64 protein-coding genes (1 of these 64 running past the window's edge) are annotated in these 54,024 nt (G+C 72.0%); 21 read left to right on the top strand and 43 right to left on the bottom strand.

Annotation, left to right across the window (positions count from 1 at the left end):
- A protein-coding gene (locus BAY60_RS10185) for an IS4 family transposase (RefSeq protein WP_112280480.1) crosses the window boundary here: on the top strand, nt 1–437 show its end. The gene continues 919 nt to the left of window position 1, outside the view; the window shows 437 of its 1,356 coding nt (coding positions 920–1,356); the start codon falls outside the window, past its left edge; the stop codon is at nt 435–437.
- 35 nt (nt 438–472) lie between these two features.
- On the opposite strand, the gene BAY60_RS10180 is transcribed toward BAY60_RS10185, so the two are convergent.
- From BAY60_RS10180 to BAY60_RS10155, 6 genes are all read right to left on the bottom strand, one after another.
- Nucleotides 473–826, bottom strand: coding sequence for a hypothetical protein (locus BAY60_RS10180; RefSeq protein WP_112280479.1), 354 nt, complete (start codon nt 824–826; stop codon nt 473–475).
- 35 nt (nt 827–861) lie between these two features.
- The gene (locus tag BAY60_RS10175) at nt 862–1,716 is read right to left on the bottom strand and encodes a RecB family exonuclease (protein WP_112280848.1); all 855 of its coding nucleotides are present in this window, start codon (nt 1,714–1,716) and stop codon (nt 862–864) included.
- 119 nt (nt 1,717–1,835) lie between these two features.
- A complete protein-coding gene (locus tag BAY60_RS10170) occupies nt 1,836–2,462 on the bottom strand; it encodes a MarC family protein (RefSeq protein WP_112280478.1) in 627 nt (208 codons plus the stop codon).
- Between the two features lies 1 nt (nt 2,463).
- On the bottom strand, nt 2,464–3,333 hold the full coding sequence (locus BAY60_RS10165) for a PHP domain-containing protein (RefSeq protein WP_112280477.1): 870 nt from the start codon (nt 3,331–3,333) through the stop codon (nt 2,464–2,466).
- Between the two features lie 38 nt (nt 3,334–3,371).
- Complete coding sequence (locus BAY60_RS10160; RefSeq protein WP_112280476.1) at nt 3,372–3,932, bottom strand: PH domain-containing protein; 561 nt, start codon at nt 3,930–3,932, stop codon at nt 3,372–3,374.
- A 19-nt stretch (nt 3,933–3,951) separates the two neighbouring features.
- On the bottom strand, nt 3,952–4,113 hold the full coding sequence (locus tag BAY60_RS10155) for a hypothetical protein (RefSeq protein ID WP_170160342.1): 162 nt from the start codon (nt 4,111–4,113) through the stop codon (nt 3,952–3,954).
- A gap of 158 nt (nt 4,114–4,271) precedes the next feature.
- On the opposite strand from BAY60_RS10155, the gene BAY60_RS10150 reads away from it, so the two are divergent.
- Nucleotides 4,272–4,670: an NUDIX hydrolase gene (locus BAY60_RS10150; RefSeq protein ID WP_112280474.1), complete on the top strand. Its 399-nt coding sequence runs from the start codon at nt 4,272–4,274 to the stop codon at nt 4,668–4,670.
- Here BAY60_RS10150 and BAY60_RS10145 read toward each other — a convergent pair whose 3' ends face one another.
- Genes BAY60_RS10145 through BAY60_RS10135 form a run of 3 tightly spaced genes read right to left on the bottom strand, consistent with a single transcriptional unit; the run spans nt 4,671 to nt 7,946 of the window.
- Nucleotides 4,671–6,281, bottom strand: a complete 1,611-nt coding sequence (locus tag BAY60_RS10145) for an acyl--CoA ligase family protein (protein ID WP_112280473.1) — start codon at nt 6,279–6,281, stop codon at nt 4,671–4,673.
- A 59-nt stretch (nt 6,282–6,340) separates the two neighbouring features.
- On the bottom strand, nt 6,341–7,450 hold the full coding sequence (locus BAY60_RS10140; protein WP_112280472.1) for a DUF2332 domain-containing protein: 1,110 nt from the start codon (nt 7,448–7,450) through the stop codon (nt 6,341–6,343).
- Nucleotides 7,443–7,946 carry a MaoC family dehydratase gene (locus tag BAY60_RS10135; protein ID WP_112280471.1) on the bottom strand — a complete coding sequence of 168 codons (504 nt, stop codon included), beginning with the start codon at nt 7,944–7,946 and terminating at the stop codon, nt 7,443–7,445. The genes BAY60_RS10140 and BAY60_RS10135 overlap by 8 nt, the downstream gene beginning before the upstream one ends.
- Before the next feature lie 316 nt (nt 7,947–8,262).
- On the opposite strand from BAY60_RS10135, the gene corA reads away from it, so the two are divergent.
- The 3 genes from corA to BAY60_RS10120 all read left to right on the top strand — a co-directional run bounded on the left by corA (nt 8,263) and on the right by BAY60_RS10120 (nt 11,092).
- Nucleotides 8,263–9,357 carry a magnesium/cobalt transporter CorA gene (gene corA, locus BAY60_RS10130; protein WP_112280470.1) on the top strand — a complete coding sequence of 365 codons (1,095 nt, stop codon included), beginning with the start codon at nt 8,263–8,265 and terminating at the stop codon, nt 9,355–9,357.
- Between the two features lie 206 nt (nt 9,358–9,563).
- Nucleotides 9,564–10,250 (top strand): metallophosphoesterase family protein, encoded by a 687-nt coding sequence (locus tag BAY60_RS10125; protein ID WP_112280469.1) that lies wholly within the window; start codon nt 9,564–9,566, stop codon nt 10,248–10,250.
- Complete coding sequence (locus BAY60_RS10120) at nt 10,247–11,092, top strand: ParB N-terminal domain-containing protein (RefSeq protein ID WP_112280468.1); 846 nt, start codon at nt 10,247–10,249, stop codon at nt 11,090–11,092. Before BAY60_RS10125 ends, BAY60_RS10120 begins: the two co-directional genes overlap by 4 nt.
- 4 nt (nt 11,093–11,096) lie before the next feature.
- On the opposite strand, the gene BAY60_RS10115 is transcribed toward BAY60_RS10120, so the two are convergent.
- The 9 genes from BAY60_RS10115 to BAY60_RS10075 all read right to left on the bottom strand — a co-directional run bounded on the left by BAY60_RS10115 (nt 11,097) and on the right by BAY60_RS10075 (nt 20,236).
- Nucleotides 11,097–11,978, bottom strand: a complete 882-nt coding sequence (locus BAY60_RS10115) for a DMT family transporter (RefSeq protein WP_112280467.1) — start codon at nt 11,976–11,978, stop codon at nt 11,097–11,099.
- Nucleotides 11,975–12,721 carry a DUF998 domain-containing protein gene (locus BAY60_RS10110; protein ID WP_112280466.1) on the bottom strand — a complete coding sequence of 249 codons (747 nt, stop codon included), beginning with the start codon at nt 12,719–12,721 and terminating at the stop codon, nt 11,975–11,977. Before BAY60_RS10110 ends, BAY60_RS10115 begins: the two co-directional genes overlap by 4 nt.
- 137 nt (nt 12,722–12,858) lie before the next feature.
- The gene (locus BAY60_RS10105; RefSeq protein WP_112280465.1) at nt 12,859–14,040 is read right to left on the bottom strand and encodes an ABC transporter ATP-binding protein; all 1,182 of its coding nucleotides are present in this window, start codon (nt 14,038–14,040) and stop codon (nt 12,859–12,861) included.
- 5 nt (nt 14,041–14,045) lie between these two features.
- Entirely contained in the window at nt 14,046–14,876 is an 831-nt protein-coding gene (locus tag BAY60_RS10100; RefSeq protein WP_112280464.1) for a carbohydrate ABC transporter permease, read from the bottom strand.
- Entirely contained in the window at nt 14,876–15,820 is a 945-nt protein-coding gene (locus BAY60_RS10095) for a carbohydrate ABC transporter permease (protein WP_112280463.1), read from the bottom strand. Before BAY60_RS10095 ends, BAY60_RS10100 begins: the two co-directional genes overlap by 1 nt.
- Nucleotides 15,817–17,103, bottom strand: a complete 1,287-nt coding sequence (locus tag BAY60_RS10090; protein WP_112280462.1) for an ABC transporter substrate-binding protein — start codon at nt 17,101–17,103, stop codon at nt 15,817–15,819. Before BAY60_RS10090 ends, BAY60_RS10095 begins: the two co-directional genes overlap by 4 nt.
- A gap of 199 nt (nt 17,104–17,302) precedes the next feature.
- A complete protein-coding gene (locus BAY60_RS10085) occupies nt 17,303–17,824 on the bottom strand; it encodes a general stress protein (RefSeq protein ID WP_112280461.1) in 522 nt (173 codons plus the stop codon).
- A gap of 264 nt (nt 17,825–18,088) precedes the next feature.
- The gene (locus BAY60_RS10080) at nt 18,089–19,285 is read right to left on the bottom strand and encodes an acyl-CoA dehydrogenase family protein (RefSeq protein WP_112280460.1); all 1,197 of its coding nucleotides are present in this window, start codon (nt 19,283–19,285) and stop codon (nt 18,089–18,091) included.
- A 60-nt stretch (nt 19,286–19,345) separates the two neighbouring features.
- Nucleotides 19,346–20,236, bottom strand: a complete 891-nt coding sequence (locus BAY60_RS10075; RefSeq protein ID WP_112280459.1) for a slipin family protein — start codon at nt 20,234–20,236, stop codon at nt 19,346–19,348.
- Between the two features lie 236 nt (nt 20,237–20,472).
- On the opposite strand from BAY60_RS10075, the gene BAY60_RS10070 reads away from it, so the two are divergent.
- From BAY60_RS10070 to BAY60_RS10060, 3 genes are read left to right on the top strand one after another with little or no spacing between them, the layout of a single operon-like run.
- Nucleotides 20,473–21,795, top strand: coding sequence for a magnesium transporter MgtE N-terminal domain-containing protein (locus BAY60_RS10070; RefSeq protein WP_112280458.1), 1,323 nt, complete (start codon nt 20,473–20,475; stop codon nt 21,793–21,795).
- Complete coding sequence (locus tag BAY60_RS10065) at nt 21,788–22,318, top strand: DUF1003 domain-containing protein (protein WP_112280457.1); 531 nt, start codon at nt 21,788–21,790, stop codon at nt 22,316–22,318. Before BAY60_RS10070 ends, BAY60_RS10065 begins: the two co-directional genes overlap by 8 nt.
- A complete protein-coding gene (locus BAY60_RS10060; protein WP_112280456.1) occupies nt 22,315–23,460 on the top strand; it encodes an Mrp/NBP35 family ATP-binding protein in 1,146 nt (381 codons plus the stop codon). The genes BAY60_RS10065 and BAY60_RS10060 overlap by 4 nt, the downstream gene beginning before the upstream one ends.
- Before the next feature lie 52 nt (nt 23,461–23,512).
- Here the strand turns inward: BAY60_RS10060 and tatB are convergent, their stop codons facing one another.
- The 4 genes from tatB to sigE form a co-directional block, all read right to left on the bottom strand.
- Nucleotides 23,513–23,941, bottom strand: a complete 429-nt coding sequence (gene tatB, locus BAY60_RS10055) for a Sec-independent protein translocase protein TatB (protein WP_112280455.1) — start codon at nt 23,939–23,941, stop codon at nt 23,513–23,515.
- Between the two features lie 49 nt (nt 23,942–23,990).
- Nucleotides 23,991–25,520: a S1C family serine protease gene (locus tag BAY60_RS10050; protein ID WP_112280847.1), complete on the bottom strand. Its 1,530-nt coding sequence runs from the start codon at nt 25,518–25,520 to the stop codon at nt 23,991–23,993.
- 87 nt (nt 25,521–25,607) lie between these two features.
- Complete coding sequence (locus tag BAY60_RS10045; protein WP_112280454.1) at nt 25,608–26,321, bottom strand: anti-sigma factor family protein; 714 nt, start codon at nt 26,319–26,321, stop codon at nt 25,608–25,610.
- On the bottom strand, nt 26,318–26,956 hold the full coding sequence (gene sigE / locus BAY60_RS10040; RefSeq protein WP_112280453.1) for an RNA polymerase sigma factor SigE: 639 nt from the start codon (nt 26,954–26,956) through the stop codon (nt 26,318–26,320). The genes BAY60_RS10045 and sigE overlap by 4 nt, the downstream gene beginning before the upstream one ends.
- 181 nt (nt 26,957–27,137) lie before the next feature.
- Here sigE and BAY60_RS10035 point away from each other — a divergent pair, with 181 nt between their 5' ends.
- The gene (locus BAY60_RS10035) at nt 27,138–27,818 is read left to right on the top strand and encodes an O-methyltransferase (protein WP_112280452.1); all 681 of its coding nucleotides are present in this window, start codon (nt 27,138–27,140) and stop codon (nt 27,816–27,818) included.
- Here BAY60_RS10035 and BAY60_RS10030 read toward each other — a convergent pair.
- Nucleotides 27,742–29,001 (bottom strand): MFS transporter, encoded by a 1,260-nt coding sequence (locus BAY60_RS10030; protein ID WP_245992387.1) that lies wholly within the window; start codon nt 28,999–29,001, stop codon nt 27,742–27,744. The two genes, BAY60_RS10035 and BAY60_RS10030, sit on opposite strands and share 77 nt — an antisense overlap.
- A 36-nt stretch (nt 29,002–29,037) precedes the next feature.
- Here BAY60_RS10030 and BAY60_RS10025 point away from each other — a divergent pair, with 36 nt between their 5' ends.
- Nucleotides 29,038–30,039 (top strand): LysR family transcriptional regulator, encoded by a 1,002-nt coding sequence (locus tag BAY60_RS10025; RefSeq protein WP_112280451.1) that lies wholly within the window; start codon nt 29,038–29,040, stop codon nt 30,037–30,039.
- On the opposite strand, the gene BAY60_RS10020 is transcribed toward BAY60_RS10025, so the two are convergent.
- Together BAY60_RS10020 and BAY60_RS10015 are read right to left on the bottom strand one after the other, a co-directional pair.
- Nucleotides 29,964–31,436, bottom strand: a complete 1,473-nt coding sequence (locus BAY60_RS10020; protein ID WP_112280450.1) for a leucyl aminopeptidase family protein — start codon at nt 31,434–31,436, stop codon at nt 29,964–29,966. The genes BAY60_RS10025 and BAY60_RS10020 overlap by 76 nt on opposite strands.
- Nucleotides 31,437–31,514: 78 nt before the next feature.
- On the bottom strand, nt 31,515–31,682 hold the full coding sequence (locus BAY60_RS10015; RefSeq protein ID WP_009152618.1) for a DUF3117 domain-containing protein: 168 nt from the start codon (nt 31,680–31,682) through the stop codon (nt 31,515–31,517).
- 191 nt (nt 31,683–31,873) lie between these two features.
- On the opposite strand from BAY60_RS10015, the gene BAY60_RS10010 reads away from it, so the two are divergent.
- Nucleotides 31,874–32,668, top strand: coding sequence for an enoyl-CoA hydratase-related protein (locus tag BAY60_RS10010; protein ID WP_112280449.1), 795 nt, complete (start codon nt 31,874–31,876; stop codon nt 32,666–32,668).
- Nucleotides 32,669–32,757: 89 nt separating this feature from the next.
- Here the strand turns inward: BAY60_RS10010 and BAY60_RS10005 are convergent, their stop codons facing one another.
- The 4 genes from BAY60_RS10005 to BAY60_RS09990 are packed head-to-tail and all read right to left on the bottom strand — an operon-like array spanning nt 32,758 to nt 35,042.
- On the bottom strand, nt 32,758–33,327 hold the full coding sequence (locus tag BAY60_RS10005; protein ID WP_112280448.1) for a DNA-3-methyladenine glycosylase I: 570 nt from the start codon (nt 33,325–33,327) through the stop codon (nt 32,758–32,760).
- Nucleotides 33,324–33,776: an SRPBCC family protein gene (locus tag BAY60_RS10000; RefSeq protein WP_112280447.1), complete on the bottom strand. Its 453-nt coding sequence runs from the start codon at nt 33,774–33,776 to the stop codon at nt 33,324–33,326. The genes BAY60_RS10005 and BAY60_RS10000 overlap by 4 nt, the downstream gene beginning before the upstream one ends.
- Entirely contained in the window at nt 33,773–34,093 is a 321-nt protein-coding gene (locus BAY60_RS09995; RefSeq protein WP_112280446.1) for a DivIVA domain-containing protein, read from the bottom strand. The genes BAY60_RS10000 and BAY60_RS09995 overlap by 4 nt, the downstream gene beginning before the upstream one ends.
- Nucleotides 34,094–34,121: 28 nt before the next feature.
- On the bottom strand, nt 34,122–35,042 hold the full coding sequence (locus BAY60_RS09990; RefSeq protein WP_112280445.1) for a glucosyl-3-phosphoglycerate synthase: 921 nt from the start codon (nt 35,040–35,042) through the stop codon (nt 34,122–34,124).
- Between the two features lie 45 nt (nt 35,043–35,087).
- Between BAY60_RS09990 and BAY60_RS09985 the strand changes: the two genes are divergently transcribed.
- Nucleotides 35,088–35,750: a lysophospholipid acyltransferase family protein gene (locus tag BAY60_RS09985; protein WP_112280444.1), complete on the top strand. Its 663-nt coding sequence runs from the start codon at nt 35,088–35,090 to the stop codon at nt 35,748–35,750.
- A gap of 9 nt (nt 35,751–35,759) precedes the next feature.
- Here BAY60_RS09985 and BAY60_RS09980 read toward each other — a convergent pair whose 3' ends face one another.
- From BAY60_RS09980 to dapE, 3 genes are all read right to left on the bottom strand, one after another.
- Entirely contained in the window at nt 35,760–36,329 is a 570-nt protein-coding gene (locus tag BAY60_RS09980) for an LOG family protein (protein WP_211330216.1), read from the bottom strand.
- The gene (locus BAY60_RS09975; RefSeq protein WP_245992386.1) at nt 36,329–37,114 is read right to left on the bottom strand and encodes an LOG family protein; all 786 of its coding nucleotides are present in this window, start codon (nt 37,112–37,114) and stop codon (nt 36,329–36,331) included. Before BAY60_RS09975 ends, BAY60_RS09980 begins: the two co-directional genes overlap by 1 nt.
- 136 nt (nt 37,115–37,250) lie before the next feature.
- Nucleotides 37,251–38,327, bottom strand: a complete 1,077-nt coding sequence (gene dapE / locus BAY60_RS09970; protein WP_112280443.1) for a succinyl-diaminopimelate desuccinylase — start codon at nt 38,325–38,327, stop codon at nt 37,251–37,253.
- A gap of 35 nt (nt 38,328–38,362) precedes the next feature.
- On the opposite strand from dapE, the gene BAY60_RS09965 reads away from it, so the two are divergent.
- Together BAY60_RS09965 and dapD are read left to right on the top strand one after the other, a co-directional pair.
- Nucleotides 38,363–38,806: a hypothetical protein gene (locus BAY60_RS09965; protein ID WP_112280442.1), complete on the top strand. Its 444-nt coding sequence runs from the start codon at nt 38,363–38,365 to the stop codon at nt 38,804–38,806.
- Between the two features lie 21 nt (nt 38,807–38,827).
- Nucleotides 38,828–39,814 (top strand): 2,3,4,5-tetrahydropyridine-2,6-dicarboxylate N-succinyltransferase, encoded by a 987-nt coding sequence (gene dapD, locus BAY60_RS09960; protein WP_112280441.1) that lies wholly within the window; start codon nt 38,828–38,830, stop codon nt 39,812–39,814.
- 94 nt (nt 39,815–39,908) lie between these two features.
- Here the strand turns inward: dapD and dapC are convergent, their stop codons facing one another.
- The 3 genes from dapC to BAY60_RS09945 form a co-directional block, all read right to left on the bottom strand.
- Nucleotides 39,909–40,994 carry a succinyldiaminopimelate transaminase gene (gene dapC, locus BAY60_RS09955; RefSeq protein WP_112280440.1) on the bottom strand — a complete coding sequence of 362 codons (1,086 nt, stop codon included), beginning with the start codon at nt 40,992–40,994 and terminating at the stop codon, nt 39,909–39,911.
- Nucleotides 40,991–41,311 carry a ferredoxin gene (gene fdxA, locus BAY60_RS09950; RefSeq protein WP_009152606.1) on the bottom strand — a complete coding sequence of 107 codons (321 nt, stop codon included), beginning with the start codon at nt 41,309–41,311 and terminating at the stop codon, nt 40,991–40,993. Before fdxA ends, dapC begins: the two co-directional genes overlap by 4 nt.
- 119 nt (nt 41,312–41,430) lie before the next feature.
- Nucleotides 41,431–41,613 (bottom strand): hypothetical protein, encoded by a 183-nt coding sequence (locus BAY60_RS09945; RefSeq protein ID WP_112280439.1) that lies wholly within the window; start codon nt 41,611–41,613, stop codon nt 41,431–41,433.
- Between the two features lie 37 nt (nt 41,614–41,650).
- On the opposite strand from BAY60_RS09945, the gene BAY60_RS09940 reads away from it, so the two are divergent.
- The 5 genes from BAY60_RS09940 to BAY60_RS09920 are packed head-to-tail and all read left to right on the top strand — an operon-like array spanning nt 41,651 to nt 45,654.
- Entirely contained in the window at nt 41,651–42,427 is a 777-nt protein-coding gene (locus BAY60_RS09940; protein WP_112280438.1) for a GNAT family N-acetyltransferase, read from the top strand.
- 14 nt (nt 42,428–42,441) lie between these two features.
- A complete protein-coding gene (gene cofD, locus BAY60_RS09935; RefSeq protein WP_112280437.1) occupies nt 42,442–43,437 on the top strand; it encodes a 2-phospho-L-lactate transferase in 996 nt (331 codons plus the stop codon).
- On the top strand, nt 43,430–44,767 hold the full coding sequence (locus BAY60_RS09930; RefSeq protein ID WP_170160340.1) for a coenzyme F420-0:L-glutamate ligase: 1,338 nt from the start codon (nt 43,430–43,432) through the stop codon (nt 44,765–44,767). Before cofD ends, BAY60_RS09930 begins: the two co-directional genes overlap by 8 nt.
- Nucleotides 44,768–45,301 (top strand): NUDIX hydrolase, encoded by a 534-nt coding sequence (locus BAY60_RS09925; protein ID WP_112280435.1) that lies wholly within the window; start codon nt 44,768–44,770, stop codon nt 45,299–45,301.
- Nucleotides 45,298–45,654, top strand: a complete 357-nt coding sequence (locus BAY60_RS09920) for a GntR family transcriptional regulator (protein WP_112280434.1) — start codon at nt 45,298–45,300, stop codon at nt 45,652–45,654. Before BAY60_RS09925 ends, BAY60_RS09920 begins: the two co-directional genes overlap by 4 nt.
- Nucleotides 45,655–45,762: 108 nt before the next feature.
- Here BAY60_RS09920 and BAY60_RS09915 read toward each other — a convergent pair whose 3' ends face one another.
- Genes BAY60_RS09915 through BAY60_RS09900 form a run of 4 tightly spaced genes read right to left on the bottom strand, consistent with a single transcriptional unit; the run spans nt 45,763 to nt 49,254 of the window.
- Nucleotides 45,763–46,527, bottom strand: coding sequence for a putative hydro-lyase (locus BAY60_RS09915; protein WP_211330286.1), 765 nt, complete (start codon nt 46,525–46,527; stop codon nt 45,763–45,765).
- Between the two features lie 5 nt (nt 46,528–46,532).
- Nucleotides 46,533–47,405, bottom strand: a complete 873-nt coding sequence (locus BAY60_RS09910; protein WP_112280432.1) for a 5-oxoprolinase subunit C family protein — start codon at nt 47,403–47,405, stop codon at nt 46,533–46,535.
- On the bottom strand, nt 47,402–48,013 hold the full coding sequence (locus BAY60_RS09905; RefSeq protein ID WP_112280843.1) for a 5-oxoprolinase subunit B family protein: 612 nt from the start codon (nt 48,011–48,013) through the stop codon (nt 47,402–47,404). The genes BAY60_RS09910 and BAY60_RS09905 overlap by 4 nt, the downstream gene beginning before the upstream one ends.
- A 2-nt stretch (nt 48,014–48,015) precedes the next feature.
- Nucleotides 48,016–49,254 carry an NRAMP family divalent metal transporter gene (locus BAY60_RS09900; protein WP_112280431.1) on the bottom strand — a complete coding sequence of 413 codons (1,239 nt, stop codon included), beginning with the start codon at nt 49,252–49,254 and terminating at the stop codon, nt 48,016–48,018.
- Between the two features lie 117 nt (nt 49,255–49,371).
- On the opposite strand from BAY60_RS09900, the gene BAY60_RS09895 reads away from it, so the two are divergent.
- A complete protein-coding gene (locus BAY60_RS09895; RefSeq protein ID WP_112280430.1) occupies nt 49,372–50,070 on the top strand; it encodes a GntR family transcriptional regulator in 699 nt (232 codons plus the stop codon).
- On the opposite strand, the gene BAY60_RS09890 is transcribed toward BAY60_RS09895, so the two are convergent.
- Both BAY60_RS09890 and manB read right to left on the bottom strand, forming a co-directional pair.
- Entirely contained in the window at nt 50,055–50,972 is a 918-nt protein-coding gene (locus BAY60_RS09890) for a DNA-3-methyladenine glycosylase family protein (RefSeq protein WP_112280429.1), read from the bottom strand. The two genes, BAY60_RS09895 and BAY60_RS09890, sit on opposite strands and share 16 nt — an antisense overlap.
- Nucleotides 50,965–52,044 (bottom strand): mannose-1-phosphate guanylyltransferase, encoded by a 1,080-nt coding sequence (gene manB, locus BAY60_RS09885; protein WP_112280428.1) that lies wholly within the window; start codon nt 52,042–52,044, stop codon nt 50,965–50,967. Before manB ends, BAY60_RS09890 begins: the two co-directional genes overlap by 8 nt.
- 144 nt (nt 52,045–52,188) lie before the next feature.
- On the opposite strand from manB, the gene BAY60_RS09880 reads away from it, so the two are divergent.
- A complete protein-coding gene (locus BAY60_RS09880; RefSeq protein ID WP_112280427.1) occupies nt 52,189–52,557 on the top strand; it encodes a hypothetical protein in 369 nt (122 codons plus the stop codon).
- 14 nt (nt 52,558–52,571) lie between these two features.
- Here BAY60_RS09880 and BAY60_RS09875 read toward each other — a convergent pair whose 3' ends face one another.
- The gene (locus BAY60_RS09875) at nt 52,572–53,450 is read right to left on the bottom strand and encodes a glycosyltransferase family 2 protein (RefSeq protein ID WP_112280426.1); all 879 of its coding nucleotides are present in this window, start codon (nt 53,448–53,450) and stop codon (nt 52,572–52,574) included.
- A 60-nt stretch (nt 53,451–53,510) separates the two neighbouring features.
- Nucleotides 53,511–53,963: an iron chaperone gene (locus BAY60_RS09870; RefSeq protein ID WP_112280425.1), complete on the bottom strand. Its 453-nt coding sequence runs from the start codon at nt 53,961–53,963 to the stop codon at nt 53,511–53,513.
- Nucleotides 53,964–54,024: the final 61 nt, after the last annotated feature.

Raw genomic sequence — 54,024 nt, 5'->3', positions numbered from 1 at the left:
TCAAACACACCCTCACCCGCGGGCGGGTCCTGCGTTCGCAGACCCCGACCGGAGCCCAGCAGGAACTCTGGGCACTGCTGGCGACCTATCAAATCCTGCGCATCGCGATGACCGACGCCACCAATTCCCGCCCCGGCCTCACCCCCGACCGGGCCGGGTTCAGCGTCGCGCTACACGCCGCCCGCGACCAGGTCATCACCGCCCAGTCGATCATCGCCGGCACCCACATCGACCTCATCGGCACCATCGGCACCCACATCCTGGCCAGCCTGCTCCCAGCCCGCCGAGCACGCACCTGCCCCCGAACCGTCAAACGACCACTATCCAAATACGCCTACAACAAACCCCACCAACCCCCCACCTGCCACACCATCACCATCGAAATAACCATCACCAACGCCGCAACAAGCCCGTTGACACGCACCACCCCGCCCTAACTACCCGGCCTTGCGCATTGGGGAGACGTCGGCGACTAAGCCCACCAGAAGAGCCAGAGCACGGCGGTGACGGCGAGCACCACGACGGCGCCCGCCGCGGCGGCTATGGGGCCCCGGTGGCGGTCCGCGACCCACTGCGTGGGCAGGGCCACCGCGGTGCCCGCGACGTGCCCCCACATCGAGGACGCGCCTGGCCCCTCCACCCCGCTGGCCAGGCCGAACACCGCGGCACCGAGGACGACGAGGGTCGCCGCGGCCAGCCCGGCGGCCAGCGACCCGGTGAGCCCTCGCCACCAGCGCACGACGCGCCTCGGCGCCGGCCGTCCCGAACCGTTCACGGCACCCAGCCCCACCGTGTCGCGTCCTGTCGTGTCCGGACCGTGCCGCATGTCTCTCCGTGTCGCGTCCATGTCCTGTCAGCGCCTCAGGGCGCCAGAAGTTCCCAGGACCGTGCCGCCGGCGCCGCCTGCTGCCCCTCGGGGCAGCTCGGCCGGAAGTCGCACCATGCGCACCGGCGGCCCGTGCGCGCCGGGAACACCTCGTCCGCGTCCGCGCCCGCCGCCAGGGTATCCGTTGCGGTCTGCAGCTCGGTGGCGGTCTCGTCGGCGCGGGTGAGCTGGCGGCGCAGACTGTCGTCGGTGTGGTCCGCGGCGGCGACCGTGCCGGTGGGCAGGTGGTGCAGCTCGACGCGGTAGCAGGGCTTGCGCAGGGTCCTGGCCGCGGCGACGGCGTAGAGCGCGAGCGCCTGCGAGCCCCGCGCCTCGTACTCGTCGGGCGCGCGCTTGCCCGTTTTGTAGTCGACGATCACCAGCTCGCCGTCGCGTACGTCGATGCGGTCGGCGCGGCCCTCGACGATCAGTGAAGGCGGGCCGTCATTCGGGCTGACGGGCGCGGACACCCAGCGTTCCACGCCGATGGGGTCCGCGCTGACGTCGTTGTGCTCGACGTAGGAGGCGACCCACTCCCTGGCGCGCTCGCGGTACTGGGCGGCCTGCTCGGCGTCGGCGAACCCGGCGTCGTTCCACTGCTCGGCCACCAGCGCGGCCGCACGCTCGGGGCTGCGCCGCTGCGGCGGCAGGTCGAAGAGCGCGCGCAGCGCGTTGTGCACGACGGCGCCGAGCGTGCTGTGCGCCCACGGCCCGGTGCGCTGTGGCGTCGGCCGGTCGAGGTAGCTGAGCCGGTAGCGGCGCGGGCAGTCGTCGAAGGTCGCCAGTCGCGCCGGTGTCACCTTGGTGAGCCTGCGCGGCTGCACCCCGAAGTCGAAGCCCAGTTGCCCCATCGGCACCAGCCTACGGAGCCCCACCGACATCCCCGCGGCCCCCATGGGAGCGAGGGACCTTTACTCCCACAAAACGAGAGTAAAGGTCCCTTGCTCCCACAGTGGGTGGCGGAGCGGGGTCAGGCGCCGGTGATGAAGCCCTGCACCGAGTCGGCGACCAGTTGCACGGCGATGGCCGCAAGCAGCAGGCCCGCGATCTTGGCGAGCAGGGTGATGCCGCTCTCCCGGATCACCCGGATCACGACCCCGGAGTAACGCATGCACGCCCACAGCACGAGGTGGACGGTCACGATCGCCAGGCCCAGCGCCACGTACGCGCCCAGCCTGCCGTGCGCCTCCCGCACGAACACGATCGTCGCCGCGATCGCACCCGGGCCCGCCAGCAAGGGCGTGCCCAGTGGCACGAGCGCCACGTTCACGTCCTCGGCCGTCTCCGGCTCCGTACCGCCCTTGCCGGTGAGCAGGTCGAGCGCGATGAGCAGCAACAGCAGCCCGCCCGCGCCCTGCAACGCCGGGATGCCGATCCCCAGGTACGCCAGGATCGCCTGGCCCGCGACCGCGAACAGCGACACGACCAGCAGCGACACCAGCACGGCCTGCCGCGCCGCCCTCGCCCGCGCCGCCGGTGGCTTGCGGCCCACCAGGCTGAGGAACACCGGCACCGTGCCAGGCGGGTCCATGATCACCACGAGCGTGATGGCGGCCTCGAAGAAGATGCCCGGCTCGAAGACGTCGGTGAAGGCCACGTCAGGCTTCCTGCACCGCCGCGCCGGTGGCGCGCTCGGCCAGCGCCTCGAACTGGTCAGGGTCGGTGGTCTCCTGGCCGATCTCGATGGTCTTGTTCGTGCCGTGGTAGTCGCTGGAACCCGTGCACACCAGATCCAGCTCCTTGGCGAGCCCGCGCAGCTCGGCGCGTGTGGCGGCGTCGTGGTTGGGGTGGTCCACCTCGACGCCGCTCAGCCCCCGCTCGGCGAGGGCCGCGATCACCTCGGGCGTGACGATCGGCCCGCGCGACTCCGCGAACGGGTGCGCCAGCACGGTCACCCCTCCCGCCGCGCCGATCATGTCGATCGCCTCCTCCACCGGCGTGTCCCGGCGCGGCACGTAGTAGCCGCGCCGGCTGCCGAGGTAGTCGGCGAACGCCTCGTCCACCGTGCTCACCAGCCCCGCGCGCACGAGCGCCTGCGCCAGATGCGGCCTGCCTGCGGGCGCGTCCGGGTGGAGCAGGCCCAGGATCTCGTCGGGGTCCACGGGCAGCCCGTCCTCGGCCATCCGCGCCGCCATGACGCGCAACCGCCTGCGCCGCTCCCCGCGCAGCCGCTGCTGCTCGGCGACGATCGGCGGCGCGGTGGGGTCGAACAGGTACGCCAGCAGATGCACGCTCACCCGCCTGCCCCGCGCGTCGACCGACTCGCAGGACAGCTCGGCGCCCGGGACGAGCCGCAGCCCGGGCCGCAGCGCCTGGATGGCGGGCTGCCAGCCCGCGGTGGTGTCGTGGTCGGTCAGTGCCACCACGTCGAGTCCCGCCGCGGCGGCCGTGGCCACCAGCTCGGCGGGGCTGTCGGTGCCGTCGGAGACGGTGGAGTGGGTATGCAGGTCAATGCGCACGCGCACTATTTTCGCGCGGCAGCGTTGTCACCGGGCGCGCGGGCGCCTCAGCCGACCACACGCTTGCCGCGGGCGGCCCGCTGCGCCTTGATCATCGAGAACCGTTCGGCCTGCTTCTGCTTGTCACCGAACACCAGCTCGGAGATCGTGTCGTAGAACTCCTCCGGCCGCGGGAGGTACTCGATGCGGTTGAGCGCCTGGATCTGGCCCGCGGACTCGACGACCGTCGTGCCGTAGCCGAGCATGCGGCCCCAGAACGAGCGCTCGTAGGTCAGGTCGGTGACCTTGGTGATGGGCATCATCAGGACCTTCGTGGTCCACACGCCCGTGGTCATGATGAACCGTTTGTCCGTGACCACCAGCCGCTCGACCCACCACTCGATCACCTGGTAGGCGAAGCGCAGCACCACGGCCAGCGCCAGATACCACAGGATGTTCTGCACGACCCACAACGAGGGCGGCAGGACGTACGACACCATCACGCAGACCGCGATGAGGGCGACGGCCTCGAACGTGTCCCACAGCAGGCACGCCCAGTGCCGACGAATCCGGATGACCCTGCGCTCGGTGTCGAGCAGGTACTCGTCGGGGTCGCGTGGCGCGAACATGAGAGCAGCGTAACGCGGATCAGCTGAACACGTTGCTCACAAACGTGATGACCGCCTCGGCAGCGTCGCGCAGGAAGCCAATGATGTTGTTGACAAGGCCCGCGGCGTTTCCTGGTTGGGCGATCACGAAGAAGAGGACCAACGCGATACCAGCGAAAGTCGCAAGCTTTTTCGCGTTCACGGCGATCAATCCCGTCTCTCGAGTGCAGACCTGGTGGCAAGGTGCCACTAAGTTTGTACCGCACTGCGCAGCGTTACGGGAGGAAAGTCCTGCGCTTGGGTCAGCGCGCTGCGCAAATCGGCCGCAACGAACACGGAGAGTGACGAGGAGGCGGGCTAATGCGCCACGTTCGCTGCGTCGGCGGGGTGGTCCACGATGCCACGGGCAGGCTGCTGCTGATCCAGCGCGCGCACGAACCCGCACGGGGACGGTGGTCGTTGCCCGGGGGCAGGGTCGAGGCGGGCGAGACGGACGCCGACGCCGTCGTCCGCGAGCTGCGCGAGGAGACGGGCCTCGACGTTCTGCCTGGTCAGCTCGTGGGAACCGTGGTCAGGGGGGCCTACGAGATCCACGACTACGCCTGCGCGGTCGGCGGCGGCGAGCTCGTCGCGGGCGACGACGCGGCCGCCGCCCGCTGGGTGGACGGCGCGGCCTTCGCCGAGCTGGAGCGCACCGGCGCGCTCACCGACGGGCTCGCTGACACGCTCCGTGACTGGGGTGCGCTTCCCCGCGCCTGATCAGCCCTGCACCCGCGACGCGCGGCCCGCCCAGTCCCGCTCCCTGAGCTGGAACTTCTGGATCTTGCCCGTCGACGTCTTCGGCAGCTCCGTGACGAACTCCACCTCATCGGGGACCTTGTACCGCGCGATCCGGGCCCGGGCGTGCTCCAGCAGGTCCTCGGCGGCCGCGTCCTCACCCTGCCGCCGGACGACATAGGCCTTGGGTCGCTCACCCCACTTCTCGTCCGGCACGCCCACCACGGCCACCTCCAGCACCGCGGGGTGCGAGTCGAGTGCGGCCTCCACCTCGATCGTGGAGATGTTCTCGCCGCCGGAGACGATGATGTCCTTGGCGCGGTCACGCAGCTCGACATAGCCGTCGGGATGCCACACACCCAGGTCACCGGAGTGGAACCAGCCGCCGCGGAACGCCGTCGCGGTGGCGTCCGGGTCGGCGAAGTACCCCGACATCACGTTGTTGCCCCGCATCACGACCTCGCCCATGGTGGCGCCGTCGCGGGGCACGTCGTTCATCTCCTCGTCCACCACGCGCACGCCGTCGGTGACGACCATGCCGACGCCCTGACGCGCCAGCAGCCTGCTGCGCGCCTCGACGTCCAGCCTCGCCCAGCCGTCCTGCCACTCGCACACCGTGTAGGGGCCGTAGGTCTCGGTCAGCCCGTAGACGTGCACGAGCCGGGCCCCCAGCGCCGACATCCGCGTGATGACCGTCGGGCTCGGCGGCGCGCCCGCCGTGGTCACGACCACCTCGCGGGACAGCGGGTGCGCGCCCTCGTGGTTGGCGATCGTGTTGAGCACGGTCGGGGCGCCGTTGAGGTGGGTGATGCCCTCGGAGTCGAGCAGCCGCCAGATCTCGGCGGCGTCGACCGCACGCAGGCACACGTGGGTGCCGCCGACGGCCGTCACGCCCCACGTGGTGCACCAGCCGTTGCAGTGGAACATCGGCAGCGTCCACAGATACCGCGACTCCGGCGAGTGCCGGGAGTGCACCACCTCGGCCAGCGAGTTCAGGTAGGCGCCGCGGTGGTGGTACATCACGCCCTTGGGCCTGCCGGTGGTGCCCGAGGTGTAGTTGATCGAGATCGTCGAGCGCTCGTCGGCCACCGTCCACGGCAGGGGCTCGGCACTACCCCTGGCCAGCAGCTCGGCGTAGGACAGCCCGCCGAGGCGCGGATCGGGGCTCGCGCCGGAGGCCGGGTCGGTGACGGTGACGACCTCCCGCACCGGCACGTCGTCGGGCACGGACGCGTGCAGCGCGGCGTCCACCACCAGCACCCTGGCGCCGGAGTGCTCCAGGATGTACCGGATCTCCGCGGGCGCGAGGCGGGTGTTGATCGCGACGAGGGCCCCGCCCGCCAGCGGTACCGCGAAGTGCGCCACCAGCATCTCGGGGATGTTCGGCAGCAGACAGGCCACCCGGTCGCCCGGTTCGACGCCGCACGCCCGCAGCCCACGGGCGACGCGTGTCGCCTCCGCGGCGAACTCACGGTAGGTGGTCCGGCGCTCGCCGTAGACGATCGCGGTCTTGTCCGCGAACACCTCGGCGGAGCGCTCGAGGAACGACAGCGGGGTCAGCGGCGTGTACCAGGTGTCGGCTGTGGCGCTCATCACCCCATCCTCGTCAGCGGTGCGGCGGGCTCACAACCTCCGGCTGGAGAGGAGGACCGTCAGCGGCCCAGCCAGGTCATCCGCTGGCCGTGCGGCGCGGCAAGCGCGAGGGCCTGCGCCCTGGCCGCGCCTCCCTCCCATTCCGCGATGCCGAGGGTCGCCTGCGCGGTGGTGCCGAACGCCAGGTCGTCCCTGCCGGGCAGCACGTGGGCGAGGCCCACCTCGTAGCCCTCCATCGACACCCACCACAGTGGACGGTCGGCGGCCAGTTCCCGCAGTGCGGCGAGGAACGCCTCCCTCCGCTCGCGGGAGAAGTAGGCCAGCACGTGACTGGTGAGGACCACCAGCGGCAGCTCTGCTGGCACGCGGGCGGCCGCCGCGGCCAGATCGTCGACCGCGTCGCCTGCCACCAGCTCGGGCGGGTCCTTGCGCTGCGCGGCGGCCGCCGTGCGCAGCAGGCGGATGCGGTCGGGCTGATCGGCCCAGACACACGCCTCCAGCCACGCCAGCTCGTCCTCGTCGGAGGCGTCCACGGGCGAGCGGTCGAGCCCGACCTTGGCCCCGACGGCGAGCTTCTTCGGGATCTTCGGCAGCACCGCGTCGCCCGCGGTGGAGAGCGCACAGTGCAGGCCGACGGCCGTCTTCGCGGGGCCCGCCGTGAGCTGCTCGCCGCCGTCGCACTGGTAGTGGTAGCCGAACCTGTCCATGCCGAGCAGCAACCCGGCGCTGCAGCCGACCTCCAGCAGGCCCACCTTGCCCCCCGCCTGCTTGGCGACCAGCGCCACCGCCGGGTACAGCACGGCGGCGCGGCGCACCTCGTTGGTCTGGGTGAACCGGGTGCGCACCAGCTCACGCACCTTGTCGGCGCGCTCCAGCAGGAACGTACGGAACAGTGGCCAGGTGTCGCCGTCCACGCCGTCGAACCCGCCCAGCGACGGGTAGTAGCGCGACAGCGGGTGGATCGGGTCGGCCTGCACCAGCCGGTGCGCCGCCGCCAGCAGCAGCGTGGGCTGGGCGTCCTCCCCCGACGGCGCCGCCGCGAGCAGGCCGGCCACCTCGTCGTCCTCGGCCGCCTGCGCGGCGAGGTGCTCGTACAGCGGCGAGACCCCGCGTGCGTCGTGCTCGGCGAAACGGCGCAGCCAGTGCTTGATTCTGTCCAGATCACTCATGGGGCACCGGGCGGCCGGGCTGCTCGCCGCCCCTGGCCTCACCGTAGGAACGCTTGGGAACCATGACCTTCCTCCGGAACGTGCACACGACGGTGCCGTCCTGTTTGTAGCCACGCGTCTCGACGTACACGACGCCGCGGTCGTCCTTCGACTTCGACGGCGTCGTCTCGAGGACCTCGGTCTCACCGTAGATGGTGTCGCCGTGGAAGGTCGGCTTCACGTGCCTGAGCGACTCGACCTCCAGGTTGGCGATCGCCTTCCCGGAGACGTCGGGCACGGACATGCCGAGCAGCAGCGAGTAGATGTAGTTGCCCACGACCACGTTCTTGCCGAAGTCGGTGGTTTCGCCCGCGTAGTGGGCGTCCATGTGCAGCGGATGGTGGTTCATGGTCAGCAGGCAGAACAGGTGGTCGTCGTACTCGGTGACCGTCTTGCCCGGCCAGTGCTTGTAGACCGCGCCGACCTCGAACTCCTCGAAATACCGCCCGAACTGCACCGCGCCAACCTCCTAGCAAGTAACGTCACACCGCCCTGCGGCGACGTTCAGTGATGTTGAGGAGTACCCTTGACCATTGGCGCTGAGCGCGTCAACGCGAGTAACACCACGCAGGCGGCCCAAGGAGGTGAGGAACGCACATGAGTAGTGGCGATAGTCCGCTCCCTAGTTCAGCCAGCGTTCCCCCTGAACGGGCCTGCCGTCTTTCTCCTCGCTGATCGGCTGACCCAGGCGGGACACGCTGGCAGTGCCGAGCGGACCTTCTTCCGCCCGGCGCGTCGTCCACCATTCGCGACGTCACAGCCAGGAGATTCCCATGCCTGCGATTCCTTCCCTCGGAGGCCTGCGCGGCCGGGGCGGTACGCGCAACGGCCGCTCGGAGCGGTCGGCCGCGCCGGTGCCGGTGCCCCTGTCCGCGTATGTCGTCGACTGTGGCGTCTACGTCGACGGCAAGCGGTTGCCGGGCCGCTGGACGCATGCAAGTGCCATCCAGGAGGTCCGTGAGCGCGGTGAGGGCTTCGTCTGGATCGGCCTGCACGAGCCCGACGGCGAGCAGATCCAGGGCATCGCCGACCTCTTCGGCCTGCACGAGCTGGCGGTCGAGGACGCCGTGCACGCCCACCAGCGGCCGAAGCTCGAGCGCTACGACGAGACCCTGTTCATGGTGTTCCGCACGGTGCGCTACGTCGAGCACGAGTCGCCCACCACCGCCAACGAGATCGTCGAGTCCGGCGAGCTGATGGCCTTCCTCGGCACCGACTTCATCATCACGGTCCGGCACGGCAACCACACCGGCCTCGCGCACCTGCGCCGGGAGCTCGACCAGGACCCGGAGCGGCTGCAGCCGGGCCCGGCTTCGGTGCTGCACGCCATCGCCGACCACGTCGTCGACCACTTCCTCGAGGTCACCGACCGCATCGAGGACGACATCGACGAGATGGAGACCGAGGTGTTCGGGCCGAGGACCCGCGTCACCTCCGAGCAGATCTACCTGATGAAGCGCGAGGTGCTCGAGCTGCGCAGGGCCGTGTCGCCGCTGGCCACGCCGCTGCGCAGGCTGTCCGAGGGCTACACGCGCCTGGTGCCGGACGAGGTCCGCTCCTACTTCCGCAACGTCCACGACCACGTCACCACCGTGGCCGAGCGCGTGGAGTCGTTCGACGAGCTGCTCACCACGCTCGTCGACGCGACGCTGGGAAAGATCACCCTGCAGCTCAACTCGGACATGCGCAAGATCACCGCGTGGGCGGCGATCATCGCCGTGCCCACGGCACTGGCCGGGATCTACGGCATGAACTTCGACTACATGCCGGAGCTGCATTCCCGCTACGGATACCCGGCGATCGTCGCGGTCATCCTGATCATCTGCCTGTTGCTCTACCGAATATTCCGCAAGAACCGCTGGCTCTGACCCGGCCGTCCGTGCCGTCAGCAGCCGCAGCCGTCCCTGCCGGATCCTTTCGAACCAGCACAGGAGTACGCCATGCAGCGGATGCTCTTCAACCTCAAGTTCTGGGCGCTGGCCGCCGCGGTGACGTGGATCGTCGTCGTGATCGCCGTCATCACCGTCAATCCGGACTACGCGCTGGGCACGCAGTAACGCCGTACCCTGGGCCCATGCCCAGGGCACTGGTGGTCGCCGACGAGGTCGACGAACGGCTGTGGACCGACTGCGTCCACGGCCACGCGGTGGACGTCGTGCTCGCCGCGGGCGACCTGCCCTTCGACTACCTCGAGTTCCTGGCGGGCTCGCTCGACCGTCCGCTGGTGTTCGTGCCCGGCAACCACGATCCCGACCTCACCGGCTTCACGCGGTACCGCGGGCTGTCGCTGCGGGGTGGCATCCCGACCGCCTGGCCCGGCCCCGACGGCGGCGTCAACGCCGACGGCCGCGTGGTGGAGCTGGCGGGCCTGCGGATCGCCGGGCTCGGCGGGTCGGTGCGCTACAGCACTGGACCGAACCAGTGGACGCAGCGCCAGCAGGCCCGCCGCGCCCGCCGCCTCGTGCGCCGGGCGCGGCGCCGTCCGGTGGACGTGCTGCTCACGCACTCCCCGCCGCGCGGCGTCGGCGACCGTGACGACCCGCCCCACCACGGTTTCGACTGCCTGCACCGGACGGTCCGGCAGCTGCGGCCGCGCTGGCTGCTGCACGGCCACATCCACCCGCACGGCGAACGGCCTGCCGAGCACCGGCTCGACGGCACGCTCGTCCGCAACGTCGTGGGCGCACACGTGCTCGACCTCGGCGAGCACCCCGTCCGTGCGGACCCGAGCAGGCCCGGCGGCCCCCGGAGCGGCCGGTGAACACGCGGGACACGGGGTTTCCGAGGGCCGACGCCGAACACGACTTCCTGCGCGCCCGCAGGCGGCAGGTGCTGTCGCGGCTGTCGAACTGGCTGCGCCGCGAACCCGACGACGTCAACATCATGCTGCCGTTCGCCGAGGTGGTCGAGGCGCTCGGCTGGGAGGGCGAGCGGCGGGTCGGTCTGCGCGTGATCCGGCTGGACTCGATCGTCGGCAGCGTCGACCGCGGCCGTGACTTCGACCGCCGGTTCCGGCCGACGTCGGGGCGGGTGCGGCAGCGCTGGGAACGGCTGGCGCTGGCCAGCAGGCGTGGCGAGGCGATCCCGCCGATCGAGGTGTACCGGGTGGGCGAGCTGCACTTCGTCATCGACGGCCACCACCGGGTGTCGGTGGCCCACGCGCTCGGCCTCACCAGTATCGAGGCCTCCGTCACCGAGGTGCGCACCAAGCTCGATCCGAGCGGCATCCGCTACCGCGGCGACCTGATCATCAAGGACTACCGCAGGTTGTTCCTGGAGCGGGTGCCGCTCACCGGGCAGGCGCGGGCTTCGGTGGTCGTCAGCGACCCCTGGGACTACGCGCAGCTCGGCGAGCACGTCGAGGCGTGGGGCTTCCGGCTCATGCAGGACGAGGGCGTCTTCCACGACCGGGCCACGATCGCCAAGCAGTGGTACGAGACGGAGTACGTGCCCGTGGTGCGGATGCTGCGCCAGGCCGATCTCGTCGGAGACCGCACCGAGGCGGAGGCCTACATGTGGGTGGCCAGCGAGCGGTACCGGCTGATCCGCACCCATCGCTGGGACGACGACGTGATGGAGGCCCTGCGCTCGCGCAGGGAGTGAGCCGCTACGGCGAAGGGGCCCGGTAGGCCCGGCGGCGCAGCCCGCGCCGCTCGATCGCGTCCGGGTGGTGCCTGGCGAGGACGACGATGCCGGTGACCGCGATCGCGCCGCACACCGCGAGCGTGGTGACGAACTCGGCGGTGATGCCGCCCGCCTCGCCGAGCACGGCGAACCCGATGGCCGTGGCCACGGCCGGGTTCACCATCGTCTGCGCGCCCACCACCACGTCCGGCGGGCCTGCCGCGTAGCCCAGCTGGATCAGCCACGACCCGGTCAGGAAGGCCACGACGAGCCCGGCCAGCGACACCACGGGCAGCTGCGAGACGCCCTCGACGCGCACGGTGTAGGTGACGTCGCGCACCAGCACCGCCACCAGCCCGTAGGCCGCGCCCGCCGCCATGGCCAGCGCCACGCACCGCAGCACGCCCCTGCCCAGTGCGGCGAGCAGGCACAGCAGCGCGACGCCGAGCCCGACGGCCTGGCCCGCCACGAACACCGAGGCCGGGGTGACCTCCCGCTCGGTGACCTCGCCCGCGGTGCGGGCGACGAACACCGCGATCGCGGCCGTCGTCGCGGCGACGGCGACCCAGCCCGCGACGTCGAGCTCGCGGGCATTGAGCAGGGCCACCATGGGCAGGGCCAGCACGACGATCGGGGCCACCACCGTCACGGGCGCGAACGTCAGCGCCAGCACCTGCAGCACCGCGCACGCGAACAGCACGCCGAACCCGCGCAGCCACTGCGGGTTGCGCACGAGCCTGCCGAGCTTGCGCAGCGTCAGGCCGCTCTCGGTGGTCTCGGCGCGCACGCCGCGGTGCTGCCACTGGGCTCCGACGGCGCTGCACGCCGCCCCCAGCACCGCGAACGTGACGGCGAGTCCGATCATGGTGCCGCCAGGGTGTGGTCACGCTGCCGCCCGGACCGCACGGCCGCCCACGAGACCCGTAGCAGGCGGGCAGCCAGCACCAGCAGCATCGCCAGCTCCAGGGTGAACAGCGCCCGCTGGATCAGCCCGGAGATCGCGCGCCAGTCGAGCGCGCCGGGGAACTGCCACCACGGCAGCAGGTCGGGCAGCCGCGCGGCGAGATAGCCGAGGGCGAGCACCACCGCACCGAGCGCGAGCGCCCGCAGCACCCGGGCGGTGCGGGCCCACGGCGGCTGGGTGGCCAGCACCCGGGCCAGTGCCAGGCCGGCGAGGGGCAGGGTGCCGAACAGCGAGGCACCGGCGAACTGGTGGATCCACCCGCTGGCCGTCTCGATGCGCGGCGAGTTGTCGGTCGGGAACAGCACGCACAGCACGAGCGCCACGCACCAGGCACCGAACAGCACGGTGGCGCGGGCGCCGACGCGCACGCGCAGCTGCGCCAGTCCGGCGAGGATCGTCGCCGTGGCGCACGCGACGGCGAGCAGGGCGGCGTCGAACAGCTCGGCGCCGCGTTCCACGAAAACGTAGTAGCTGACCGCGCGCGACAGCGGGTCGATCTCGTCGGCGAAGTGGACGTTGAGGTAGGTCATCGTCAGCGCCGAGCGCACCAGCGTCAGCAGCGCCAGGACGGACAGCACGCAGGCCAGTACGGAAAAGCCGCCCACCCAGCGGGCTCTTCGTTCGCTCACTCCACTCGCGGTCACCGCTCGCCCCCTTGTCGCGAGTCCCCAAGCAGGTCAACGCCGAGATCGTCGCACCTGTTCCCTGAGAGTTCGCTGATCCACGCGGGGCGGGACCGGGTGAGGGCCCCGGGGCGGCGCGGCCCCGGGGCCCTTCCGCGTCAGCCGGAGTAGGTGAGGTTGCGGCCCGAGGACGGGTCGAACAGCTGGATGCGGTCGGCGTCGAACCACACCTGCAGCTGCTGGCCCTCCCTCGCCTCCGAGCTGGCCGAGAGCCGGGTCACGATCGTGGACCCGCCGCCGGGCACGTCGGTCGCGCCCGCGTCGGCGGCCAGCTCCTGCAGCTCGGCGGTGGTCGCCAGCTCCTCCTCCACGGTGAAGTAGGCGTACTTCTCCGCGCCCATCGACTCCAGCACGTCCACCGGTGCGGTGAACGTCGCGCCGCTCGCACGGTGGGTCTCCTCGACCAGTGCCGCGTCCTCGAAGTGCTCGGGACGGATACCGGCGACCACCTCGCGCGGCGCGTCGGCCGCCTCGGCGAGCCTGCGGACCCGGTCGGTGAGCGTGATCGTGCCCAGCGGGCTCTTGAGCACGCCCTCCTCGAGCGTCGCCGGGACGAAGTTCATCGACGGCGAGCCGATGAACCCGGCCACGAACAGGTTCGCCGGATGGTCGTAGAGGAACTGCGGCGATCCGATCTGCTGGACGATGCCACCGCGCAGCACCACGACGCGGTCGCCGAGGGTCATCGCCTCGGTCTGGTCGTGCGTGACGTACACCGTGGTGGTGCCGAGCTGCTTCTGCAGCTTCGACACCGAGGTGCGCATCTGGCCGCGCAGCTTGGCGTCCAGGTTGGACAGTGGCTCGTCCATCAGGAACGCCTTGGGGCTGCGCACGATCGCCCTGCCCATCGCCACCCGCTGCCGCTGGCCACCGGAGAGGTTGGACGGCCTGCGGTCGAGGTGCTGGGTGAGGTCGAGGATCTCGGCGGCCTCCTCCACCTTCTGCTTCACGGTGGCGTCGTCGACCTTCGCCAGCCGCAGCGGGAACGCCATGTTCTCCCGCACGCTCATGTGCGGGTACAGCGCGTAGGACTGGAACACCATCGCGATGTCGCGGTCCTTCGGCGCCTTCTCGTTGGCGCGCTGGCCGTCGATGCGCAGCTCGCCGGAGCTGATGTCCTCCAGCCCGGCGATCATGTTCAGCGCGGTGGACTTGCCGCAGCCCGAGGGGCCGACGAGGATCACGAACTCGCCGTCCGCGATCTCGATGTCCATGTCTGACACGGCGAGCGCGCCGTCCGGGTACCGCTTGGTCACCTTGTCGAGAACGATCTCGGCCATCTGACTTACCCCTTCACCGCACCGGAGGTCAGCCCCGCGACGATGCGGCGCTGGAAGAACAACACGAACAGGACGATGGGAACGGTGATCACCACGGCCGCCGCGGAGATCGTCCCGGTCGGGTCCTCGAACTGCGAGGTACCCGTGAAGAACGACAGCGCGGCGGGCACCGTCCGGGACGCCTCGGTGGACGTCAGCGAGATGGCGAACACGAAGTCGTTCCAGCAGAAGATGAACACCAGAATGGCCGTGGTGAACACGCCGGGTGCGGCCAGCGGGGCGATCACCCGCCAGAACGCCTGGCCGGGCGTGGCACCGTCCATCTTCGCTGCCTTCTCCAGCTCCCATGGGATCTCGCGGAAGAACGCCGACAGGGTGTAGATCGCCAGCGGCAGCGCGAACGTGATGTAGGGCAGGATCAGGCCCGGCCACGTGTCGAAGAGGCCGAGCGCGCTCTCGATGTTGAATAGCGGGGTCACGAGAGAGATCTGCGGGAACATCGCGATCAGCAGCGACACCCCGATCAGCGCCTTCTTGCCGGGGAAGTCGAGCCGGGCGATGGCGTAGGCGGCCATCATGCCCAGCACCACGGCGATCAGCGTCGCGATGGTGGCGATGCCCAGCGAGTTGATCAGCGGCCGGATGAACTCGTTGGTCGCGAAGATGTCGGCGTAGTTCTGCAGCGTCCACTCGCGCGGGATGAAGTTCCCGTCGGCGAGCGTCTCCTTCGTCTTGAACGACAGCGAGGCGATCCACAGCACGGGGAACAGCGCGTACACCACGACGACGACATCGATCAGCGCCCACCTGGCCTTGCGGCCGGTCGTGACAGCCATCAGCGCTTCCCTCCCTGATCACTGCCCGGCGCCGCGGTGCCGAACACCTTGATGAACACGAACGCGATGAGCGCGACGGTGATGAAGATCAGCACCGACATGGTCGAGCCGATGCCGAGGTTGAGCCCCTTGATGAGGTTGTTGTAGGTCTGCATCGACACCGACGACGTGTCGTTGGCTCCCTTCGTGAGCACGAAGATGTTGTCGAAGATGCGGAAGGCGTCGAGCGTGCGGAACAGCAGCGCGACGAGGATCGCCGGCTTCATCACCGGCACCATGACCTTCGTGAACCGCTGCCAGGCGTTGGCGCCGTCCATCGACGCCGCCTTGAGCAGGTCGTCCGGCACGAGCGCCAGCCCGGCCATCAGCAGCAGGGCCATGAACGGCGTCGTCTTCCACACCTCGGCGAGGATGATGATCCACAACGAAGGCCACTGCTCGGTGAGCGGCGCGCCGTCGCCCGCCAGCGCGTTGGCCAGGTAGCCGGTCTCCGGGGTCCAGGCGTAGAACCAGGAGAACGCCGCCACCACCGTGACGATGCCGTACGGCACGAGGGTCACGGTGCGCACGAGCCCGCGCCCGACGAGCGTGCGGTGCATGATGAGCGCGAGCGCCATACCGAGCACCAGCTCGATCGCGACTGACACGACGGTGAGGAACATCGTGGTGCCGAACGCGGTCCACCAGTAGGAGTTCGACAGCACGGCCACGTAGTTGTCGAGCCCGACGAACTGCCGCTCCGCGGGGAACCGCAGGTCGTAGCGCTGCAGCGACAGCCAGATCGAGTAGGCGATCGGGTAGCCGGTCACGGCGAGCATCACGATGGCCGCGGGCGCGCACAGCAGCAGGCCAAGGCGCCGTTCGGCCTTCTTGCCCTCGGAGAGCGCGGCCTTGCCCCCGCGGGGTTCGGTGGTGGCCGGGGCTTCCGTCACTGTCTGGCTCATGGGATCACGCCCTTCGAGTCGAGCGCGTCGGTGAGCTGGTTGCGCAGCTCGTCCGCCGTGCGCTGCGGATCGATCTCCGACGGCGGAGAGAGGATCTTCGACATCACGGTGGACAGGTTCTGGTAGGCCGGGGTCAGCGGGCGCACCGCCGCGTCCTTCAGCTCAGCCAGGATCGTGTCCTTCATCGGGTACTCGGTGGCCATGCTCGGGTTGTCCTCGGGATCGGCCGGCTTGCTCGGGTCGAGCGGCGTCTCGTCGGTGTAGACCGACTCGACGGTCGGGGGCACGCCGTCGTTGAGCGCGGAGAACTTCTGGTTCTCGGCGCTGCGCAGGCACAGCGCCGCCTCGAACGCCTCGGGCTTCTGCCGCGACGCGGAGCTGACGGCGAGGTTGTAGCCACCGATGGTGCTGCGGCCGGAGTCCGGGGAACCCACACCCGGGTAGGGCGCCCACTTGAAGTGCTGCAGGCTGTCCGGCTGTTCGGCCGCCCACGAGGCGTAGACGAACGGCCAGTTCAGCTCGAAGGCGCCGCGCCCGCTCTGCATGGCCTGCCGGACCTGGTCCTCCTGCTGGTTGGTCAGCGAGGGGTCGGTGAGACCGGAGGTGGTGACCTCCTTGAGGATCTCCAGCGCCCGCACGGCGCCGTCGTCCATGACGACCGACTGGCCGTCCTCGGAGAGGATGCGCCCGCCCGCCGACTCCACGATGGAGTTGAACGTGACCACGAGACCCTCGTACTGGGCGCCGGTGAACAGGATCTGGTACGGCTCGCCCTGCTGCTTGAGCTCGCGGGACATCCGCATCATCTCGTCCCACGTGCGCGGGGGCTCCGGCGTGATCCGGTCGTCGTACCAGAGCAGCCGCACGTTGGTGTTCTTCGGAGCGGCGTAGAGCTTGCCGTCCCACCTGGCGGTCTCCAGGGGCCCCGGCAGCACGTCGCGTTCGGCTGCCTCCTTGTTCGCCCCTGTCCACTCCTCGATCCAGCCCGCCTCGGCGAACTCGGGTACCCACGTGACGTCGAGGCCGAGGACGTCCATCGTCTCGTCGCCCGCGGCGAGCCTGCGGACCATCTGCTCACGCTGCCCGTCGGCGTCCCGGGGCAGTTTGTTGTAGACGATCCGGTATTCGCCGTCGGCCTGCTCGTTGCATCTGTCGACGACGGTCTGGAAGTTGTCCTCCGGCGCGTAGTAGACGTTGATCTGCTTGCCGCCCTCGGCACCGCACGCCGTGAGCGTTCCCGCGCCCACGATCGCCGCGCCGAGCACTGCGGCGCTCTTTCGCATCAGGTCTCCCTCCCACCACGCACGCCAGGGTGCGGGTCCGGTGAGGACACCTGCACCTCGTCGTGCACGAAAGAACCACAGGCACGCCTCGCAGGCGCACCCGTGACACGGTGTGAGAAACCTATGCCTGCCGTTGTGCCGGTGCAAGCACAATCAGTAACGATTCAGCGGCCGGAGCCGGATCGGCGTCGTGCCGCGGTCAGCCGTTGGTGCCCATGGCGAGCTTGGCGAGCAGGTCGCGGCCCTGTTCGGCGCTGCGGGGCTGGCAGAGCACGTCGTAGCGGCCCGCGACGAGCTGGCTCGCCGACGAGAAGTCCCGCCTGCCCCGGGTGGAGGCGTAGCTCATGGCCGCGAACACGACCCCGAAGAGCACACCGGCGGCGAGCCCGACCAGCACGGGTGCGTACGACATGCCCTGGGCGCTGGAGAACATGCCCAGCAGCAGGCCGACGAACAGGCCGAACCACGCGCCGGAGAGGGCCCCGGTGCCCAGCACCTTGCCCCACGAGAGCCGCCCGATCACGCGCTCGACGAGCATCAGGTCGACGCCGACGATGGTGACGTCCTGGACCCTGAAGTCGTTGTCGGCCAGATAGTCGACCGCACGCTGTGCCTCCTCGTACGTGCCGTACGAGCCGATCGGCCAGCCCGAGGGCGGCGTCGGCAGCCGGGGCAAACCGGGCGCCTGCCGTCCCTGCGAGAATGGAGCCGTCACCGTCATCACCTGAGCCTCGCTGTCCTGCGTGGTGTGCCTCTCACCAGCGCTGTACCCATCTTCCCATCCTGCAATACCAGATGGAGCGGCCCGTGGGGCCTCGAAGGCCCGGACGGCACCCGTTCGCGAGCCCTGCCGCAGCAAGCTCCCCAATGTGGCATTCGTGCCACTCAACTTCCCCAATGCGGCATTCGTTCCACTCAACGTAACCAATGCCGCATTGGGGAGCTCGGTGCCGGATGCGGGAGGGCGGCGAGGGGCGGCGGCGGGTCAGCCCTTCAGCTTGTAGTCGCGCAGCAGGCCCCTGCTGATGATGGTCTTCTGGATCTCGCTGGTGCCCTCTCCGATGAGCAGGAACGGCGCCTCGCGCATGAGCCGCTCGATCTCGTACTCCTTGGAGTAGCCGTAGCCGCCGTGGATGCGGAACGCCTCCTGGGTGACCTCGGCGCAGTACTCGCTGGCGATGAGCTTGGCCATCCCGGCCTCGACGTCGTTGCGGGCGCCCGCGTCCTTGAGCCGCGCGGCGTTGACCATCATCAGATGCGCAGCCTCGACCTTCGTGGCCATTTCGGCGAGCTTGAACGCGATGGCCTGGTGCTCGGCGATCGGCTTGCCGAACGTCGTGCGCTGCTGCGCGTACTCGACGGCCAGCTCGAACGCCCGGATCGCGATGCCACAGGCCCGCGCCGCGACGTTGACCCGGCCCACCTCGATGCCGTCCATCATGTGGGCGAAGCCCTTGCCGGGCGCTCCGCCGAGCACCGCGTCGGCGCCGATGCGGAAGCCGTCGAACACGGCCTCGGTGGTGTCGACCCCCTTGTAGCCCATCTTGTCGATCTTGCCGGGGATGGTCAGGCCCGGCGCGACCTCGCCATAGCCCTCCGGCTTCTCCACCAGCAACGTCGTGAGGTTCTGATGCGGCTTGTCGGCGCCCTCGTCGGTGCGCACGAGCAGCGCGATCAGGTTGGAGGTGCCACCGTTGGTCAGCCACATCTTGGCGCCGTCCACCACGTAGTCCTCGCCGTCACGCGCGGCCTTGGTCTTGATGGCCGCCACGTCCGAGCCCAGGTCCGGCTCCGACATCGAGAAGGCGCCACGGACCTCGCCGGTGGCCATGCGCGGCAGGAAGTGCTGCTTCTGCTCCGTCGTCCCGTGCCGCGAGATCATGTGCGCCACGATGAAGTGGGTGTTGATGACCCCGGACACGCTCATCCAGCCGCGCGCGATCTCCTCCACCACCAGCGCGTAGGTGAGCAGCGACTCGCCCAGCCCGCCGAACTCCTCGGGGATGGTGAGGCCGAACAGGCCCATCTCCTTCATGCCCTCGACGATGTCGGCCGGGTAGGTGTCGGCGTGCTCCAGCTCCTGGGCGTGCGGGATGATCTCCTTGTCCACGAAGGTGCGCACGGTCGACAGGATCTCCGTCTGCACGTCGGTCAACCCGGCGGTCTGGGCGAGGCGGGCCATGCGTCAATCCCCTTCGTGAGTCGGCGCCGGCACCGGGCAACGGAGGCTCTGCCGACGTGGCTACCGAGGAGTATGACCGGTGACGGCCTCGTCCGCCGAGGGTCCGTGGGCAGCGCCACGCTCCGCCCCGTTCGAGTCGTTCCGGGTCTGTTCCGGCACCGGCGGCGCGGCGGCGCCCGCAGCGGGGACCGCCGTCCCGGACGCGGTGGCCTTGTCGAGGAAGCGCAGCAGCTCCACCGGGAACGGCAGTACCAGCGTCGAGTTCTTCTCCGCCGCCACCTCCACCACGGTCTCCAGCAGCCGCAGTTGCAGCGCCGAGGGCGTGTCGGCCATCTTCGCGGCCGCCGCGGCGAGCTTCTCGGACGCCTGCAGCTCACCGTCGGCGGCGATCACGCGCCCGCGCCGCTCGCGCTCGGCCTCGGCCTGCCGCGACATCGCGCGCTTCATCGCCTCGGGCAGGGCGACGTCCTTGATCTCGACCCGGTCGATGTGGATGCCCCAGCCGAGCGCCGGGCTGTCGATCATCAGCTCGAGGCCCTCGTTGAGCCGTTCCCGGTTCGACAGCAGGTCGTCCAGCGCGCTCTCGCCGATGATGCGGCGCAGGCTGGCCTGCGCGACCTGCAGCATCGCGAACCGGTAGTTCTCCACGCCGACGATCGCCTGCACCGGGTCGATGACCTTGAAGTAGACGACCGCGTCGACCCGCACGGTGACGTTGTCGCGCGTGATGCCGTCCTGCGCGGGCACCGGCAGGGTCACGATCTGCAGGTTCACCTTCGTCATCCGGTCGACGCCGGGAACGATCAGCGTCAGGCCCGGTTCCCGTGGCGCGCGATGCACGCGGCCGAAGCGGAACACGAGGCCTCGTTCGTACTGTTTGACGACCCGGACGCTGGCGGCGAGGCCGACGGCGCCCAGCGCGAGCACGGTGCTCAGGATCTCTACCAGCATGGTCGGCTCCCGGGGTTGCGAGTCCCCTCTGTGCCGGATCGTACTCCCGGGCGATGGCGCGCTGAACCTGCTGAAATGGGGTCGTTGTGATCATTCCACCGGTGTTCGCGCGGCGGATCGCCGAGCGCGAAGGGGCCGAAGGCGCGGCCTGGGCCGCGGGCTGACTCCCGGCACGCCCGGCGGGCGCACACCGTGTCCGGCGCGCATCGCGGGCCCGACTTCCCTACTGTGGTGCCATGGCCGCCGTGAACCGGGTCTTCGCAGCTCAGCTAGCCCGACTGCCCGTATTCGGCCCGGACGGCGAGTCGATCGGCAAGGTGCGCGACCTCGTCGCCGGGCTGCGGCTGGACCAGCAGCCGCCCCGGGTGCTGGGCCTGGTGGTGGAACTGGCGACCCGGCGTCGCGTGTTCGTGCCCATGCTGCGGGTCACGGCCATCGAGCCGAACGCGGTGACGCTGGCCACCGGTTCGGTGAACATGCGCCGCTTCCACCAGCGCCCGAACGAGGTGCTGGTGCTGGGCCAGCTGTTCGACGCGCGCGCCTCGCTCGCCTCGACCGGAGCGCGGGTGACCGTCGTCGACGCCGCGATGGAGCCCACCCGCACCCGCGACTGGGTGCTCGCCAAGCTCGCCATCCGCGAGCGCGGCGGCCCCTTCGGCCTCGGCAGGCGCCGCTCCGCGCTGCGCGTGGTGCCGTGGGGCGAGATCACCGGCCTCGGGCTGTCCGATCTCACAGGACAGGTGCAGGGTGCCGGGCAGCTGCTCATGCTGTTCGACACGATGCGCGCGGTCGACGTCGCTGCCACCCTGCGTGACCTGCCGCTCAAGCGCAGGCACGAGGTGGCCGACGCGATGGACGACGAGCGGCTCGCCGACGTGCTGGAGGAGCTGCCGGAGGACGACCAGAAGGAGCTGGTGGCCTACCTCGCCGACGAGCGTGCCGCCGACATCCTCGAGGCGATGAACCCCGACGACGCCGCCGACCTGCTCTCCGAGCTCAACCCCGCCGAGCAGAGCCGCCTGCTGGAGCTGATGCATCCCGACGAGTCGGGGCCGGTGCGGCGGCTGCTGGAGTACTCCTCCGACACGGCGGGCGGGCTGATGACGCCGGAGCCGGTGGTGCTCACCCCGGACGCGACCGTGGCCGAGGCGCTGGCCCACATCCGCAACCCCGACCTGCCGCCGGCGCTGGCGAGCATGGTGTTCGTGTGCAGGCCGCCCTCGGCCACGCCCACCGGGCGCTACGTCGGCTGCGTGCACTTCCAGCGGTTGCTGCGCGATCCGCCCGCCGAGCTGGTGGCGGCGGCCGCCGACACCGACCTGCCCACGCTCAGCCCCTCGGCCTCGCTGACGGAGGTCACCCGCTACTTCGCCGCCTACAACCTGGCGTGCGCTCCGGTGGTGGACGCCGAGGACCACCTGCTCGGGGCGGTGACCGTGGACGACGTGCTCGACCACCTGCTGCCCGAGGGCTGGCGCGAGACCGGCCTGCACGACGTGGGCGATCTGGGAGCCGAGCCGCCCGCGCGGGCGCGAACCGAGGAGGCCGACCATGCCTGAGCTGATCGCCCGCCGCCGTCTCGACCAGCCGCGGCAGCCGAGGCGGTTCGCGCTGAACCTGGACCCGGAGGCGTTCGGCAGGGTGTCCGAGCGGCTGGCCCGCTTCCTCGGCACCGGCAAGTACCTGTTCTGGCAGACGCTGCTGGTGATCCTCTGGATCACGCTGAACCTGACGGCCGTGACGCTGCGCTGGGACCCCTACCCGTTCATCCTGCTCAACCTGGCGTTCTCCACGCAGGCCGCCTATGCCGCGCCGCTCATCCTGCTGGCCCAGAACCGGCAGGACGACCGCGACCGGGTCTCGCTGGAGGAGGACCGGATGCGCGCGACGCAGACGAAGGCGGACACGGAGTACCTGGCCAGGGAGCTGGCGGCGCTGCGGCTCGCCATCGGGGAGGTCGCCACGCGCGACTACCTGCGGACCGAGCTGGACAAGTTACGCGAAGACCTGGAAACCCGGCCACGTAGCATGAGGAGAGCAACCGCATCCGCCAGCGACAGAAGGTCGGTGCCCGAGCAGTGACCACCACGCAACAGACCCCCAGTGTCGAGGACGTGCGCGCCGCGCTGGGCGGCGTCCAGGACCCGGAGATCCACAAGCCGATCACCGAACTCGGCATGGTGAAGGACATCACCATCGGCGACGACGGTGTGGTGACCGTCGCCATCTACCTCACCGTGGCGGGCTGCCCGCTCAAGGAGACCATCACCCGCGACACGACCGGCGCCGTGTCGAAGCTGCCCGGCGTCACCGACGTGCGGGTCGAGCTGGACGTGATGAGCGACGAGCAGCGCACCGAGCTGCGGCAGAAGCTGCGGGGCAACGCCGAGGAGCCGGTGATCCCGTTCGCCCAGCCGGGCTCGATGACGCGCGTGTACTGCGTGGCCTCCGGCAAGGGCGGCGTCGGCAAGTCCAGCGTCACCGTCAACCTCGCGGTCGCGATGGCCGAGCGGGGCCTTTCGGTGGGCGTCGTCGACGCCGACATCTACGGCCATTCCGTGCCGCGCATGCTGGGTTCCGGCGAGGCGCCCACCAAGGTCGAGAAGATGATCATGCCGCCGCAGGCCCACGGCGTGAAGGTGATCTCGATCGGCATGTTCACGCCGGGCAACACCCCGGTGGTGTGGCGGGGACCGATGCTGCACCGCGCGCTGCAGCAGTTCCTCGCCGACGTGTTCTGGGGCGACCTGGACGTCCTGCTGCTCGACCTGCCGCCGGGCACCGGCGACATCGCGATCTCGGTGGCGCAGCTCATCCCCAACGCCGAGATCCTCGTGGTCACCACGCCGCAGCAGGCGGCGGCCGAGGTCGCCGAGCGGGCGGGCGCGATCGCGCTGCAGACCCGGCAGCGGGTGGCCGGCGTCATCGAGAACATGTCGTGGTTCGAGGCACCCGACGGCTCGCGGATGGAGATCTTCGGCTCCGGCGGCGGGCAGACGGTGGCCGACTCGCTGTCCAAGTCGGTGGGTGCCGAGGTGCCGCTGCTCGGCCAGGTTCCGCTCGACCCGCGCCTGCGCGAGCAGGGTGACGCGGGCACGCCGTTGGTGCTCACCGAGCCGGACGCCGCAGCGTCGCAGGTGCTCAAGGCCGCCGCCGAGAAGCTGTCGGTCCGCGCGCGCGGGCTCGCGGGGATGATGCTGAACGTGACCCCGGCGGGCCGCTGACCTGCACTGATCGGATCACCAGGGCCGGCCGTGAGCCCGGGCGCCAGGGCGGTTACGTGGCGTCCGGGTCCACCGGCGGCTTCTCCCCGGGCTTGAGCGGCTCGACCTGCGCCGGGCTGGTCGCCGGGTAGCCGTTCGGCTTGGCGGTGCCGTTGGTGCCGTTGGAGTGCCCGTTGCCGGTGCCGTTGATGTTGTCCAGGCCCAGCGGGTCGGGATCACCGTCGAACAGGTGCTGGGTCACGGCGCGCCGCGGGTCGAAGTTGCGCAGCTGGCGCAGGTCCTCGATCGGCTTGCGGAACTCCTCGTACTCGGGACCCATCTCGTCGCGCAGCTGCTGCCGCGCACCCGTGGCGAAGTCCCGTACCTTCCGCATGCTCCGCCCGAGCCAGGCCGCCGCCTCGGGCAGCCGCTCGGGACCGAGAATGAACAGCGCGGCGACAAGTAGGACCAGGATCTCGCCCCAGCCGATGCTTTCGAACACCTGCTCTTACCTCCGCGCCCTCGAACCCGCTGCGGACAAGAGTACCCCGTCAGTCTGAACCCAAGGTGACGTCGACCGTAAACGGACGCCCGTCGCGGACCAGCCGCACCGGCACGACGTCACCGATGTCGTGCTCGCGCACCGCGACGGTCAGCTCGGCGGCGTTGCGCACCTGCCGGTCGCCGACCTTGGTGATGACGTCGCCCTCGGCGATGCCCGCCTTCGCGGCGGGCCCGCCGCCGACGACGTTCTGCACCTGGGCGCCCTCGGAGGTGTTGGCGGCCACCGAGGAGGCGTTGACGCCGAGCTCGGCGTGCTTGACCTCACCGGTGCGGATGAGCGCCTCGCTGATCTTGATGACCTGGTCGACGGGGATGGCGAAGCCGAGGCCGATGCTGCCGCCCTCGCCGTCGTTGCTGCCGACCGTGCGGATCATCGAGTTGATGCCGACGAGGGCACCACGGGAGTCCACCAGCGCGCCGCCCGAGTTGCCCGGGTTGATCGCGGCGTCGGTCTGGATGGCGTCGTAGGTCACCGCCGGGTCGCCGTTCTCCCCCGGAGCGGTGACCGGCCTGTTCAGCGCGCTGACGATGCCCTCGGTGACGGTGTTCTCCAGGCCGAAGGGCGAGCCGACCGCGATCACCGAGTCACCCGGCGCCAGGTCGGCCGACTTGCCCACCTCGATCACCACGGGATTCGACACGTTGACCTTGATCACGGCGAGGTCGGTCTTCGGGTCGGTGCCGACGATCTGGGCCCTCGACCGGGTGCCGTCGATGAACACGGCCGTGATCTCGGCCTGTTCGTCGCGCGCGGCCTGGGCGACGACGTGGTTGTTGGTGACGATGTAGCCCTGCCGGTCGATGACCACGCCCGAGCCCACGCCACCGGACTGGCCCGACTTCACCTCGATCGAGACGACGGCGGGCGCGACGCGGTTGGCGATGTCGGCGATGGAGCCTGCCGGCCGCTCCTTGCCCGCCTCGGCTTCGGCGATGTTCAGCTCGCCGGTCAGCGAGTCGCCTGCGCTGGCCACGGCCCACCCGACGAGCCCGCCCGCGGCGCCGACGAGCAGGGCGACCACGCCGAGCAGGGCCAGCGCGGTGGGCTTGACGCGGCGGCCGAACAGCACCTCGGGCAGGCTGAGCAGCGGGCCCGGCTGCCGCTCGCCGTCCTTGTCGCGGTCGTCCTCGGCGGGCACGGCAGGCCCTCCCAGCACCGCACCGGCGCCGGGATCACGCCACGGGTCGCCCTCGGACGACCACAGGGGCTCCTCGGGTTCCGCCGCGGCGGGGGCGCCGGTGTCGCCGTCGGGACGCTGCAGGACGATGTCGTTCGCGCCGGGTGGCCTGCCGAAGGCCTCGGCCAGTGACTCCGGCGTGGGCGGAGCCGACGGCAGGCCGCCGTTGCCGCGTGCCGGGTCGGGGGTGTGGAGCCTGTCGAACGCGCCTTCCACCCCGCGTGGCCTGCCGAAGGTGGCGGCCTGCGCCGGATCCACGGGAGGACGGGCGATGGGTCGCGGCCGGAGCCGCTGTTCGCCGGAGTCCTCCCTGGACTGCGAGTTCGGTGGCTGGTTCATCATTCCCCGGATGACGGCGTCAACGGATGCTCGACGCGACCCTACGCGCCGGTCTCAGAGTCCGATTCTGCCGTCACCCCGGTGAAGTCACCGTGGGCCTACCAGCGGCGCGGGCTCGCTGGTGGAGGTCATGGCCGGTGCCGGTGTGCCCGAGCGGGTCTGTGCCGCGGCGGTGCGGGTGGGGACCGCGGTCGTCGTGGTGGCCGGGGCGTTGAACTGGGCCCGCAGCACGCCCGCGGGCGGTGGGCCGTTGCGCTCCTCGGTGCCGACCTCGCCGCCCGCCGTGCCGCCGCCACTGGAGGTGGCGACCAGCGCGAGCGCGCTCAGCACCAGTCCGGAGACGACCACGCCCGCGCCCTGGGCGGCACGGCGCCGCGCGCCGCCGAGACGTGCGGAGCTGCCGAGCACGGCGGGAGAGGTGCCCAGCGGGGCCGAGCTGCCGAGCGGCGCGGCGGGCAGTTCCCCGCGCAGGCCGGCCACGCGGTCGGGCCGCTGGATGGTCACGAACTGCCCGTCCTCGCTGATCGCGAGGTTGTCGGGCGTCGTGGAGACGTCGGTGTGCTCCGGGATGGAGCACAGGCTGGCGAGGAACCCGGGTGAGATCGAGGGCGACTGGGCACGCTGAACCGCGGCCCTGGCCTGGCGCTGCGCGGTGACCTCCGCGGCACAGGCAGGACAGCGGGCGACGTGCGCGGCGGCGCGCTCGTGGGCGCCGAGTGACAGCTCGTTGTCCACGAACGCCACCACGGCGTCCGGCAACAAGTGCGACTCGGGGAGCCCCCATCCCCGGTTCTGGCTCATACGGTGGCCTCCTGCTTGAGCGCTCGCCTGCGCTCGAGTGAAGCCTTCAGCGCCTGCCTGCCCCGGTGAATCCTGCTGCGCACGGTGCCGAGCTTAACGCCAAGGGTCGCGCCGATCTCCTCGTACGACAGCCCTTCGACGTCACACAGCACCACGGCGGCACGGAACTCGGGCGGCAGGTCGTCGAGCGCGGCCTGCAGGTCCGGGTCCAGGTGTGTCTCGGAGTACACCTGCTCGGGGCTCGGGTCGTCACCGACGATGCGGTCGGTGTCCTCGGGCAGCCCCTCCATGCGCACGCGCGAGCGGCGGCGTGCCATGTCCAGGAACAGGTTGGTGGTGATGCGGTGCAGCCAGCCCTCGAACGTACCCGGCTTGTACGACGCGAGCGAGCGGAACACGCGGATGAAGGTCTCCTGCGTGAGGTCCTCGGCGTCGTGGGTGTTGCCGGTGAGGCGATAGGCAAGGCGGTAGACCCGGTCGGCGTGCTCGCGCACGACCTCGTCCCAGGTCGGCGGCGTCCACGCCGCGTCGTCGTGCCCGTCGGCGGCGCTCACCACGGTGGGTTCGCCCGCGTCCTGCCCGGTCGGTATCGGCGCGCTCTGCACGCTGTTGCGAGCCAGCGAAGGCACCTCCATCGGCCTGTCCCCCTTAACCTTCATCACCTCAACGCGCCGACCGCACGAGGTGTTCCCGTTCCTGAGACGAAGTGTTCCCCGTTTCCTTATGGTTCTAGTGAGACCGGGCTGAGAGCAGCCTGAGAAGCGTGTCCGAGCGTGGTTGGGCCTCGTCGCGGCGCTGGTCGGCTAACCTCTGCGCGTGAACTCCGAGACGCACATCACGGGACCGGTCGATCTCGGTGACTTCATCGAGGGCTACCTGCCCGACGACGAGACGCTGGCCGCCGCGCGGGCCCGCGCCGAGGATCTCGGCTGCGAGCCGGTGTCGGCCGCGACCGGGGCCGCACTCAGCCTGCTGGCGGCGTCGCTGCAGGCCAGAGCGGTGGTGGAGATCGGAACCGGCGCCGGCGTGAGCGGGCTGTGCCTGCTGCGCGGCATGGCCCCCGACGGCGTGCTCACCACGATCGACCTCGAGCCGGAGTTCCACCGCGCCGCGCGCAGGACCTTTCTCGACGCCGGGTTCGCCGCGGGCCGCATGCGGCTGATCGTGGGCAGGGCGCTCGACGTGCTGCCCCGGCTCACCTCGGGCGGCTACGACCTGGTGTTCGCGGACGGGGCGCGGCTGGAGTACCCCGGCTACTTCGACCAGGGTGTGCAGCTGCTGCGCCCTGGTGGCGTGATCGTGTTCCACGACGTGCTGGCAGGCGGGCGGCTGGGCGACCCGGCGCAGCGCGATCCGGAGATCATGGCGCTGCGGGAGGTGGCCAGGGCCGCGCGCGACGACGAGCGCCTGCTGCCCGCGCTCATCCCCGTCGGAAGCGGGCTGCTCGCCGCAGCGGTGAACAGCAGCTCAGCGCCGCCAGCGCCAGCCAGGTGGTGACGGCGGCGATCAGCCAGCCCCAGCCCGCGTGCCCGTAGATGACGCTGCCCGCGGTGCCGCCGACACTGCTGCCCAGGTAGTACGCCAGCGTGTAGAGGCCGGAGGACTGGCCGCGGGCGTGCGCGGGCGCCTCGGCGGCGGCCCACCCGTTGGCGACGGCATGGGTGGCGAAGAACCCGGCGGTGAGCACGATGAACCCGGCGACGACCAGCGGCAGCGAGTCGGGCAGCGTCAGGGCGCCGCCGAGTGCGGTGACGGCCAGCGCCACCAGCTGCGAGCGGCGACGGCCGAAGCGGGCGACGAGCCTGCCCGCCGTCACCGACGACACCGCGCCCATGGCGTAGGCGAGAAAGACCAGCGACGCGACCGCGGGGCTGAGGTTCAGCGGGTCGCCGGTGAGCCGGAACCCGGCCGCGTTGTAGAGCGCCACGAACGACCCCATCGCCAGCAACGCGACCCCGTACTGGGCGAGGAGCACCGGCGTCCGCACCGCCACCACCACCCCACCGACCACGCTCCGTAGCCGCCCGCGCCCCGCCCCTGTGGGAGCAGGGGACCTTTGCTCTCGTTTCGCGGGAGTAAATGTCCCTTGCTCCCGCTTAGGGCGGGGCGAGCGGGGCAGGGTGACCACGGTGAGTAGTGCGCAGAGGAGGGAGAGGGCTCCGACGACGGCGAGGGCTCCGTGCCAGCCGAGCGGGCCGGTGGTGAATCCGGAGGCGAGCCTGCCGGTCATGCCGCCGACCGTGTTGCCCGCGATCATGGCGCCCACCGCGGCCGCGACCCCGGCGCGGCCCAGCCGCTCCACGAGATACGCCGACGCCACCCCGGGAAAGCCCGCGATCGCCACCCCCTGCAACGCCCGCAGCACCAGCAGCACCTCGAACGACGGCGCCAGCGGCAGCAGCAGCCCGAGCACCGCCGAGGCGAGCACCGACGCCACGATCACCGGCCGCCTGCCCACCAGCTCCGACAGCACGGCGATCGGCAGCACCGCCACCGCGAGCGCCCCCGTGCCCACGCTCACCGCGAGCGAGGCCCGCCCCGGATCGAGCCCGAACTCCGCCGCCAGCTGCGGCAGCAGCGGCTGCGGCGCGTAGAGCAGCGCGAACGAGCACACGCCCGCCGCCGCGACCGCCACCGTCACCCGCTGCACGCCCGGGCGGTCCCGGGTCACCGTCACCACCCGGCCGACGCTAAGCGGCGCTAATCAATACGTCCAATGCGCGATGCGCCCATAATCGATACCGTGCTGAATGAGTCCGAGAATGCCCGGCTCGTGGCCGAGCTCGCCCCGCACGCGGCGCTGCTGCGCGTGCTCAAGGTCACGGGCAGCGTCACCGCCGCCGCCAGGGAGCTGGGCATCCCGCAGCCGACCGCGAGCAGGCGCCTGGCCGCGCTCGGCGAACGGCTCGGCGCCCCGGTGACCGTGCCCGACGGCCGCGGCATCCGGCTGACCCGCGCGGGCCTGCTGCTCGCCGACGCCGCCGAGCGCGCGCTCACGGCGCTCGGCACCGGCGTCCGCCTCGCGCGCGAGGAGATCGAACCCGAACGCGGCCACGTGGTGCTCGGCTTCCTGCACCTGCTGGGGCGCTCGCTCGTGCCCCGCCTGCTGCGCGGCTTCCGCGCCGCCGGTCACCCGCACGTCCGGTTCAGCCTCGTGCAGGGCTCCCGGCAGGACATCGTCGGCCGGCTGAGCGCGGGCGAGCTCGACCTCGCGCTCGTCGCACCACCGCCGGCAGACCCGGCGCTGGCGTCGGCCGTGCTCGGTGAGCAGGAGCTGTTCGTCTCCGTGCCCGAGGGCCACCCCCTGGCGCAGCGCGACCGGGTGCGCGTCGCCGACCTTGAGCACGAGGTGTTCGTGATGCTCGAACCCGGCTACGGCCTGCGCCAGATCACCGACGAGGCCTGCGCCCGCGCCGGGTTCCGGCCCACGGTGGCGTTCGAGGGGCAGGAGTCCGACACCGTGCGCGGGCTCGTCGCGGCAGGGCTGGGCGTGGCCCTGCTGCCGAAGTTCGAGCCCGGCTCCCCCGCCGGGGTCACGGAGGTACCACTGGAGCCGACGATGACCCGGGCGATCGGCCTGGTCTGGCCTTCGGGGCACCCGCTCGCACCCGCCGTCGCCGCGTTCCGCGACTTCGTGCGCGCTCAGGCGTACGAGGCGACCAGCTCCACGAGCGTCCGGGCCGCGAAGCCGGTGCCGCCGGGCACCACCTCGTCGTAGTTGCGCTCGGCCCGCGCGGGGCCCGCGATGTCCAGGTGCGCCCACGGCAGCCCGGAGGTGAACTCGCGCAGGAACAGGGCGGCCGTGATCCCGCCGGGCCCCGGCGGCGCCTGCCGCACGTCGGCGATCTCGCTACGCACGTCGTCGGCGTGGGCGTCCAGCAACGGCATGCGCCACCACTGCTCGCCCGCCCGCTCCCCGGCCTCGCGCACGCGCTCGGCGAGCGCGTCGTCGCTGGCGAACAGCCCGCCGGTGCGCAGACCCAGCGCGACCTTCATGGCGCCGGTGAGCGTCGCGACGTCCACCACCGCGTCCGGCGAGAACCGGCGCACGCCGTAGGCGAGCGCGTCGGCGAGCACCATCCGGCCCTCGGCGTCGGTGTTGAGCACCTCGGTGGTGCGCCCTCCGTAGTGCCGGACGATGTCGCCAGGACGGTACGCCGAGCCGGACACGTGGTTCTCGGCGGCGGGCACGAGCGCGGTGACGCGCACGGGCAGGCCGAGCGCGGCGACGGCGCGCACCGCCGCGATCACCGCCCCGCCACCGGCCATGTCGGTGCGCATCAGGTGCATGCCCTCGGCGGGCTTGATCGAGAGGCCGCCGGTGTCGAAGGTGATGCCCTTGCCCACCAGCAGCAGGTGCGTGGAGGCGCCGCGCGGCCGGTAGCTCAGCTCGATGAGCCGCGGCGGGCTCGCCGAGCCGCCGCCGACGGCCAGCATGCCGCCGAAGCCCTGCGCGGCGAGCCAGTCCTGGTCGCGCACGGTGACCGACAGCCCGGACACCTCACCCGCGACCCGTTCGGCCACGCCGGCCAGCCAGGCCGGGTTCTTGACGTTCGACGGCGTGTTCGCCAGATCCCGCGCGAGCGCGGTCGCGGCGGCGAGCCGGCCGGCCCGCCGCACGGCATCGGCGCAGGCGGGCACGGCCCCCTCGTGGCCGGTCAGCAGGCGCAGCCTGCGCACGCCCGGCTTGCGTTCCTCGCCCGTCACCACGTAGCGGTAGCCACCGAGCAGCGCACCGGTGGCGAAGGCCGCGACCTGCTCGGCACCGGCCTCCGGCGGCAGCATCGCCTGCACGGTGCGCGGTGGCCTGCCGCCCGCGTCGGCCTCCGCCTCGGCGAAGGAGTTGGCGGCCCTGGCGAAGGCGGCCCCCGCCGCCCGGTACTGCTTCTGCCCGCCGTCGCCGGCACCGACCAGCCAGCGTGCCCCATGCCCATCGGGCACCACATGGACCTCACCGGCCTTGCCGGCGGCACGCAGGCTTTCGGCGAGCTCCGCGTACGGCGTCTCGGCATCGCGCGGCAGCACGGCCGCGAGCGGCTCCCCACGGCGAGCGGCAGCGCCCACCTCGACGTCGATCAGCGGACTCGGTACGGGCGGCAGCGGGGAACGCGCCATCGGCGGCCTCCAGGCACGGTGAACGTAGCCAGCGCGAGCGGCGGCGTCGGGGCTGGCGGAGGAGTGTGCGGGACGTGGTTAGCTGGTGGCCTCCTGAAGGGCCGCACCGAGGTCCTTGGCCTCCTCGGCCGACAGCTCGACGACGAGTCGCCCACCACCCTCCAGCGGTACGCGCATCACGAGGCCCCGTCCCTCCTTGGTGACTTCGAGGGGACCATCTCCGGTCCGGGGCTTCATGGCCGCCATAGCGTGCTCCCTCCGTTAACAACCAGCGCGCCCGGGTCGCGCTCGCCGAAGCAACCGGGTTGTGACCATTGTCCCCCATCGGCACAGGGCGGCGAACGCGGACCGATCTTAGCGCTGGACATAGACGCTGGTATGCGGCTCGCGAGGCTGTCAGACTCGCGGGGCGAAGCCGACGACGGAGGGTTTTTCACGTGACCACAGAGGACGTGCTGCAACTGACCGACGCCCACGGGGTGCGGACCCTGACGCTCAACCGCCCCAAGGCGTACAACTCGCTCACCGTCGAGCTGAAGGAGCGGCTCCTCGACGCGCTCACGCAGGCCGCCGGTGACGACGCCGTGCGCGCCATCGTGCTTACCGGCGCGGGCAAGGCGTTCTGTGCGGGCCAGGACCTCAAGGAGCACATCGGCCTGTTGGAAGCCGGTGACAGCGCTCCGTTGCGCACGGTCGCCGAGCACTACAACCCGATCATCAGGGCCATCGTCGACGCTCCGAAGCCGGTGATCGCCGCCGTCAACGGGCCCGCGGCCGGGGCGGGCGCGGCCTTCGCCTACGCCGCCGACCTGCGCATCGCCGCCGCGTCGGCGAACTTCATGATGGCCTTCGCCAACGTGGGCCTCGGCCCCGACTCGGGTGCGTCGTGGACGCTGCAGCGGCTCATCGGCTACGGCCGCGCGCTGGAGCTGATGCTGCTCGCCCGCACCGTCGACTCCACCGAGGCACTGCGCATCGGCCTGGTCAGCGAGGTCGTGGCCGACGAGGACCTGCCGGGCAGGGCCCACGAGCTCGCCGCCCGGCTCGCCGCGGGCCCCACCGCCGCCTTCTCGAAGATCAAGGGCACGCTCAGCGCCGCCGCGCAGAGCACGCTGGAGGACGCCCTCGCGGCGGAGGACGCGGCACAGTCCGCGCTCGGCGCGACGGCCGACCACACCGAGGCCGTCCGCGCGTTCGTCGAGAAGCGCAAGCCGGACTTCACCGGCCGGTGAGCGCACCTCGGCGACCGGCAGGGCGCGTCACCTCCGCGCTGGAGCGGGGCGTGCCGTCCGGCCGGTCGCCGAGGGAGCCCCGCTCGCGATCAGGACGCCAGGAAGCAGCCCTGGACGTGATCGTCCACCATGCCCGTGGCCTGCATCATCGCGTAGCAGGTGGTGGGCCCGACGAAGACGAAGCCGCGCTTCTTCAGCTCCTTCGCCATCGCCGTCGACTCGGGCGTCACGGCGGGCACGTCGGCCATCGTCGCCGGCCGCGTCCTGCCGGACCGCTCCGGCGCGAACGACCAGAGCAGCTCGTCGAGCGGCCGGTCCAGCTCGGCCACGGCCCTGGCGTTGGCGATGGTGGCGGCGATCTTGGCGCGGTTGCGCACGATCGACGCGTCGGCGAGCAGCCGCTCGGCGTCGGCGTCACCGAACTCGGCGACCTTCGCGGGCTCGAACCCGGCGAAGGCGCGGCGGAACGCCTCGCGCTTGCGCAGGATCGTCAGCCACGACAGGCCGGACTGGAAGGCCTCCAGCGACAGCCGCTCGAACAGGGCGGCCTCGCCGCGCAGCGGCACGCCCCACTCCGTGTCGTGGTACTCGGCGTAGTCGGGGGCCGAGTTGCCCCACGAGCAGCGCGCCACGCCGTCGGCGCCCAACAGGTTGCTCATCCGCCCACCATGTACGACTCGGCGAACCGCGCGAAGTTCGTCAGCGACCGGCGCAGCCCGAGGGAGAACACGGGCTTGGCCAACGGCCAGCCGAGCCTGCCGACGAACCCGAGCGGCGGGTCGAGCTGCTCGGACCAGATCAGCATCGACCGGTGCGGCCCGCGCTCCTGCACGTGGAACGCCCCGGTGCCACGCACGACGAGCCCGAGGTGGCGCACCGTGCAGCGCACCGGTGGCTCCCATCCGGTGATCTCCATGGTGTCGGTGACGCCGATCCCGGCCACGCCGGTGAACGCCTCCAGCCGGGAGCCGACGCTGCGGCCGTTGCCCGCCACCACCCGCACCCGCGTGCCGAGCATCCACTCGTCCTGCCGCTGCCAGTCGGTGAGCGCGAGCCACGTCGTGCCCGCGGGCGCGGGCACCTCCACCGACTCGACGACATCACTCATGAGCGGGCCCCGCGGCGCGCGGACTCGCCGACCTCTGCCTCCAGCTCGGCGACCCGCTGCCGCAGGCCGTCGATCTCCTTGCCAAGGCGCATCATCACCCAATCGACCTCGGACATCTTGTACCCGCGCAGCACGAGCTGGAACTTGACCCCGCTCACGTCCTCGCCCGTGATGTCCTCGGCGGGCAGCCGCGTCGGCGAGCTGCCCGGCGGGAGCGGGGCCAGCTCCTCGCCGCGCCCGAACACGACGGCCGCGAGCAGGAACACCACGGCTGCCACGAGCAGCATGACGACGAGATAGATGAGTGCGGTGGTCACAGCCACGATCGTGACACATGTGCCCTGCTCACGTGCTGCGCGCCAGCACCTGCCGCATCGGCGGCCGGTCGCTCACCGGCGCCTGCGCGACGTCGGGCAGCCACTCCCCCGCCACCTGCACGAACTGGGTCAGCTCCGGCCCGCCCGGCGCCGCGACGCCGCAGCGGTCGAGCGCGGTGCCGAGAATCTGCCGCGCCATCACGCCCAGCTGGGTGAGCGAGCGGTTGCGGTGCTTGCGGACCCCGAGGTTCACCTGGGCGAGCGCGTCCAGCCCGTGCCGCGCCTCGGCGTCGAGCAGCAGGCCGATCTCGACGCCGTAACCGGTGGCGAAGGGCACCGACTCCAGCAGCTGCCTGGTGGCCGCGTACTCGCCGCCGAGCGGCTGCACGAGCCCGGACAGCGCCGGGCGCAGCGCCGACAGCAGGGGCCTGGCGAGCAGTTCGGTGACGCGGCCGCCGCCGGTGCCGGTCTCGGCGCTCTCCAGCCGCAGCGGGCGGCGGTAGAAGCCCTTCACCAGGTGCACTCCCTGCTCGCACAGCAGCGGGCCGAGCAGCGCGGGCACGAACCCCGGATCCGGGTCGACGAGATCGGAGTCGAGGAACACCACCAGCTCGCCACTGGTGGCCGCGAGCGACCGCCACAGCACCTCGCCCTTGCCGGGCAGCGGCGTGAACTCGGGCAGCACGTCCTCGCGGCACACCACCCGCGCCCCGGCCGCGCGGGCGACGGCGACCGTGTCGTCGGTGGAGCCGGAGTCCATGACGACGAGCTCGTCGACGAGCGAGCCGAGCAGCGGCCGCACCGATGCCACGACGTCGCCGACCGTGGCCTGCTCGTCGAGCGCGGGCAGCACCACCGACACCGTGCGCGCGCCCTTGGCTCGCCGCAGCTCACCGGACGTCCACGGCGGCTCCTGCCAGGTGCGCCGCGCGAACCACCGCTCGTCCATGGGCTGATCGTGCCATCCTGGCAACAGACCGCCGTGGGAGGACTCGTGTTGCACCTGCTGATCCGTTCCGGGCTGGCACCGCTGGCCAAGCTCGCCTACCGGCCGGAGGTCGAGGGTCTGGAGAACGTGCCCGAACACGGGCCGGTGATCCTGGCCGCGAACCACCGCTCGGCCCTGGACACGGCCGTGATCCCGATCGTGGCGCGGCGGCCGGTGAAGTTCCTCGGCAAGGCCGAGTACTTCCAGGGCACGGGTGCGCGGGGCAGGCTGCTGGCGTCGTTCGTGTCGGCGCTGGGCTACGTGCCGGTGGAGCGGGGCAACGCGGCGGCCGGGCTGGCCGCGCTCGGGGCGGCGCGCAGGGTGCTGGACTCCGGCGGCGCGTTCGGCATCTACCCAGAGGGCACCCGCTCGCTCGACGGCCGCCTGCACCGCGGGCACACCGGAGTCGGCGCGCTCGCGCTGGCCACGGCGGCACCGGTGGTGCCGGTGGCGCTGTCCGGCACGCAGCGGCTGCTGCCGGTGGGCGCGCGGCTGCCCCGCCCGGCGCGCATCGCGGTGCGGTTCGGCGGACCGCTGGAATTCTCGCGCTACGACGGGCTCGCCGCGTCACCGGCCATCCGCCGCGCGGTGACCGACGAGATCATGTCCGCGATCCTGGAGCTGTCCGGCCAGGAGTACGTGGACTCCTACCATCCGCGCGCGGCGTGAACCGCCCGCTCAGAGCGCCCACTTGTCGACGGGCTCGGCGTCGTGCCTCGCGAACGCGTCCAGCAGCGCCACCGGGTCGCTGTCGATGGTCACCAGCTCCCTGCTGGGCACGTTGAGGAAACCCTCCTCCACCATGTGGTCGATGAACTCGCCCAGCTTGGTGAAGTAGCCCCCGATGTCCACCAGGCCCACGGGCTTGGCGTGCAGGCCGAGCTGCGCCCACGTCCACACCTCGAACAGCTCCTCCAGGGTCCCCGCGCCGCCGGGCAACGCGAGGAAGCCGTCCGAGAGCGAGGCCATGGTCGCCTTGCGCTCGTGCATGTCCTCGACGACGTGCAGCTCGGTGAGCCCGTGGTGCGCGATCTCCGCGCGCATCAGGTGCTTCGGGATGACGCCGAGCACCTCGCCGCCCGCGGCCAGCGCCGCGTCGGCGACCACGCCCATCAGCCCGACCTGCCCGCCGCCGTACACGACGCCGATGCCGCGTTCGGCCAGCAGCCTGCCCACGGCGGCGGCCTCCTCGGCGTAGTGCGCGGCCTTGCCCGACGACGAGCCGCAGAAGACGCAGATCCGCTTCACTAGTGGGTGTCCTCCCAGGCCTTGTACGCCTCCAGCACGATGCCCACGGCGTCGTCGATGTCGTCGGTGACGTGCAGGAGCGCGGCGTCCCGCTCCCCGATCTTGCCCTCGGCGAGCACCGTGTTGCGAACCCATTCGTAGAGCCCGCCCCAGTAGGCGCTGCCGAAGAGGACGACGGGGAACTTGGTGACCTTCTTCGTCTGCACGAGGGTCAGTGCCTCGAACAGCTCGTCCAGGGTGCCGAACCCGCCGGGCAGGCAGATGAACGCCTGCGCGTACTTGATGAACATCGTCTTGCGGGTGAAGAAGTAGCGGAAGTTCACCCCGAGATCGACCCACGGGTTGAGGCCCTGCTCGAACGGCAGCTCGATGCCCAGCCCGATCGAGAGCCCGCCGGCTTCGGAGGCGCCGCGGTTGACGGCCTCCATCGAGCCGGGCCCGCCGCCGGTGATCGCCGCGAAGCCCGCGTTGGCCAGCGCCGCGCCGATGTCGCGCCCGAGCTGGTACTCGGGGTGGTCGCGGGGGGTGCGGGCGGAGCCGAACACGGTGACCGCCCTCGGCACCTCGGCGAGTGCGCCGAAGCCCTCCACGAACTCGGCCTGGATGCGCAGCACCCGCCACGGGTCGGTGTGCACCCAGTCGCTCGGGCCCCGGGAGTCGAGCAGCCGCTGGTCGGTGGTCGAGTCCTCCGCCTGCCGCGACCTGCGCAGGACGACGGGCCCGCGGTGCCGTTCGGGAGGATGTTCGTCGTCGCTCTGGAAGTGCTCAGTCAGGTGCTCGCTCACCCGGCCCAGCCTAGGACGTGCCCGCGTGCCGTAGTCGGCCAGTCACGAACCCGCGCACGGCCGCACCGAGCCGAAGGGCCCCTTCGGTACGCCTGGCGTACCCACGGTGCCCTTCGGCTCGCCGCCGGGCGCGCCGTCACGGCGAGAGGAACGTCCTCAGCGCCTCGCTCACCCTCCGGATCTCGGCGGCGGCGACGTGCTCCTGCCGGGTGTGGGCGAGTGTCGGGTCGCCGGGGCCGAAGTTCACCGCGGGCATGCCGAGCGCGGCGAAGCGCGACACGTCGGTCCAGCCGAGCTTGGCGGCGGCGCGGCCACCGGCGGCGGTCACCAGCTCCGCCGCGGCCGGGGCGGAGAGCCCGGGAAGCGCGCCCGGCGAGCAGTCCACGACGGTGAGCTCGTAGCCGTCGAACACCTCGCGCAGATGCTGCTCGGCCTGCTCGGGCGTGCGGTCGGGCGCGAAGCGGTGGTTGACGGCGAGCACGGCCGCATCCGGCACGACGTTGCCGGACACCCCGCCGCCGATCCGCACGGCCTGCAGCCCCTCGCGGTAGGTGAGGCCGTCGATGTCCACCACGCGGGGCTCGTAGGCGGTGAGCCTGCGCAGCGGCTCGGCCAGCGCGTGGATGGCGTTCACACCCATCCACGCGCGGGCGGTGTGGGCGCGGGCGCCGCTGGTGGCCAGCTCGACGCGCATGGTGCCCTGGCAGCCCGCCTCGATGACCGCGTTGGACGGCTCGCCGACCACCGCGAGGTCGCCGTGCAGCCATCCGGGCAGCTCGCGCTCGATGCGGCCGAGCCCGTTGCGGACCGCCTCCACCTCCTCGCAGTCGTAGAACACGAACGTCACATCGTGCCTCGGCTCGGGCAGCGTGGCGGCCAGGTGCAGGAACACCGCGTCGCCGCCCTTCATGTCGACGGTGCCGAGGCCGTGCAGCACCTCGTCGTCGCCGGTGCCGGTGCGCGTCAGCGGCAGGTTGTCGTTCACGGGCACGGTGTCGAGGTGGCCCGCCAGCACGACCCGGGACGTCCTGCCCAGCGTGGTGCGGGCCAGCACGGCGTCGCCGTTGCGCACGACCTCCAGATGCGGGGCCTGCGCGCGCAGCGCGGCCTCCACCGCGTCGGCGAGCTCGGCCTCCTCACCGGAGACGCTGGCGATGTCCACGAGTGCGGCGGTGAGCTCCGCCGGGTCGGCGCGCAAGTCGAGCGAGGGCATGCCCGCACCGTAGCGCCGGTGCGTACGGTGATGACGTGCGCACCCGAGCTGTTCTCGCCGGCGCCGCGAGCGCCCTGCTCCTGCTGGTGCCCGCCTGCGCCACCGAGGCGGGCCCGACGCCGAAGGCCGCGCCCGCCGACCCGGGGCCCGCGGCGCTGCGGGTGAAGCTCAACGCGCTCGCCGTGGACGTCTGCTTCAAGACCCCCACCGAGCTGGACCCGCCGAGCTGCCAGAAGTACGTCATACAGCTGGCGAGCGTGCCGGACACGGCGGAACGCTTCGCGGGCGAGGGCCACCCGGAGCTGGCCAGGGCGGCGCGGGAGCTGCGGTCGGGCATCCAGGCGTACCGCTCGGCGGGCTGCGGCGGCGGCGGGACGCCCGACGAGTGCACGAAGGCCCTCTCGGACATCGCGGGCGCGCTGGAGCGGGTCAAGGGCGGGGTGGAGAGGCTGCCCCAGGCCTCGGCGACGCCCGGCTGAGCCCGGGTTACGGTAGCGGCCGTGAGCGAGCAGACCCCGAACCCCGAAACCACCGGCGCGACCGGTGTCGGCCTGGCCACCGTGACGCAGGACGGCACGGTGCTCGACACCTGGTTCCCGCACCCGAAGCTGACCGCCGCCGACGGCGAGTCGTCCTCGCGGCGGCTGTCGGCCGAGGAGGCCGCGCAGGCGCTCGGCGAGTCGGCGACGGCGCTGCTCGGCCCCGACACCGACCGGGGCGTCGAGGTGGTGGCCGTGCGCACGTCGATCGGCTCGCTGGCCACCGCGCCCGCCGACGCCCACGACGTGTACCTGCGGCTGCACCTGCTCTCCCACCGGCTCGTCCAGCCGCACGGGCAGAGCCTGGACGGCATCTTCGGCCTGCTCTCCAACGTCGTCTGGACCAACCACGGCCCGTGCCCGGTGGAGGGCTTCGAGGCGACGCGCCTGCGGCTGCGCTCGCGGGGCGGCGTCACCGTGTACAGCGTCGACAAGTTCCCGCGCATGGTCGACTACGTGCTGCCCAGCGGCGTGCGGATCGGTGACGCCGACCGGGTCCGCCTCGGTGCTCACCTGGCCGGCGGCACCACCGTGATGCACGAGGGCTTCGTGAACTTCAACGCCGGCACGCTCGGCGCGTCGATGGTGGAGGGCCGCATCTCGGCCGGCGTCGTCGTCGGCGACGGCACCGACATCGGCGGCGGCGCGTCGATCATGGGCACGCTCTCCGGTGGCGGCAAGGAGGTCATCTCGCTCGGCGAGCGCTGCCTGATCGGCGCCAACGGCGGCGCGGGCATCTCGCTCGGCGACGACACGGTGATCGAGGCGGGCCTCTACGTCACGGCGGGCACGAAGGTCGTCGTCGAGGGCAGGTCGGTCAAGGCGCGCGAGCTGTCCGGGATCTCCGGCGCACTGTTCCGCCGCAACTCGGCCACCGGAGCCGTGGAGGTCGTGCCGCGCACCGGCTCCGGCGTCGAGCTCAACGCCGCGCTGCACGCCAACGACTGACACCGCGCGGGTTGGCCGTCGGCGTCGCCGTGCTGGCCTGACTCGCCGACGCCGACGGCCAGCCCGCCGGCCTGGGCGGCCAGCACACCGGTGCTCAGGCCGTCAGGCGTTCGGCGGCGGCGTTGACGCGCTCGTCGGTGGCGGTCAGCGCCACCCGGACGTGCCGTCCTCCGCGCGGGCCGTAGAACGTGCCGGGTGCCACGAGGATGCCGCGCTCGGCGAACCAGCCGACCGTGGCGTCGGCGTCCTCGTCACGGGTCGCCCACAGGTACAGCCCCGCCTCGGAGTAGTCGATGCGGAACCCGGCGGCCAGCAGCGCGTCCCGCAGCACGGCACGCCGGGCGGCGTAGCGCTCCCGCTGGGCGGCGAGCGCCTTGTCGTCGCCGAGTGCGACGGTCATGGCCTCCTGCACCGGCCTCGGCACGATCATGCCCGCGTGCTTGCGCACGGCCAGCAGGCGCCTGACGAGGTCCGGGTCGCCCGCGACGAACCCCGCCCGGTAGCTGGCCATGTTGGCCGTCTTGGACAGCGAGTGCACCGCGAGCAGCCCGTCGAGCCGCCCGCCGTGGACGTCGGGGTGCAGCACCGAGACGGGTTCGGCGTCCCAGCCGAGCGCGAGGTAGCACTCGTCGGACACCACCACGGTGCCGCGGTCGCGGGCCCAGTCGACGACCTTGCGCAGGTGCTCCACGCCGAGCACGCGGCCGGTGGGGTTGGACGGCGAGTTCAGCCAGAGCAGCCTGGGCCGTTGCGGCCCCAGCTGGGTGAGCCCGTCCGCGCGCTGCACGCTCGCCCCGGCGAGCAGCGCGCCCACCTCGTAGGTGGGGTAGGCGAGCTCCGGGATGACGACGACATCGCCCTGCCCGGCGCCGAGCAGCGACGGCAGCCACGCCACCAGCTCCTTGGAGCCGATCGTGGGCAGCACGGCATCGGGGTCGAGGCCGTCGGCGCCGTGCCGCCTGCGCAGCGAGTCCACCGCCGCCGCGCGCAGGGCAGGCGTGCCGTGCGTCGTCGGGTAGCCGGGCACGTCCGACACCGACGCGAGCGCGTCGCGGATCGAGTCGGGAACCGGGTCGACCGGGGTGCCCACGGAGAGATCGACGATCCCGCCGGGGTGTGCCCTGGCCCGCTCGGTGTGGCCGGCCAGCGAGTCCCAGGGAAAGGCCGGGAGGCGGCTCATTCGCCCTGCGGCGGCAGATCCTTGATCCACTGCGGGTCGTGCGCGGTCTTGCCGACCTTCGACGCGCCACCCGGCGAGCCCAGTTCGTCGAAGAAGTCGACGTTGGCCTTGGTGTAGGCGCTCCACTCGTCGGGGACGTCGTCCTCGTAGTAGATGGCTTCCACCGGACAGACCGGCTCGCAGGCTCCGCAGTCGACGCACTCGTCCGGGTGGATGTAGAGCATCCGCTCGCCCTCGTAGATGCAGTCGACGGGGCATTCGTCGATGCATGCCTTGTCGAGCACGTCGACGCAGGGCTCGGCGATCACATAGGTCACTGCGTTCTCCTGCTTTGTCCTCTGGTCTGGCCCGTTGCCGGACACTACGCGGTCCCGCCAGGCATCCTAAGCTCAGGCCTGCCTAACGGGTGCGGCCACGTGGACGTGACGAACGACGCCTACCGGGGCCGCCTGCCGGTGGTATCGCGGCTGTCCCCGGTGATCGTGAACCTCGGCTTGTCCTGCCGTGGCTCGCCGTCCTCGTCGTCCTCCCGCCGGGAGCCGACGGCCTGGTTGAAGCCCTCGGCGATCTCCCGCACGAGATCGGCGTTGTGCCGGTCGTCCCTGCGCGCGATGCTCATCGGCCCTCCTTGCTGCGGTTTTGGTACCAATCTAAGCGTGGACCCCGCCGAGGAGATCGAGCAAGCGTGCGCCGATGCGTGGCCGGCGCAGACCGAGCAGCCCCTCGGCGGCTGGCGGCTCAGGGCATCGGTGGACACAGTGGCGCGCAGCGCCTCCGTGGCGGGTGGCGGCGGGAGACGGGTGGGCTTCACCGGCCGGGCCAACAGCGTGCTGGCCGTCGGCGACCCCGGCGTCCCGGTGGCCGAGGCCCTGACCAGGGCCTGTGAGTTCGCCCACGCCCACGGCGTTCCGCCGATGGTGCAGGCGGTCAAGGACGGCCGGGTCGAGCGGGAGCTCGCCGGGCAGGGCTGGCGGCCCTACGTCGAGTACGAGAACGGCCACGAGGTCGCGGTGCTCCTTGGCGCCGTTCCGGCCGGCCCGGCACCGGAGAAGACCGCCGTGCTCGGCGCGCCGACGGCAGGCTGGTGGGAGCTGGCCGTGGGCAGGCCCGAACCGGCGCCCGCGGAGCGGCACGTGCTCACGTCGGGTGCGAAGGTCGGTTTCGGCGTGGCCGAGCTCGACGGCGTCACGGCGGGCGGGGTGCGCGGCTCCGTGGTGGGCGAGACGCTGCTCGTGGCCCGGCTCGCGGTGCGGCCCGGGTACCGCAGGCGGGGCCTGGCGACCGCGCTCATGGCGGCCATCGGCGACTGGGGACGCCGCCGCGGCGCTACGCGCTGCGTCCTGCAGGTTTCGGTGGGTAACACCGGCGCCCTCGCGCTGTACGCCGGGCTGGGTTTCACCGAACACCACCGGTATCGCTACTGGGTTCCGTGAAAGGATCGGGCACCGTGAAGGTTGTCGTAGTCGTCGGCGGGGTCGGCGGCGCCCGCTTCCTGCTGGGAGTGAAGGCCGCGCTCGGACTGCCGCCGATCGGGGAAGCCGGCTCACCGCACGAGGTCACCGCGCTGGTCAACACCGGCGACGACGTGTGGCTGCACGGGCTGCGCATCTGCCCGGATCTGGACACGTGCATGTACACGCTCGGCGGGGGCATCGACACCGAGCGTGGCTGGGGACACGCGGGCGAGACGTGGACGGTCAAGGCCGAGCTGGAGGCCTACGGTGCCGAGCCGACGTGGTTCGGGCTCGGCGACAAGGACATCGCCACCCACCTGATCCGCTCGCGGATGCTGCGGGCCGGATACCCGCTGTCGGCGGTCACCGAGGCCCTGTGCGACCGGTGGCGGCCGGGCGTGCGGCTGCTGCCGATGACCGACGACCGCGTGGAGACCCACGTCGTCGTCGACGACCCCGACGAGCCGGGCAGGCGCAAGGCGCTGCACTTCCAGGAGTGGTGGGTGCGCTACCGCGCCGAGCTGCCCGCGCACTCGATCGTGCCCGTGGGTGCCGACGAGTCCACGCCGGCGCCGGGCGTGCTGGAGGCCATCGAGCAGGCCGACGCCGTGCTGCTGGCCCCGTCGAACCCGGTGGTGTCGATCGGCACCGTGCTGGCGGTGCCCGGCGTCCGGGAGGCCCTGCGCAAGACCGAGGCGGGCATCGTGGGCGTCTCGCCGATCATCGGCCGCAAGCCGGTGCGTGGCATGGCCGACGCGTGCCTCACCGCCATCGGCGTGGAGACCTCCGCCGAGGGCGTCGGCAGGCACTACGGATCGCGGCAGACCTCCGACGAGGGCCTGCTGGACGGCTGGCTGGTGCAGAAGGGGGAGTCGGTGGACGTGCCGGGCGTCGCGGTGTGCCCCGTCCCGCTGCTGATGTCCGATGTGGAGGCCACCGCGAAGATGGCCAGGGTGGCGCTGGAGCTGTCGGGAGTGGACGTTGACTGACCACGCCGCGCCGAGACTGGAGATCCTGCCCGTCACGGGCCTGCCCGAGTTCGCCCCTGGCGACGACCTCACGGGCGCCATCGCGGCGGCCGCGCCGTGGCTGCGTTCCGGTGACGTGGTGGTGGTCACCAGCAAGGTCGTGTCCAAGATCGAGGGCAGGCTGCTCACGGTGCCCGCCGACCCCGAGGCCCGCGACGCGGCCCGGCGCAGGGCCGTCGAGGAGGAGGCCGAGCGCATCCTCGCGCGGATCGGCCGCACCGTCATCACGCAGAACCGGATCGGCGTCGTGCAGGCCGCGTCCGGAGTGGACGCCTCCAACGTGGCGGGTGACAAGATCGCGCTGCTGCCCACCGATCCGGACGCCTCGGCGCTGGCGCTGCGCAACGGGCTGCGCGAGCGCCTCGGCGTGGAGGTGGCGGTGGTCGTCACCGACACGATGGGCCGTGCGTGGCGGGTCGGGCAGACGGACGCGGCCATCGGCTCGTCCGGGCTGCGCGTGCTGCACTCCTACGAGGGCGCGATCGACAGCCAGGGCAACGAGCTGGCCGTCACCGAGATCGCGGTGGCCGACGAGGTGGCCGGCGCGGCCGACCTCGTCAAGGGCAAGCTCACCGGCACGCCGGTGGCGGTGGTGCGGGGACTGGAGATCGGCGACAACACCTCCACCGCCCGCGACCTGGTGCGGCCGGTGGAGGAGGACCTGTTCCGCCTTGGCACCGACGAGGCCATCGCGCTCGGCCGCCGTGAGGCCGTGCTCCTGCGCCGCTCGGTGCGGGAGTTCACCGACGAACCGGTGGCCGAGCACACGCTGCGCAGGGCCATCGGCGCCGCCCTCACCGCGCCCGCTCCGCACCACACGCGGCCGGTGCGCTTCGCATGGCTGCGGAACCGGCCGCAGCGGGTCAAGCTGCTGGAGGCGATGCGCGACGCCTGGCGGGCCGACCTCGCGGGCGACGCCTTCACCGAGGAGCAGATCGCCAGGCGGCTCCGCCGGGGCGACATCCTGTTCAACGCGCCCGAGGTGGTCGTGCCGTTCCTCGTGGCCGAGGGGGCGCACACCTACTCCGACGAGCGCCGCAACGCCTGCGAGCACACGATGTTCACCGTGGCCGGTGGCGCCGCCGTGCAGGGCCTGCTGATCGCGCTGGCCGCCGAGGGGCTGGGCTCGTGCTGGATCGGCTCGACGATCTTCGCGGCCGACGTGGTGCGCCAGACGCTCGGCCTCGGCCCGGAGTGGGAGCCGCTGGGCGCGGTGGCGATCGGCCACCCGGCGAGCGAGCCGGAGCCCCGGGGACCGCGGGAGCTGGGCGAGGGGCTGGTGGAGTTCTAGATGTTGCACGGACGCGCCGTCGCCACGCTGGAGTCCTGGCAGGCGCCGACGGCGGAGCAGGAGTCGCTGCGGCAGGCCTATCTGGGCTTCCTCGCCGCACGGGACGACGCCTGCGCGCGCTCGTGCGCGGCAGGCCACCTGACCGCCTCCGCCGTGGTGCTGGACGAGCCGGGCGAGCGGGTGCTGCTCACCCTGCATCCGCGGGTGGGCCGCTGGCTGCAGCTGGGCGGGCACTGCGAGCCGCGGGACTCCTCGCTCGCCGACGCGGCCCTGCGGGAGGCGGCCGAGGAGTCGGGGCTGGCCGGGCTGAAGCTGGACCCGGACCCGCTGCACCTGGACGTGCACCCGATCACCTGCTCGCTGGGTGTGCCCACCCGGCATTTCGACGTCCGGTTCCTGGTGCGCGCGCCGCGCGACGCGCAACCGGTGGCCAGCGACGAGTCCGACGACCTTGCCTGGTGGCCGGTCGCAGCGCTGCCGCCGGGTACCGAGGACCTCACCGAACTGATCGCCGCCGCGCTGGAACGCGCATGATCGTCCGCATCGACCCTTCGTCGCCGGTGCCGCCGTTCGAGCAGGTGCGCTCGGGCATCGCGGAGCGGATCAACGACGGCCGCCTCGCCGTGGGCGCCAAGTTGCCGACCGTGCGGGCGCTGGCCGCCGACCTGGGCATCGCGCCGAACACCATCGCCCGCGCCTACCGCGAGCTGGAGGAGGCCGGGCTCATCGAGACGCGCGGCAGGGCGGGCAGCTTCGTCGGCGCGGGCGGCGAGCAGAGCAGGCAGCGGGCCCGTGAGGCCGCCGCCGCCTACGCCGACACCGTCCACCGGCTCGGTATCGACCCTGCCGAAGCGCTGGCGATCGTCCGCGCCGCCCTCGAAGCCTGACGTCCCCTTGCCGCCCGGCAAGCTCCCCAATGCCACATTTGTTCCACTCAACGGAGCGAATGCGGCATTCGCTCCATCCAGTGGAGCGAATGCCGCATTGGGGAGCTTTCAGGGGACCTGGTACTCGGCGTCGCGGGCATCGGTGATCGCCATGTGGCCGGGGGCGTGGCCGATGGCGAACGGTGGCTTCGAGCGCATCACCGCCGCCTGCGGCGTCACACCGCACGCCCAGAACACCGGAACCTCCCCGGGCCGCACCTCCACGGGCTCGCCGAAGTCCGGGTTGGCGAGGTCGTCGATGCCCAGCAGCCCGGGCGAGCCGACGTGCACCGGCGCACCGTGCACGGCCGGATACCGCGACGTCACCCGCACCGCCGTGGCCACCAGCTCCGCGGGCACCGGCCGCATCGACACCACGAGCGGGCCCGACATCCGCCCCGCGGGACGGCATTCGCGGTTGGTGCGGAACATCGGGACGTTCGAGCCCGCGTCGAGATGCCGCACCGGCACGCCCGCCTCCCGCAGCGCGGCCTCGAACGTGAAGCTGCAACCGATGAGGAACGACACGAGGTCGTCGCGCCACAGGGCGGTGACGTCGGTGCGCTCGTCGACCAGCGCACCGTCCCGGTAGATCCGGTAGGCGGGCAGGTCGGTGCGCAGGTCGCCCGCGAAGATCGACGCGCTCGTCTCGCCCGGCTCGGTGACGTCCAGCACCGGGCAGGCCTGCGGGTTGCGCTGCGCGAAGAGCAGGAAGTCGTAGGCGAACTCGCGCGGCAGGCTCAGCAGGTTCGCCTGCGTCCAGCCGGGGCAGTGGCCGGCGGTGGGCACCCGCAGGCCGGACCGGAACTTCTCCCTCGCCTCGGACGGTGACAGCATGGCTAGACCCTCCTCTTCTCCCTCGCGAACCGCAGGCGCATCCCCGGCCGCGCCTGAGCCGCTCTGTCCACATCGGCCGCGACGACCACGGCGATCACCGGGTAGCCCCCGGTCACCGGGTGGTCGGCGAGAAACAGCACCGGCCTGCTCGACGGCGGCACCTGCAGCGCACCCGTGACCATGCCCTCGCTGGGCAGTTCCTCGTCCCTCACCCGGTCCAGCGCCGGGCCGTCGAGCCGGATGCCGATGCGGTTGCTCTCCGGCGTCACCGTGTACGGCTCGCGCAGCAACGTCGCCAGCGCCTCCCCGGCGAACCAGTCGGCACGCGGACCGGGAACCACGGTCAGCAGCAGCTCCTCCTCCGCGGGGGCGGCCACCGGCGCGAAACCGACCGGCGGCCACGTGGACGGCGGCTCGCCCACCGGTAGCACCACGCCCTCGCGCAGCGGGTCCGGGCCAAGCCCGGCGAGGACGTCGGTGGAGCGTGAGCCCAGCACCGGCTCCACCGCGACCCCGCCCCGCACGGCGACGTAGCTGCGCAGGCCCCGCTCCGGGACACCGAGCCGCAGCTCGGCACCCTCGGGCACCCGCAACACCGCGTTGGCGGCCTCGCCCCTCCCGCCGACCTTCACCGGGCACGGTGCCCCGGTGACGGCGACGGTCAGGTCCCGCAGGGCTCGCGCCACGAACCCGCCGAGGGTGACCTCCACGGCCGCCGCGTTCTCCTCGTTGCCGACGAGCCGGTTGGCCAGCCGCAGCGCACCCCGGTCGGCCGCGCCCGAGGCGCCGACGCCGATGCCCGCGTGGCCGGGACGGCCCAGGTCCTGCACCGTCGACAGTGGACCCGTGCCCACGACCTCCAGCCCCGGTGTCATGCCGACTCCTCGAAGCGGACGCGCACCCCCGGCCGCAGCAGCGCGGGCGGGTCCCGGTCCACCTGCCACATGGGCAGGTCCGTGTGCCCGATCAGCTGCCAGCCGCCCGGCGACTCCCTCGGGTAGATGCCGGTGAACGTGCCCGCGAGCGCCACCGCCCCCTCGGGCACCCGGGTGCGCGCCTCGGCCCTGCGTGGCACCGCCAGCCGGGACGAGCCGCCCGTCAGGTACCCGAAGCCGGGCGCGAACCCGCCGAACGCGACCGTCCACTCCGCACCCGTGTGCTCGGCGACGACCTCACGCTCGGTGAGCCCGGTCAGCTTCGCCACGTCGGCGAGGTCGGCGCCGTCGTAGGTCACCGGAACCCGCAGCAGCTCCCGCTCCGCCCGCGAGACCTCGGCGGGCCGGGTGGAGCGCACCACGCGCTCCACCTCGGCCGGGTCGGCGCACCGGGGATCGAGCCGCAGCAGCAGGGTTCTCGCGGCGGGCACGAGGTCGACGACGCCGCGCGGCGGGTCGGCCTCCAGCGCCGCGTGCAGAGCCCGGACCTCGTCGAGATCGTGCAGCTCGACCAGCAACCCGGAGTCGGCACACGGCAGCACGCGCATCGTCAGCTCCACAGCTCCGCTATACCACTGAGCGAGTTCCAGCCGAGGTACAGCGTCAGCAGCCACGCAAGCACGCCGAGCACCAGCAGCCAGCGCGGATAGCGGTAGCCGCCGAGCAGATCCCGCCGCCGCGCCGCCACCCACATCAGCACACCGAACCCGACGGGCAGGATGAGCCCGTTCAGCGCGCCCGCGAGGATCAGCAGTGTCGTCGGGGTCTGGTTGAGCAGCACGAACGCGATGCCGGAGACCACGATGAAGGCGATCACCAGCCAGTTGCGCCGCCGCTGCAGCGCGGGCGAGAACGTCACCAGGAACGACACGGACGTGTAGGACGCGCCGAGCACCGAGGTGATCCCCGCCGCCCACAGCACCATGCCGAACAGCCGCAGCCCGACCTCGCCCGCGGCGTGGGAGAACGCGTCGGCCGCAGGGTTGCCCTCGGCGAGCACCACGCCGCCCGCCACGACACCGAGGATCGCGAGGAACAGCAGCGCCCGCATCACGCCGGTGACCAGCAGCGCGGTCACCGAGCTGCGCGACACCCGCGCCACCTGCTCGGGCCCGGTGACGCCGGAGTCGACAAGCCGGTGCGCGCCCGCGTAGGTGATGTAGCCACCCACCGTGCCGCCGATCAACGTCGTGATGGTGAGGAAGTCGACGGTGTCGGGCACGACGGCCTGCGTCAGCGCCTCGCCGACCGGCGGGCCGGACACGATGGCCACGTACGCGGTGAGCGCGATCATCACCGCGCCGAGCACCACGACGAGGCGGTCCATCGCCAGCCCCGCCCGCTTGCTGAGGAAGATGCCGATCGCGATGAGCGCCGAGACGGTGCCCCCGATCTTGACCTCGAGCCCGAACAGCGCGTCGAGGCCGAGCGAGGTGCCCGCGATGTTGCCGATGTTGAACACCAGCCCGCCGAACACCACGAGCGCGGCCATGACGTAGCCGACCCCGGGGAGAACGCGGTTGCCGAGGTCCTGCGCCCGCATGCCGGACACGCCGATGACCCGCCACACGTTCAGCTGCACCGCGATGTCCACCAGGATCGACACGAGGATCGCGAAGGCGAACGCCGCACCGAGCTGGACGGTGAATGTCGTCGTCTGGGTGATGAATCCGGGTCCGATGGCGCTCGTGGCCATCAGGAAGATCGCGCCGAGCAGTGCGCCGCGCTTGAGGACACCGCCCGCCGTGCTGGTCTCGCCGCTGGTCCGCGTCGTGCTCTCGTCGGCCATGAGAGGGCCTCCCCTTCATGTGGTGTGCGGGAGACGGTACAGAGTTGTTGAACAATCCTGCAAGACTCTTGTTCGACTTCCCTTGTTAAGCTGGCAGCACGCCAGAACGGAGGCCCCATGACCGGCACCGAGGTGTGGGTGGACCTGCTCGCGGGCGACCGCTCGCTGCTCGACCGCACCAGCACCGCCGAACGCGTCGCCGACGTGCTGCGGCAGCGCATCATCGAGGGCGGCCTCCCCCCGGGTACCCGGCTGTCGGAGGAGAGCGCGGGCCGCGCGCTGTCGGTCTCGCGCAACACGCTGCGCGAGGCGTTCCGGCTGCTCGTCCACGAGCGGCTGCTGGTGCACGAGTTCCATCGCGGCGTCTTCGTGCGGGTGCTCGACGCCGAGGACGTGGTGGACCTCTACCGGGTGCGGCGCCTGCTGGAGACCAGCGCACTGCGGCGGGCCCGCGACGCACCCACCGAGCGCATCGCCGCGATCGGCCAGGAGGTCAGCGTCGCCGAGCGGGCCGCCGCGCAGGAGCGCTGGCTCGACGTCGGCACCGCGAACATGCGCTTCCACCAGGCCATCACCGCACTGGCGGGCAGCCCGCGCGTCGACGAGATCATGCGCCAGGTGGTGGCGGAGCTGCGCCTGGCGTTCCACGTGATGTCGCGGCCGCGAGAGTTCCACGAGCCCTACATCGAGCTCAACCGCGGCATCGCCGACCTCATCGGCGCAGGCTCCTACGCCGAGGCCGAGCGCAGGCTCGACGACTACTTCGGCGTCGCCGAGTCCCAGCTCGTCGAGGCGTTCCGTCAGATCGCGCGGTAGTCCCGCACCGGCATCCGCGGCCCGAACCGGGGCCGCGAGTACCCCGCCGCCTCCAGGTAACGCACGGCGCGCTGGCGCTGCGGCGCGTACGGCGCGAGCACGGCGTGCATGCCCTCGTCGTCGAGTGCCCTGCCGACGAGCGCGTGCCCCACGATGGCCGGGATGTGGAAGTCGCCGAAACTCACCGCATCCGGATCGCCCCACGCGCGCTGCGCGATCTCGGCCGCCGTCCACACCCCGATGCCGGGAACGTGCCGCAGCAGCGACCTGCCCTCGGCACCGCGCAGCGTGGCCGCCCGCTCCAGCCGGTGCGCCACCCGCGCCGCCGCGATCAGCGCCGAGCGCCTGCTGTGGTCCACTCCGGCCTTGTGCCAGTTCCAGTCCACGATGGACCGGATCGCGGCCGGCGTCGGCGGCACCCGCATCCCGGCGGGAGCGGGTCCCGGCGCAGGCTCACCGAACCGGCGGCACAGCTCCCGCCACGAGCGGCGGGCCTCGTAGCCGGTGACCTTCTGCTCCAGCACGGCCGGGATCAGCACGTCCCACACGCGCCCGGTGGCGCCCAGCCGCAACGTCGGCAGCCGCCTCCGGGCCCACGCGACGGCGTCGTGGTGGGCGACGAAGCCGGAGTCGTCATCGTCGGCACCCAGCAGCGCGGGCACCCCCTCCAGCAATGGCTCCGCGCCGCCACCCCACGCCCGCGCCTCGACGGCGCCGTCGGCACCGGCCCGCAGCATGAGCGTGCCGGCGCCGGTCGGGGTGTTCGCGGCGAGCCAGAACCGCCCGGACTCGTCCTGCCGCAGGCACGGGTCGCCCTTGCCCCGCCGCAGCGGGGCGAGCACGGTGGGCAGGTCGACGGTGAACGGTGGCCGCCACCGCCGGGTCGCCGGAGGTTCAGACATCGCTGGAGAACCTGATCGCGCCGTCGGGCAGGGCGATGTCCGGCCACACGCGGGCGCCGTCCAGCAGCTCACAACCCGCGCCGACCGACGCGCCGTCGCCGAGCACCACACCGCGTAACACCGAGCCCGCACCCACCCGGGCGCCCTTGCCCAGCACCGAATGCTCCACCACGGCGCCCTCGGCCACGTGCGCGTCGTCGAACAGCACCGAGCCGGTGACGCGCGCGCCAGCGCCGACGCGCGCGCCGGTGCCCAGCGTCGCACCGCCCGTGACGACGGCGTCGGGCGCGACCGATGCGCCGTCGAGGCTCAGCAGCTCACCGGACGGGCCCGGCAGCGCCGAGGTGGGCGCGAGACCACGCACGAGGTCGGCCGAGCCGCGCACGAACGCCTCCGGCGTCCCGACATCGAGCCAGTACGAGGTGTCCACGAAGCCCTGCACGTGAGCACCGGAGGCCAGCAGATCCGGAAACGTCTCGCGCTCGACCGACACCCTGCGCCCCGCCGGGATCGCCTCGACGACCTCGCGGCGGAACACGTAGCAACCCGCGTTGATCTGGTCGGTCGGCGGGTTCGGGGTCTTCTCCAGAAACGCCGTCACGCGGCCGGTGTCGTCGGTGGGCACCGAGCCGAAGCGGCTGGGGTCGGGCACGCGCTGCAGGTGCAGGGTGACGTCGGCGCCCGCCTTGCGGTGGGTCGCGACGAGCTCGCCGAGGTCGGCGCCGGAGAGGATGTCGCCGTTGAAGATCACGGCGTCGTCGGCACGGAGCCTGCCGGACACGTTGCGGATCGCGCCCGCCGTGTCGAGCGGCTCGGACTCCACGACGTACTCGATCTCCAGTCCGAGGCCGGAACCGTCGCCGAAGTAGTCCTCGAACACCTCGGCACGGTACGACGTGCCGAGCACGACATGGGTCATGCCCGCCTCGCGGATGCGCGAGAGCAGGTGCGACAGGAACGGCACGCCCGCCGTCGGCAGCATCGGCTTGGGCGCCGACAGCGTCAGCGGGCGCAGCCGGGTGCCCTTGCCGCCGACGAGGATCACGGCATCGGCACCGGAAACGGACGTCATCGCGGGCACCCTTCCCTCATCGTGTCACCAACCGCCGACAAACCGGGGGAAACGCTGACGGTTTCCGGCCGGAGGCCCTACCCTAGACACGAAAGCGGCGGCCCCGGCGAGAGAGGGCCTCGGTGACGTACGGGAGGCGAGGGCATGGACCCCCGCGATCGGGCGGACGCCGTGCTGTCCCGCGCGCAGGCGCGGAACGGCGTGGTGACTCCGGACAACATGGTCTCACCGATGGACGCCGCGAACACCCAGCAGATACCGCGATCCGTCGTGCGGCGCATCGACGGTGAGGACGATCCGGACACCACCACGCAGCTGCCGTCGTCGCTCATCGAGAGCAACGACAGTCACCTCGCCGAGGTGCCGCCGACCACCCGCCTCGACCCGCCACCGGCACCCGGCCCCGGGGACGGGGAGCCGGACGTGGAGGAGACGGAGATCAGCGGACTGGTCCCGACCACTCGCACGCGCCCGGCCAAGTCCAACGTCGCCCGCCGGCTGGAAGGCCTGTAGCCGCGCCGTGGTGGTCAGCCGCGCCGGGTCTCCAGGCGCAGCCGCACGGCGAGCCCGGCCCGGATCGCGGCGAGCAACGGCTTCCACAGCAGCCCCCGATGCCGGTCGGCGAGGTAGCGGTACGCGCTGTCGTGGTGGGCGGCGAGCATCCGCGCCGACACCTTCGACGTCGCCTGCCCGCCGATGTGCATCACTCCGGCCGAGGGCACGTACACGTTGAGCCAGCCTGCCCTGCCGAGCCGGTCGCCGAGATCGACGTCCTCGAAGTACATGAAGTACCGCGGGTCGAAGCCCTCGACCGAGTCGAACGCCTCGCGCCGCAGGAGCTGGCACGAGCCGGACAACCAGCCCGCCGTGCGCTCGACCGGCTCGCCCTTCTCCTGCCGGTAGGCGCGGGTCCACGGGTTGCCGGGCCACACCTTGCCGAAGAGGGCGTGCCCGACGCCGCGGCCCAGCGAGGGCAGCAGCCTCGCCGACGGGTACACGCTGCCGTCCGGTTCGCGGATCAGCGGGCCGAACGCGCCGCCGCGCGGCCAGCGCTCGGTGGCCTCCAGCAGTGTGTCGAGCGAGCCGGGGTCCCACTCCAGGTCCGGGTTGGCGACGACGATCCAGCCGATGCTCTCGTCCAGCTCGGCGACGCCCCGGTTGGCGCCTGCCCCGTAGCCGAGGTTCTCGCCGGTCCGCACGAGGCGCACGTTCGCGCGCTCGGCGGCCTTCTCCGGGGCGCCGTCGACGGAACCGTTGTCGGCGAGCACCACCCGCACGTCACGGTCGGTGGCCTTGTCGAGGGTGTCGAGGAAGCGCTCGAGGGTCTCGCCCGGCGAGTACGTCACGGTCACCACGGCGACCCCGTCGCCGTACGTCTTCGGCTGGGTCACGCGGTCATTGTGCACCCAGCACGCACGGTAACGGGGCGGCGGGCACGCTCGCGCGCCGGCGCCCCGTTCGCCGCGTCAGCTCACCGCCTGGCGGATGAGGTCGGCGATGCGCGCCCTCACCTCGCGCGTCACCTCCGTCACGGCGTAGCTCGTCGCCCACATCGGGCCGTCGTCCAGGTTGGCGTCGTCGTTGAACCCGAGCGTGGCGTAGCGCGACGTGAACTTGTCCGCGCTCTGGAAGAAGCAGACGACGTTGCCGTCCCGTGCGTAGGCGGGCATCCCGTACCACAGCCTGGGTGCGAGCATCGGGGCATTGGCCTTGACGGCGGCGTGCACGCATTCGGCGATCACCCGGTCGGACTCGGGCATCTCGGCGATCTTGGCGAGGACGTCGCGCTCCGCCTCAGCCGCCTTCTCCGCCCGCGACCTGCGCCGCGACTCCTTCTTCACCTCCTGCGCGCGCTCCTTCATCGCGGCGCGCTCCTCGGCCGTGAATCCCTGGTACGTGCTGGTCCTGGTGCTGCTCATGACAGGCTCCTTTCGACGATGGTGGTGCTGTCGCCGGGCGTGCGGCGGCAGCGCGGGTGAG

The organism is Prauserella muralis, assembly GCF_003202285.1.
GTDB lineage: Bacteria > Actinomycetota > Actinomycetes > Mycobacteriales > Pseudonocardiaceae > Prauserella_B > Prauserella_B muralis.
The sequence above is the reverse complement of the archived record's forward strand: the minus strand, read 5'-3'. Positions and strand labels throughout refer to the sequence as shown.

Coding starts and splice junctions, on each gene's coding strand:
- sigE (WP_112280453.1), bottom strand. CDS start 26,956: ATGGAGGTGCCTTCGCTGGCTCGCAACAGCGTGCAGAGCGCGCCGATA.
- BAY60_RS10150 (WP_112280474.1), top strand. CDS start 4,272: ATGCGCCACGTTCGCTGCGTCGGCGGGGTGGTCCACGATGCCACGGGC.
- BAY60_RS10105 (WP_112280465.1), bottom strand. CDS start 14,040: ATGGCCGAGATCGTTCTCGACAAGGTGACCAAGCGGTACCCGGACGGC.
- BAY60_RS10005 (WP_112280448.1), bottom strand. CDS start 33,327: ATGAGCAACCTGTTGGGCGCCGACGGCGTGGCGCGCTGCTCGTGGGGC.
- BAY60_RS10180 (WP_112280479.1), bottom strand. CDS start 826: ATGCGGCACGGTCCGGACACGACAGGACGCGACACGGTGGGGCTGGGT.
- BAY60_RS09880 (WP_112280427.1), top strand. CDS start 52,189: ATGGACCCCCGCGATCGGGCGGACGCCGTGCTGTCCCGCGCGCAGGCG.
- BAY60_RS10160 (WP_112280476.1), bottom strand. CDS start 3,932: ATGTTCGCGCCACGCGACCCCGACGAGTACCTGCTCGACACCGAGCGC.
- BAY60_RS10090 (WP_112280462.1), bottom strand. CDS start 17,103: ATGCGAAAGAGCGCCGCAGTGCTCGGCGCGGCGATCGTGGGCGCGGGA.
- BAY60_RS10045 (WP_112280454.1), bottom strand. CDS start 26,321: ATGAGCCAGAACCGGGGATGGGGGCTCCCCGAGTCGCACTTGTTGCCG.
- manB (WP_112280428.1), bottom strand. CDS start 52,044: ATGACGTCCGTTTCCGGTGCCGATGCCGTGATCCTCGTCGGCGGCAAG.
- BAY60_RS10000 (WP_112280447.1), bottom strand. CDS start 33,776: ATGAGTGATGTCGTCGAGTCGGTGGAGGTGCCCGCGCCCGCGGGCACG.
- BAY60_RS09905 (WP_112280843.1), bottom strand. CDS start 48,013: ATGCGCGTGCTGCCGTGTGCCGACTCCGGGTTGCTGGTCGAGCTGCAC.
- BAY60_RS10075 (WP_112280459.1), bottom strand. CDS start 20,236: ATGCTGGTAGAGATCCTGAGCACCGTGCTCGCGCTGGGCGCCGTCGGC.
- BAY60_RS09870 (WP_112280425.1), bottom strand. CDS start 53,963: ATGAGCAGCACCAGGACCAGCACGTACCAGGGATTCACGGCCGAGGAG.
- BAY60_RS09945 (WP_112280439.1), bottom strand. CDS start 41,613: ATGAGCATCGCGCGCAGGGACGACCGGCACAACGCCGATCTCGTGCGG.
- BAY60_RS10175 (WP_112280848.1), bottom strand. CDS start 1,716: ATGGGGCAACTGGGCTTCGACTTCGGGGTGCAGCCGCGCAGGCTCACC.
- BAY60_RS09990 (WP_112280445.1), bottom strand. CDS start 35,042: ATGGACGAGCGGTGGTTCGCGCGGCGCACCTGGCAGGAGCCGCCGTGG.
- dapC (WP_112280440.1), bottom strand. CDS start 40,994: ATGAGCCGCCTCCCGGCCTTTCCCTGGGACTCGCTGGCCGGCCACACC.
- BAY60_RS10025 (WP_112280451.1), top strand. CDS start 29,038: ATGCGCGATGCGCCCATAATCGATACCGTGCTGAATGAGTCCGAGAAT.
- corA (WP_112280470.1), top strand. CDS start 8,263: ATGCCTGCGATTCCTTCCCTCGGAGGCCTGCGCGGCCGGGGCGGTACG.
- BAY60_RS09890 (WP_112280429.1), bottom strand. CDS start 50,972: ATGTCTGAACCTCCGGCGACCCGGCGGTGGCGGCCACCGTTCACCGTC.
- BAY60_RS10085 (WP_112280461.1), bottom strand. CDS start 17,824: ATGACGGTGACGGCTCCATTCTCGCAGGGACGGCAGGCGCCCGGTTTG.
- BAY60_RS10095 (WP_112280463.1), bottom strand. CDS start 15,820: ATGAGCCAGACAGTGACGGAAGCCCCGGCCACCACCGAACCCCGCGGG.
- BAY60_RS10080 (WP_112280460.1), bottom strand. CDS start 19,285: ATGGCCCGCCTCGCCCAGACCGCCGGGTTGACCGACGTGCAGACGGAG.
- dapE (WP_112280443.1), bottom strand. CDS start 38,327: ATGCCCTCGCTCGACTTGCGCGCCGACCCGGCGGAGCTCACCGCCGCA.
- BAY60_RS09895 (WP_112280430.1), top strand. CDS start 49,372: ATGACCGGCACCGAGGTGTGGGTGGACCTGCTCGCGGGCGACCGCTCG.
- BAY60_RS10140 (WP_112280472.1), bottom strand. CDS start 7,450: ATGAGTGATCTGGACAGAATCAAGCACTGGCTGCGCCGTTTCGCCGAG.
- BAY60_RS10115 (WP_112280467.1), bottom strand. CDS start 11,978: ATGATCGGACTCGCCGTCACGTTCGCGGTGCTGGGGGCGGCGTGCAGC.
- BAY60_RS10015 (WP_009152618.1), bottom strand. CDS start 31,682: ATGGCGGCCATGAAGCCCCGGACCGGAGATGGTCCCCTCGAAGTCACC.
- BAY60_RS10145 (WP_112280473.1), bottom strand. CDS start 6,281: ATGAGCGCCACAGCCGACACCTGGTACACGCCGCTGACCCCGCTGTCG.
- BAY60_RS10100 (WP_112280464.1), bottom strand. CDS start 14,876: ATGGCTGTCACGACCGGCCGCAAGGCCAGGTGGGCGCTGATCGATGTC.
- BAY60_RS10050 (WP_112280847.1), bottom strand. CDS start 25,520: ATGAACCAGCCACCGAACTCGCAGTCCAGGGAGGACTCCGGCGAACAG.
- BAY60_RS09925 (WP_112280435.1), top strand. CDS start 44,768: ATGTTGCACGGACGCGCCGTCGCCACGCTGGAGTCCTGGCAGGCGCCG.
- BAY60_RS09900 (WP_112280431.1), bottom strand. CDS start 49,254: ATGGCCGACGAGAGCACGACGCGGACCAGCGGCGAGACCAGCACGGCG.
- BAY60_RS10065 (WP_112280457.1), top strand. CDS start 21,788: ATGCCTGAGCTGATCGCCCGCCGCCGTCTCGACCAGCCGCGGCAGCCG.
- BAY60_RS09920 (WP_112280434.1), top strand. CDS start 45,298: ATGATCGTCCGCATCGACCCTTCGTCGCCGGTGCCGCCGTTCGAGCAG.
- BAY60_RS09910 (WP_112280432.1), bottom strand. CDS start 47,405: ATGACACCGGGGCTGGAGGTCGTGGGCACGGGTCCACTGTCGACGGTG.
- BAY60_RS10070 (WP_112280458.1), top strand. CDS start 20,473: ATGGCCGCCGTGAACCGGGTCTTCGCAGCTCAGCTAGCCCGACTGCCC.
- BAY60_RS10020 (WP_112280450.1), bottom strand. CDS start 31,436: ATGGCGCGTTCCCCGCTGCCGCCCGTACCGAGTCCGCTGATCGACGTC.
- BAY60_RS10125 (WP_112280469.1), top strand. CDS start 9,564: ATGCCCAGGGCACTGGTGGTCGCCGACGAGGTCGACGAACGGCTGTGG.